The 57,671-nt window shown below is 43.5% G+C and carries 32 protein-coding genes and 2 pseudogenes (2 of these 34 running past the window's edge); 23 read left to right on the top strand and 11 right to left on the bottom strand.

Annotation, left to right across the window (positions count from 1 at the left end):
- The 15 genes from K6V21_RS09675 to K6V21_RS09745 form a co-directional block, all read left to right on the top strand.
- On the top strand, positions 1-1,180 hold the 3' portion of the coding sequence (locus tag K6V21_RS09675; RefSeq protein ID WP_044265966.1) for a hypothetical protein. Its footprint begins 557 nt before the window's first position; only the last 1,180 of its 1,737 coding nucleotides appear in the window; the start codon falls outside the window, past its left edge; the stop codon is at positions 1,178-1,180.
- A gap of 380 nt (positions 1,181-1,560) precedes the next feature.
- Positions 1,561-4,731 carry a SusC/RagA family TonB-linked outer membrane protein gene (locus K6V21_RS09680; RefSeq protein WP_224321625.1) on the top strand — a complete coding sequence of 1,057 codons (3,171 nt, stop codon included), beginning with the start codon at positions 1,561-1,563 and terminating at the stop codon, positions 4,729-4,731.
- Positions 4,732-4,749: 18 nt separating this feature from the next.
- Positions 4,750-6,795: a RagB/SusD family nutrient uptake outer membrane protein gene (locus K6V21_RS09685; protein WP_044265975.1), complete on the top strand. Its 2,046-nt coding sequence runs from the start codon at positions 4,750-4,752 to the stop codon at positions 6,793-6,795.
- Positions 6,796-6,814: 19 nt separating this feature from the next.
- Positions 6,815-7,552: a DUF3823 domain-containing protein gene (locus tag K6V21_RS09690; protein ID WP_224321626.1), complete on the top strand. Its 738-nt coding sequence runs from the start codon at positions 6,815-6,817 to the stop codon at positions 7,550-7,552.
- Positions 7,553-7,985: 433 nt separating this feature from the next.
- Positions 7,986-11,675 (top strand): glycoside hydrolase family 2 protein, encoded by a 3,690-nt coding sequence (locus K6V21_RS09695; RefSeq protein ID WP_224321627.1) that lies wholly within the window; start codon positions 7,986-7,988, stop codon positions 11,673-11,675.
- 54 nt (positions 11,676-11,729) lie between these two features.
- On the top strand, positions 11,730-14,327 hold the full coding sequence (gene xyl3A, locus K6V21_RS09700) for a xylan 1,4-beta-xylosidase (RefSeq protein WP_224321628.1): 2,598 nt from the start codon (positions 11,730-11,732) through the stop codon (positions 14,325-14,327).
- A 185-nt stretch (positions 14,328-14,512) separates the two neighbouring features.
- On the top strand, positions 14,513-17,917 hold the full coding sequence (locus K6V21_RS09705; RefSeq protein WP_224321629.1) for a PA14 domain-containing protein: 3,405 nt from the start codon (positions 14,513-14,515) through the stop codon (positions 17,915-17,917).
- Positions 17,901-20,726, top strand: a complete 2,826-nt coding sequence (locus K6V21_RS09710; RefSeq protein ID WP_224321630.1) for a glycoside hydrolase family 55 protein — start codon at positions 17,901-17,903, stop codon at positions 20,724-20,726. The genes K6V21_RS09705 and K6V21_RS09710 overlap by 17 nt, the downstream gene beginning before the upstream one ends.
- Before the next feature lie 367 nt (positions 20,727-21,093).
- Complete coding sequence (locus K6V21_RS09715; RefSeq protein ID WP_224321631.1) at positions 21,094-23,994, top strand: glycoside hydrolase family 2 protein; 2,901 nt, start codon at positions 21,094-21,096, stop codon at positions 23,992-23,994.
- 156 nt (positions 23,995-24,150) lie between these two features.
- On the top strand, positions 24,151-25,443 hold the full coding sequence (locus K6V21_RS09720) for a glycoside hydrolase family 71/99-like protein (RefSeq protein ID WP_224321632.1): 1,293 nt from the start codon (positions 24,151-24,153) through the stop codon (positions 25,441-25,443).
- 3 nt (positions 25,444-25,446) lie between these two features.
- Complete coding sequence (locus tag K6V21_RS09725; RefSeq protein ID WP_224321633.1) at positions 25,447-26,844, top strand: sialate O-acetylesterase; 1,398 nt, start codon at positions 25,447-25,449, stop codon at positions 26,842-26,844.
- Between the two features lie 12 nt (positions 26,845-26,856).
- Complete coding sequence (locus K6V21_RS09730; protein WP_224321634.1) at positions 26,857-30,513, top strand: heparinase II/III family protein; 3,657 nt, start codon at positions 26,857-26,859, stop codon at positions 30,511-30,513.
- Positions 30,514-30,545: 32 nt separating this feature from the next.
- The gene (locus tag K6V21_RS09735) at positions 30,546-32,807 is read left to right on the top strand and encodes a GH92 family glycosyl hydrolase (RefSeq protein WP_224321635.1); all 2,262 of its coding nucleotides are present in this window, start codon (positions 30,546-30,548) and stop codon (positions 32,805-32,807) included.
- 9 nt (positions 32,808-32,816) lie between these two features.
- Positions 32,817-35,177 carry a glycoside hydrolase family 3 N-terminal domain-containing protein gene (locus K6V21_RS09740; RefSeq protein ID WP_224321636.1) on the top strand — a complete coding sequence of 787 codons (2,361 nt, stop codon included), beginning with the start codon at positions 32,817-32,819 and terminating at the stop codon, positions 35,175-35,177.
- 176 nt (positions 35,178-35,353) lie between these two features.
- Positions 35,354-35,974 (top strand): CatB-related O-acetyltransferase, encoded by a 621-nt coding sequence (locus K6V21_RS09745; protein ID WP_224321637.1) that lies wholly within the window; start codon positions 35,354-35,356, stop codon positions 35,972-35,974.
- On the opposite strand, the gene K6V21_RS09750 is transcribed toward K6V21_RS09745, so the two are convergent.
- Together K6V21_RS09750 and K6V21_RS09755 are read right to left on the bottom strand one after the other, a co-directional pair.
- A complete protein-coding gene (locus tag K6V21_RS09750; protein ID WP_224321638.1) occupies positions 35,933-36,556 on the bottom strand; it encodes a DUF1062 domain-containing protein in 624 nt (207 codons plus the stop codon). The two genes, K6V21_RS09745 and K6V21_RS09750, sit on opposite strands and share 42 nt — an antisense overlap.
- 110 nt (positions 36,557-36,666) lie before the next feature.
- Positions 36,667-37,506: an RteC domain-containing protein gene (locus K6V21_RS09755; protein ID WP_224321639.1), complete on the bottom strand. Its 840-nt coding sequence runs from the start codon at positions 37,504-37,506 to the stop codon at positions 36,667-36,669.
- A gap of 412 nt (positions 37,507-37,918) precedes the next feature.
- On the opposite strand from K6V21_RS09755, the gene K6V21_RS09760 reads away from it, so the two are divergent.
- The gene (locus K6V21_RS09760) at positions 37,919-38,758 is read left to right on the top strand and encodes an AraC family transcriptional regulator (RefSeq protein ID WP_224321640.1); all 840 of its coding nucleotides are present in this window, start codon (positions 37,919-37,921) and stop codon (positions 38,756-38,758) included.
- Between the two features lie 16 nt (positions 38,759-38,774).
- A complete protein-coding gene (locus K6V21_RS09765) occupies positions 38,775-41,498 on the top strand; it encodes a response regulator (protein ID WP_224321641.1) in 2,724 nt (907 codons plus the stop codon).
- A gap of 45 nt (positions 41,499-41,543) precedes the next feature.
- Here K6V21_RS09765 and K6V21_RS09770 read toward each other — a convergent pair whose 3' ends face one another.
- From K6V21_RS09770 to K6V21_RS09785, 4 genes are all read right to left on the bottom strand, one after another.
- Positions 41,544-42,479, bottom strand: coding sequence for a DMT family transporter (locus K6V21_RS09770; protein WP_224321642.1), 936 nt, complete (start codon positions 42,477-42,479; stop codon positions 41,544-41,546).
- A 145-nt stretch (positions 42,480-42,624) separates the two neighbouring features.
- Entirely contained in the window at positions 42,625-43,614 is a 990-nt protein-coding gene (locus tag K6V21_RS09775) for a hypothetical protein (protein ID WP_224321643.1), read from the bottom strand.
- Between the two features lie 300 nt (positions 43,615-43,914).
- A complete protein-coding gene (locus tag K6V21_RS09780) occupies positions 43,915-44,133 on the bottom strand; it encodes a hypothetical protein (protein ID WP_224321644.1) in 219 nt (72 codons plus the stop codon).
- Positions 44,134-44,350: 217 nt separating this feature from the next.
- On the bottom strand, positions 44,351-45,298 hold the full coding sequence (locus tag K6V21_RS09785; protein WP_224321645.1) for a GyrI-like domain-containing protein: 948 nt from the start codon (positions 45,296-45,298) through the stop codon (positions 44,351-44,353).
- A 139-nt stretch (positions 45,299-45,437) separates the two neighbouring features.
- Here K6V21_RS09785 and K6V21_RS09790 point away from each other — a divergent pair, with 139 nt between their 5' ends.
- On the top strand, positions 45,438-46,016 hold the full coding sequence (locus tag K6V21_RS09790; RefSeq protein WP_009131940.1) for a DJ-1/PfpI family protein: 579 nt from the start codon (positions 45,438-45,440) through the stop codon (positions 46,014-46,016).
- Positions 46,017-46,027: 11 nt separating this feature from the next.
- Here K6V21_RS09790 and K6V21_RS09795 read toward each other — a convergent pair.
- A pseudogene (locus K6V21_RS09795) lies at positions 46,028-46,162 on the bottom strand (GyrI-like domain-containing protein); the annotation flags it as partial.
- A 778-nt stretch (positions 46,163-46,940) separates the two neighbouring features.
- Here K6V21_RS09795 and K6V21_RS09800 point away from each other — a divergent pair.
- The 5 genes and pseudogenes from K6V21_RS09800 (at position 46,941) to K6V21_RS09820 (ending at position 51,318) form a co-directional block, all read left to right on the top strand.
- The gene (locus tag K6V21_RS09800) at positions 46,941-47,567 is read left to right on the top strand and encodes an HU family DNA-binding protein (RefSeq protein WP_224321646.1); all 627 of its coding nucleotides are present in this window, start codon (positions 46,941-46,943) and stop codon (positions 47,565-47,567) included.
- Positions 47,568-47,773: 206 nt separating this feature from the next.
- Positions 47,774-48,586: a class I SAM-dependent methyltransferase gene (locus K6V21_RS09805; RefSeq protein ID WP_224321647.1), complete on the top strand. Its 813-nt coding sequence runs from the start codon at positions 47,774-47,776 to the stop codon at positions 48,584-48,586.
- A complete protein-coding gene (gene rsgA, locus K6V21_RS09810) occupies positions 48,583-49,638 on the top strand; it encodes a ribosome small subunit-dependent GTPase A (RefSeq protein ID WP_224321648.1) in 1,056 nt (351 codons plus the stop codon). Before K6V21_RS09805 ends, rsgA begins: the two co-directional genes overlap by 4 nt.
- A 98-nt stretch (positions 49,639-49,736) precedes the next feature.
- Positions 49,737-49,871, top strand: a pseudogene (locus K6V21_RS26810) (helix-turn-helix domain-containing protein); the annotation flags it as partial.
- Positions 49,872-49,965: 94 nt separating this feature from the next.
- Positions 49,966-51,318: an MATE family efflux transporter gene (locus K6V21_RS09820; RefSeq protein WP_224321649.1), complete on the top strand. Its 1,353-nt coding sequence runs from the start codon at positions 49,966-49,968 to the stop codon at positions 51,316-51,318.
- Between the two features lie 317 nt (positions 51,319-51,635).
- Here the strand turns inward: K6V21_RS09820 and K6V21_RS09825 are convergent, their stop codons facing one another.
- From K6V21_RS09825 to K6V21_RS09840, 4 genes are all read right to left on the bottom strand, one after another.
- The gene (locus K6V21_RS09825; protein WP_224321650.1) at positions 51,636-53,591 is read right to left on the bottom strand and encodes a fimbrial protein; all 1,956 of its coding nucleotides are present in this window, start codon (positions 53,589-53,591) and stop codon (positions 51,636-51,638) included.
- Positions 53,592-53,624: 33 nt separating this feature from the next.
- Positions 53,625-55,829, bottom strand: coding sequence for a hypothetical protein (locus K6V21_RS09830; RefSeq protein WP_224321651.1), 2,205 nt, complete (start codon positions 55,827-55,829; stop codon positions 53,625-53,627).
- 176 nt (positions 55,830-56,005) lie between these two features.
- Entirely contained in the window at positions 56,006-56,794 is a 789-nt protein-coding gene (locus K6V21_RS09835) for a DUF4469 domain-containing protein (RefSeq protein ID WP_408912870.1), read from the bottom strand.
- Between the two features lie 271 nt (positions 56,795-57,065).
- Positions 57,066-57,671, bottom strand: the 3' portion of a protein-coding gene (locus K6V21_RS09840; protein ID WP_224321652.1) for an Rpn family recombination-promoting nuclease/putative transposase. Its footprint extends 279 nt past the window's final position; 606 of the gene's 885 nt are visible here — the last part of the coding sequence; its start codon lies beyond the right edge, outside the window; its stop codon occupies positions 57,066-57,068.

Genomic DNA, 57,671 nt, shown 5'->3' on the forward strand with positions numbered 1-57,671 from the left:
AAAGAAACTCTGTATTCGTACTTTTGCTTATTCGGAAGAAGAGTATAAGAGTACTGTTGGATGTATAGAGCATATAAAGAGTGATAAGGTCATTTTAATGATGAAAGAAACCCCTCATGATTTCTTTCTGACACATCCGGATAACTCCTATATCAGAAAGATGAATAGACCTACAATTGTAGAGTTTGATTCTGGTAATGAATACAGTGGGCAAGGTGTTGTTGCTAACACATGGCCTGAATATACAATGAAAAGATGGGGTAGTTATATTAACTGTCCCAATGTTACCGGATATGTTGCAAGGACGGATCGTTATGGAGATACCAGCATAGTAGGAACAGCTAATGAAATTCAGTTGTATGCACTGAAGCGGATGACGGAAGAACAAACTGTATCTCCAATGCAAATCTATAATGAATTTATTACGTCGAGGTATGGTGAGGATGCTTTGTTGCCCATTAGAAAAGCGTTTCAAAATGCATATGATATAGTTACATCTGTTTTTTATACCTTAGGAACAAATCTAACAGATCATTCTTCTCTAAATTATGAAAACAATAAATGGGGATATAGCAGGCATGTGTCTGGAAGATGGATTGATCCGCCTATGGTTCTTGTTAAGCATGATATAAATAAAACATTTCATTATTGGAAAGATATTATAAATCATATTGCTCCTGTACACTTTAAGTCATTATCATCTCCGTTAGCTGTTGAAGTGAAGACCGTTTTTGATAATCAATGGATAGAACCTGATGAAAAAATGGATAGTGTATATTATAATTATATTCTAACGGAAAAACAGTATGGAGTTAAACTAGCTTCCGAAGCAGTCGCTGAAATAGAAAAGGTAAAGCCTTTATTAGAATCTGCGACATATAATGATTTATACCAGCTGTTTTATCGTACTTATTTGACTGCATGTTTGCATGAAGCTGTATGCACGGCATATTATGGTTCCAGAATCTATGTCAGAGCTAAGCAGTTTCATCCTAAAGGTTTGAAGGAACGTATTTTTTTATCACTAAAAAAAATAGAACAAGTTTCGGAGGATATGAATTTATTGGTGAATACATATCCTGTCGGTCAATATGACTGGTTGAATGATGTAAAGATTGCTTTAAGATGCAGGAGTAGAGTTCTGAAGATGTTGAATTCAAAATCGCTCCAAAATGAATAAATTCCTCCAATGGATAAAGTTGGATCATAAGTTTGTTCCCCAATCGTTCTATGTATTAACAAAGAAGCGATTAATCTTTTAATTTAATTCAAAATTAAGCACCAGATAAGCGTGATATCACTCAATTTTTAATCTTAGGCATGTAATTTTGCCATATCAAAACGATAATAATAGGTTCGATAATAAGTTCTTTTTTTAAGAATAAAATACAAGATTATATTTAGGATAACAATTTAAAAAAGATAAGTAAATTGAAAGAATACATAACTTTAAAAGAAATGCATATGAAAGATACAAGTTAACCAAAGACACATCCTTCCTACTTATTTGATCTAAAGGATACGTTATTTTTTATGAAAAACAATTTTAAAAGTGAGATTATGAAACACATGAAAAACAAATCTAATTTTGTGAAAGTTAGCAAATACACTTATTGGTGTGTGCTAATGATGTTCTTGATGGTGCTTACTCCGATGCGTGCACAAACTTCCCGAAGTATATCCGGGCAGGTTGTTGACGAATTGGGTGAAGCAATTATTGGTGCTAATGTGACTGTAGTTGGAAATAAGTCATTAGGTACTATAACTGATATTGATGGAAATTTTACTCTAACGGTTCCTCAAGGAACAACATTGGAAGTTTCTTATATTGGTTATGTGAATAAAAAAGTGGCAGTGGATAACAAAACCAGCTATAAAATTACTTTAAAGGAAGACTCTGAACAATTGGATGAAGTAGTGGTAGTAGGATATGGTACTCAGAAGAAAGTGAATTTGACGGGTGCTGTGTCTGCTATTACTAATGAAGAGTTAGTTGCTACCAAAAGTCAAAATGCTCAGAATATGTTGACTGGTAAGGTTCCTGGCGTTCGTGTAATCCAAAAAACATCTGAACCGGGTGAATTTACTAACCAGTTTGATATCCGTGGTTTTGGTTCTCCACTAATCGTAGTTGATGGTGTTCCTCGTGGCAATTTACAACGTATGGACCCGAATGAAATTGAATCAATTTCTGTTTTGAAAGATGCTTCGGCTGCTATATATGGTGTACGTGCGGCTAATGGCGTTGTCTTGATTACTACAAAGAAAGGTGAAAAGAATAAGCCAAAGATTGAATACAATATGTATTATGGTATTCAAACTCCGGCAGAAATGTTGGAGCCTGTAGGTGCTGTAGACCGTATGAGACTATTTAATGAAAAGTCAATGCGTAATCTGACAAATCCGCAGCTTACTTATTCAGATGAGCAGATTGAAGAGTATCTGAATGGAACATTGAAATCTACTGATTGGTATGATGCGGTAATTCGTAATTCAGCTCCCCAGCAGCAACACAATGTTTCATTGAGTGGTGGAAGTGAAAAAACTGATTATTATGTAAACTTCGGTTATACAGATCAGGAAGGTTTCTTCAAGTCAAAAGCAATGGATTATAACCGTTATAATCTTCGTGCAAATTTGAATGCAGAAGTAGCTAAGAATTTGAAGGCTTCAATTAAAATAAATGGTATAATTGATAGTAAACAACGTCAGTACTTATCAACTTGGGAGGTTTATAAAGCTTTGTGGCGTGCAAGTCCTAATGAGAAATTGTATGCTAATGATAATCCGGAATATTTCCAAAAGATGTCATCCGACCAGTTGAATCTTCTGGCAGCAACAGATCCTGATGTTTCCGGTTATAATAAGACAACAAATAAAATCTTCCAGTCTACGATGGAACTTGAATATGCTGTGCCATTTGTAAAAGGTCTGAAGGTGAAAGGCATGTTCAGCTATGATACTTCTATAGCTGATAATACCATATATAAGAAAGAGTATAATGAGTATACTTATAGTGAAGCAACTAATACGTATACTGCTTATGCTATGCAGTCACCGACTAATCTGGAACGCTATTATGGTAATTCATGGACTACTTTGTGGCAAGCTTCTGTAAGCTATGAGAATACTTTTGCATCAAATCATAATGTATCTGGATTGTTGCTGTTTGAAGAAGCACACAGTGTAGGTGATAACATTCGTGCAGCTCGTGATTTCTCTATTCCTTTGCCTTATTTATTTGCAGGTAATTCAGCTAATCAAGTTGGTACAGCTAATGCAAATGGATTGACAGAAAGTGCTTCTCAGGCGTTGGTTGGTAGATTTAATTATGATTATAAAGGACGTTATTTGTTAGAATTCGCCTTTCGTTATGACGGTTCTTCCAAATTCCCGTCACATAGCCGTTGGGGCTTTTTCCCCAGTGCTTCTGTGGGGTGGCGTATGAGTGAAGAAACTTTCATAAAAGATAAATTGCCGTTTGTTAACAACCTGAAACTTCGCGGTTCTTATGGTAAGATGGGGGATGATTCTGTTGCTGATTATCAATTTATTTCCGGATATGATTACCCGAATACCAGTGGTGATAAATTTAATAAAACTCCGAAAGGATATTTTTTCAATGGCTCATTCATGAATTCATTAGGTTTCCGTGCGGTAGCCAATCCTAATATTACGTGGTACACTGTTAAGACTCTGAATGTGGGAATTGATGCTGATTTGTGGAATGGCCTATTAGGTGTTTCTTTTGATTTATTTCAGCGTGACCGTGATAACCTGATGGCTAATCGTATTGCTACTATTCCAGGAACATTCGGTGCTGCAATGCCTAAAGAGAATTTGGAGAGTGACCGTACAAAAGGTTTTGAAGTTGAACTAAGACATCGCAATCGTGTGGGGCAGGTTAATTATAGTGTTTCTGGAAACATTGCTATTACTCGTTCCATGTGGCGTTACAAAGAACGCACCCCGTCAGGTAACTCATATGATAACTGGAGAAATAACTTAACTAATCGTTATAATGACATTTGGTTTGGTTATGGGGCAGACGGTCGCTATACCTCATGGGAACAAATTGCTAACTCGCATATATTTGCTGGTAATGCAACTCTTCCTGGTGATTATATTTATGAAGACTGGAATGGTGATGGTACAATTGATGATATGGATAGATATCCTATTGCTACAACTACTAATTCTACTGCTGCTAATTTCCAGGATAAGAAAAATTATCCGTTGATGAACTTTGGTTTAACTCTTTCTGCTCAATGGAAAGGTTTTGATGTTAATATGACTTTCCAAGGTGCTGCAATGTCCTATGTATCTTATGGTGAACAGTTGTCAGCCCCCTTGCAATTTAATGGTAATGCTTTGGATATGTTCTTGGACAGATGGCGTCCAGTTGATACAAAGCAAGATCCCTACGATCCTTCTTGCCAATGGATTTCAGGATATTATTCATATGGTGGTACAACTCCGGATGTTAATTCTGAATTCTCTATTCAGAAAGGTACTTATTTGCGTTTGAAGACGGCTGAAATAGGTTACACTTTACCAAAGAATTGTTTGTCATTCGTAGGTATAAAGAATTTGAGAATTTATATGAATGGATATAACTTGTTCACTATAACAGGTGTGAAAGGTGTCGATCCGGAAAGACCGGCTGAACTCTATGGATATATGTATCCGTTGAATAGAACATATAACTTTGGTGCAAGTGTTACATTTTAAGTAAAAGGAGATTATCGTATGAAAAAGCTAAGAAATATATTGATGTGTGTTGCTATAGGAGGTCTGTTTGTAGGATGCCAGGATTTGGATATTCCTCCTAAGAATATTCTGTCGGGAGAAGATATATATAATGAAGGTGGTATTACAGCCTATATGGCAGGTTTGTATAGTCAGTTGCCGATGGAAGATTTTAATATGTCAAATGATGGTGATTACAATGGTTTTTATAACTGGAATTGCATTATTTGGGATATGCTCAGCACGGGTGAAACTGTAAATCGTAACAATACAGGTATTTATATTCCCCAAAAGGGATATTGGAGTATGGGTTACAAAACGATTCGCCAGGCTAATGATCTGATTGCTAATCTGCCTGCATATGTGGGAAAGCTGAAAGGTGCTGAATCATGGATTGCTGAAGCAAAGTTTATTCGGGCTTATGTTTATTTTGCGATGGTAAAACGCTATGGCGGTGTACCTATTTTGGAAACACCACAGGAAATGACTGATGATGAGAAGGCATTGTGGGTAGCGCGTAGTAGTCATGAAGAGTGTATAGACTTTATTCTTTCAGATTTAGATTATGCCATTGAGAATTTAGGTAAAACCAAAGTGGCAGGTCGTGCAAATAATACTTATGTAGCAGCAGCTTTCAAGTCGCGTGTTGCTTTGTATGCTGGCTCTGTTGCCCGTTATGGACAAACATTTAATTATTCAGGAAGTGAAAGTGGCAAGATGCTTACTGGTATTCCTGCAGGGAGAGCCAATGATTATTTTATGCAGGCTTATAAAGCATCCAAGATTGTAGAAGAAGGTGGTTATAAATTATATGAAGGTAACTCTGATAAAGAAGCCAACTTCCGTGAGATATTTGCGAATGCTGATAAGAGTGATGAATCTATTCTTATCCGTCAGTATAGTAAAAATGACTTTGTTCATAGTTTTGATGCTGTATATTGTCCGCCTCGTATGACAGCAACTTATGGTGACCGTTATAATGTAACATTGGATTGGGTAGAACTGTTTGATGGTCTGCCTATTGATCCTGCAACAGGATACTTGAAAACAACGGATGACGATGGTAATTATATTGTTTACAATGATGTTAAAGACTTATTAGACAATGCAGAACCTCGTTTAAGGGGCTCTATCTTATTACCTGGACATACTTATAAAGGAGTTGAACTGGATATTCGTTTTGGTATAATAAAGGAGGAAATTGATCCGTCTACACCTATTGCCAAGTTTATAAAGGATGATGGACAGACTACCGCCAATTATACAAGTAATGATTGGTTCAAGAATAACGTTTTGACAACAGCCGAGAATATAAAAGAACAAAAGCCTTATGAGACTTCTACAGGTGCGAAACTTAATAAGAGTGGAATGGATGGTCCGGCTAATGGTGGAACGAGTAATACATTGACAGGCTTTCATGGAGCTAAATGGTTGAATTTGAACTGGACTATTGCCGAAACACAGTTGCATAGTTCCACACAATCTTGGATTGATATTCGTTATGCCGAAATATTATTGAATCGTGCCGAAGCTGCATTGGAACTTTACCAGAATGGTGTTACTAGTATCGATGAAAAAGATCTGCAACAGGATGCTTACGAATGTATCAATAAGATACGCTCAAGAGCTGGTGCTGAGTTGCTGACCAGCCCTGCAGAATTATCCAATGTATCACGTGATGGTATTGAACGTGGACAAGGTATCCGTTCGTTTGTATTTGCTCCGAATGAAGGTATGCATATCATTCGTGTAGAACGTTATAAAGAATTGGCTTTCGAGCATAAAATTTATTGGGATCTGCGTCGTTGGTTTACTTTCGATTCACAGATTTATCAATATCGCCGCAGAATGCTGTCTCCATTCTTGTTTGCCAAAGGAGCAACAGTAAATGAAGCTGGCAATCCGGTGGGTAAGTATATTTTTGACACCCGTGTTTGTGAAAGAGCTAATAACTCATTGACATTTGCTACTAAAAATTACTATGATAAGATTCCTGATGGTGAACGTAAGGTAAATCCGTTACTTGAGCAAAATAATCAGTATTAATTAGAAAAAGGAAAATAGTATGAAAAAGATATTTAATTTGCTGTTAGTTACTGCATTAGTTTTAGGCTTTTCATCGTGTGAAAAGGATAATTATGATGCACCGGAAGCTGGTGTTTTCGGGCAGGTCGTAGACCATAATGGTAAACCTCTGCAAACAGCTATGGGACAGGGAAGTATGAAGATACAGATTACGGAATTGAGTTATGCGGGTGGTGATGAATCGATTGTTGTGACGAATCAGAACCTCAATATGAGGCAGGACGGTTCATATTCCAATTCTAAACTGTTTGCAGGTACTTACCGTATGATTCCGTTGGAAGGCGCATTTTATCCTTATGATGCAGAAGGAGAAACGGTGGAACTGAAGAACGGGAAAATGGCAGAACGTAACTTTACTGTTACTCCTTATCTGGAAGTAGAATGGGTTACAGAACCTTACTTGACTTCTGATAATTTTTTGAAATGTGCAGTGAAATTTAAGAGAATAGCAAAAGAAGGAATTGTTATGCCTGATGTAAACAACATACAATTGTATATTTCGCATACGCAGTATTGTGGAACAGAATCTGACGGAAATTATACTCCCGGTTCTGTGAAAATAACTAATGATCAGGAGGGCACAACTATCGAGTTAACTTCTAAAGCTGCTATTAAATATTCCAATACCTATTGGGTAAGAGTAGGTGCGTGCTGTAATGACACTTACAAGAAGTATAACTTTACTGATATCAAGAAAATCGATCTGAAATTGAATTGATTAAATAAGTAGGTAGGTAAGTAAGGAGAGTATTTGTTTCCGTAATAAGTGCTCTCCTTCTTTTTTGAACAAAATTTTAATACTGCTTTTGGTCAGAAGCTCTTTTGTGATATACCCAGTTCGTATTTCCTTCGCTTCTATACACAGCTAAAAATAGCGAAGCGGGTACGAAGCAGGTACGAGGAGGGTATATACCTGATACGAAGCGGCTCATTTTGTTCTATTTATCGGTTACAAATCTGATTAGGGAATATGTACCTTATCCCGAAGCTGATTATCATGGCAACATAACATAATTTAAAAGTTTATTTGATGAATTGTAATGGTACCAGCTACGATTAATTGCTTTTTAATGTCTAATTAATTATTTATTTCACTTTCTGTTAATGAGTCGAGGTTACATTTGCAGAAAATAATATTATATTTTAATATCATGAAGAATTTCTATACAGTCTTTTGGACTGCCGCATGCCTTTTGATTTCATTATCCGGATATGCGCAATCTGAATGGAAAAATAATTTCTCCGATCAGGGAGAAATACTGAAAACAGTAGGACGGGGTGAATGCAGCATTGCAGACGGGGTGTTCCGTTCAAAAGGTTCTTATGCTTGTTTCGGTAATCCTGAGTGGAAGAACTATACCATGTCCTTTAAAGCGCGCGCTCCCCAAGAAGCGGAACAAGTTCAAATCTGGGCAGGATTTCGTGCCAATAATCGTTTTGATCGTTATGTAGTCGGTATAAAAGGCGGATTGCAAGATGATTTATACCTGATGCGCATGGGATATATGGGTACGGATGAATTTATGGGTGTTCGTCCGTTAGGATTTCATCCGGTACCGGGTCAATGGTATCAGTTAAAAGTAGAAATCTGTGGTAGCCGTATTCGCGTTTTCTTGAATGATGAGAAGGAACCACGGATGGATATCACAGATAAAAACAGCAATTTGGCGCCTTCCGGTCCTGTGACTTTGGGAGGCGGTTGGATTGAAACAGAGTTTGATGACCTTGTTGTTACTCCGTTGGAAGAAAATGCATTGAACAATGTGAAAGTTGCAGAATATCGCAAAGTGGCAACGCAACAAGAAAAAGAAAGCAAGCGCCAGCTTGAAAGAGCAAATTATGCGTCTGTGAAAGTGAATAAACTGGAGGAAGGACGCACGGATATTTCATTGGATGGTAATTGGCTCTTTATGCCCGGATATCAGTTGGACGATAAAGAGAAAGCTGTATCCACGGCTACGGACGATAAGAATTGGCATGTAATGTCTGTGCCTAATTTCTGGAACCCAATCCGTATCTGGTTACATGGAGAAACCATGCCCTCACCTACAGGCCCTCAGCCCAAAGGAGTCTCGGATACCTATTATCAGCAGGAAACCGATCGTTGCGAGGGCTATACATTCGATTATAGAAAGACGAACGCTGCCTGGTATCGTCAGTGGATAGAGCTACCTGCTGGCATTGAAGGTAAAAATGTGACTTTGACTTTTGATGCTGTTTCAAAAGTTGCGGAGATTTATATTAATGGAGAGCTGGCAGGTTCGCATATCGGTATGTATGGCGAAATACAAGTAGATGGAAGCAAGTTACTGAAACCCGGCAAAAATCTGGTAGTAGTGAAAGTGACCCGTAAGGCGGATGGAAGTGCTTCTGAAAACGGTAGTGCAGCTATTGATTTCTTCTATTCTTCTGTTCGCGAAAGTGAAAAAGAAGGCGGAAAGGTAGCTATGAAGAACAATATCCTGAAAGATATAGCACATGGATTTTATGGCGATGAGCCTGCAGGTATCTGGCAGCCGGTAAAACTTACTATCACCAACCCGGTGAAGGTGGAAGATGTCTTTATTAAACCTACTCTGGAGGGAGCTACTTTTGACCTGACGGTAAAGAATCATAGCGGTAAGAAGAATCAGTTTGATCTCTATACTGACATTGTGGACAAAGAGACCGGTTCTGTGCTTTACAGCAGTCTTTCTTTGCAAAAACTGGTGCTGAATGCTGATGAAGAAAAGATGTTCACTTACAGTGTAAATGGACTTAAACCTCGTCTCTGGACACCTCATCATCCCAATCTATACGATTTCCGCTTTAGGCTGGTTACTGCCAAAGGTGTTGAATTAGACTGTCTGGCAGAAACTTCCGGTTTCCGTACTTTTGAGGTGAAGGAAGGGTTGTTCTTCCTGAACGGTAATCGCTACTGGTTGCGTGGTGGTAATCATATTCCGTTTGCCCTTGCTCCGAACGACTTGAATCTGGCTAATACTTTCATGCAGTTGATGAAAGCTGGTAACATAGATGTCACCCGTACTCACACCACTCCGTGGAATAAACTTTGGATGGGAGCTGCTGATAAAAATGGTATTGGCGTTAGCTTTGAAGGTACTTGGCCCTGGCTGATGATTCATTCCACCCCGCTTCCTGATGCAAAACTGATTGAGATGTGGAAGGAAGAATTCCTCACCTTGCTGAAAAAGTATCGTAACCATCCTTCACTGCTTTTCTGGACGGTGAATAATGAAATGAAGTTCTACGATAATGATAATGACCTGGAACGTGCTAAGGAGAAATACCGTGTGATTTCGGATGTGGTAAAAGAAATGCGTCGCATTGATCCTACACGCCCCATTTGCTTCGACTCCAACTATCAGGCAAAGGGCAAAAAGGAAAAGTATGGTGCTGCCTTTATGGATAGCATAGATGATGGAGATATTGATGATATGCATGCGTATTATAACTGGTATGATTTCTCACTCTTCCGGTTCTTCAACGGAGAATTCCAGCAGAGGTTTAAGATGCCCGAACGTCCGCTTATCAGCCAGGAGATGTCAACCGGATACCCGAATAATGAAACCGGACATCCTACCCGCTCTTACCAGCTGATTCATCAGAACCCTCAATCCCTGATAGGCTATGAATGTTATGACTTCTCAGATCCTAAGTCATTCCTTAACGTGCAGGCGTTCATTACCGGAGAATTGGCTGAAGCGCTCCGCCGTTCCAACGATCAGGCATCGGGTATCATGCATTTTGCCCTACTCACCTGGTTCCGTCAGGTTTATGATTATCAGAAGATTGAGCCATATCCAACGTATTACGCTTTGAAGCGTGCTTTGCAACCTGTATTGGTAAGTGCCGAGTTGTGGGGACGTAATCTTTATGGTGGAGATAAGCTGCCGACACGTATTTATGTAGTAAATGACCGCGAGGATGGTACAGCCCTGAAACCTACTTTATTGCGTTGGGAAGTACAGGATGAAACCGGAAAGAAACTGGTTTGGGGCAGTGAGGAACTCCCGGCTGTGAAGCATTATGGACGCTACTATATTGAACCGAATATCCAATTACCGGTTAACTTGCCGGCCGACAAGGTGAAAGCTAAATTGGTATTGAAGTTGACTGAGAATGGCTTACCGGTATCGGAAAATGAATATAACTTGCTGTTGGCCCGTAAAGACTGGAACATCAACCAAGTAGCAGAAGGTAAAAAAGTGCTTCTTCTGGATAAAGAGGGTATGAAAGACAAATTTGATTTCCTTCATATAAACTATCAGGCGGTTTCTACTATAAAAGAAATGATGAACCCGAAACTGAAAGCTAACCTTTGCATTATTTCCGGATTGACCGAGTGTACGAACGAAGAAAAAGAAATGCTTCGCTCTTATCAGTCAAAGGGAGGAAAATTGCTTTTACTGAATAGTAAAGAAGTTGCGAAGACCATTTATCCGGAACATATCACGAGTTGGATTATCCCGACAGAGGGTGATATCGTGAATATGGAACGCAATGATGCACCGGTGTTTGATGGTATTGATGTATTGGAACTGCGTTATTTCAATAATAATAAGAGAGAAATTCCTTTGGCTTGTAATGCTACCCTGAAGGTAAACCGGAATGAAAACCTGATAGAATTGGCAGGGCAGATGAAAATACATGCCTATATCGATGGTGGAAAGCCGGAAGACCGTATTCGTAAAATCGATTCGATGCGGGGGTTAACCTTATTGCAGATAAAGGATGGAAAGGGATTGGCTACAGTTTCTACCATGTGTACGGAAAAAGCTGATACCGACCCGATAGCTGGAAAGCTGTTAGTGAACATGATAAATGAATTATTGAAATAGCAAGCAACGAATAGTTTGATACGATTCTGATTTTACTGATACAATCAAAATACTATGGTCAAGAAAATTCTGATATCCTTTTGTTTGAGTGCTGTAGCCCTGGTGGCTACAGCACAAAATGAACCCTACAGAAACCCGGATTTATCACCTTCCGAACGGGCGTGGGACTTGTTGAAACGTATGACTCTGGAAGAGAAAATCAGCCAGATGAAAAATGGCTCGCCAGCCATTGAGCGCCTTGGAATACCGGCATATGACTGGTGGAATGAAGCACTGCACGGAGTGGCGCGCGCCGGAAAAGCAACTGTTTTTCCTCAGGCGATAGGACTTGCCGCCACTTTTGATAATCAGGCGGTTCATGAAACCTTCAGCATCGTATCGGATGAAGCCCGTGCCAAATACCATGATTTTCAACGTAAGGGTGAGCGGGATGGTTACAAGGGATTGACGTTTTGGACTCCGAATATTAATATATACCGTGATCCGCGTTGGGGACGGGGCATGGAAACTTATGGTGAAGACCCGTATTTGACATCTCTGATGGGATTGGCCGTAGTGAAAGGCTTGCAGGGGGATGGCACCGGAAAATATGACAAGACACATGCTTGCGCCAAGCACTATGCCGTGCACAGTGGCCCGGAATGGAACAGGCATAGTTTTGATGCCAAGAATATTTCCCAGCGCGATTTATGGGAAACCTACCTGCCCGCTTTTAAAACTTTGGTGACGGAAGGGAAGGTAAAAGAGGTGATGTGTGCTTATAACCGCTATGAAGGAGAACCGTGTTGTTCTAACAAGCAATTGTTGATTCGTATCCTGCGCGAGGACTGGGGATATGATGATATTGTGGTTTCAGATTGTGGGGCTATCGGAGATTTCTACTATCCTGATCATCATGAAACCCACCCTACGGCTGCTGCAGCTTCGGCTGACGCTGTTGTTTCAGGGACAGACCTGGAATGTGGCGGTAGTTATTCTTCTTTAAATGAAGCGGTACGGAAAGGACTGATATCAGAAGACAAAATCAATGAATCGGTTTTCCGTTTATTGCGCGCTCGTTTCCAGTTGGGCATGTTTGATGATAATACACTTGTTTCGTGGTCTGAAATACCATATTCGGTGGTAGAGTCAAAGGAACATGTAGCCAAGGCTTTGGAGATGGCACGTAAGAGTATGGTATTACTGACTAACAAGAATAATATCTTGCCGTTGAGTAAATCTGTTCGTAAAGTTGCCGTGCTGGGTCCTAATGCCAATGACTCCGTGATGCTTTGGGCAAACTATAATGGTTTCCCTACTAAGTCTGTCACCATCCTTGAAGGCATTAGAAGTAAACTTCCCGAAGGAGCTGTATATTATGAGAAAGGCTGTGATTTTGTAAATACACAGACTGTTTTTAGCTACTTCGACTGTTGCTCGTATGATGGGAAGAAAGGCTTTAAGGCAACCTTCTGGAATAATAAGGAATTGGAAGGTGAAGCGGTGGCTGTCGGTCATTTTAGTGAGCCGCTGAACTTTGGTAATGGGGGCAACACCGTATTTATGCCGGGAGTAAATTTGCACGATTTCTCGGCGCGCTTTGAGTCGGTATATACCCCGAAGGAGTCCGGCGAAGTCTCTTTCATTATTTCTGCGGATGATGGTTCCCGGCTGTTCATTGATGGAAAAGAGGTTTATTCTGAGTGGCATAATGGAGCTACAAGAGAGAAAATGTATAATCTGAATGCAGTGAAAGGCAAAGCCTATAAGGTTGTATTAGAGTATTTCCAGGCTGGCGGAGAAGCTTCATTGAAATTTGATATAGGTATTAAGAAAGAAATAAATTATAAGGAAGTGGCCGATAAAGCGGCTGAAGCTGATGTGATTATCTTTGTTGGAGGGCTTTCTTCTTCACTGGAAGGTGAAGAAATGCCGGTGGACCTTCCCGGGTTTAGAAAAGGTGACCGCACCAATATCGATCTGCCTCAGGTGCAGGAAGAGATGCTGAAAGCTCTGAAAAAAACAGGTAAACCGGTTGTTTTTGTCTTATGTTCCGGCAGTACGCTGGCATTACCTTGGGAAGCGGAAAACCTGGATGCGATTATTGAAGCATGGTATCCCGGTCAGCAGGGAGGAACAGCCGTTGCAGATGTCCTGTTTGGTGATTATAATCCTGCCGGACGCTTGCCGCTTACTTTCTATGCATCGAGCAGTGATCTACCCGATTTTGAGGACTATGATATGAGCAACCGTACATACCGCTATTTCAAGGGAAAACCTCTGTTTCCTTTTGGACATGGATTGAGCTATACCACTTTTGACTATGGTAAGGCTAAGGCGGATAAGAAAATACTTCGGGCAGGTGAGGGGTTGACTTTAACCATACCGTTGAAGAACATCGGTAAACTGTCGGGAGATGAAGTTGTGCAAGTCTATCTGCGTAATCCCGGTGATAAGGATGGGCCGATTAAAACATTGAGAGCTTTCCGCAGGATTTCTCTGGAAGCTGGTCAGGCGGAAGATGTTCTGTTTGAATTGCCCGCCTCAACATTTGAATGGTTTAATCCGGCTACAAACCGCATGGAGGTTCTTCCTGGTAAGTATGAACTGCTCTATGGCGGAACTTCGGATGAGAAAGCGCTACAGAGACTAACAGTTACGTTGAAGAAATGAAACTCTGCATTTTGCAATGATATTTAAACGCTATTTGAACAATCCTTAACTACCTGTAGGTAATCTACTGACTACTACGTAGTAGTTGGCAAACTACCTATAGGTAATCGGGTAACTACTTATAGGTAGTTTTATCACTTATCCCGCACGATTCGTAATAGATTGAACCTTTAACACTGATATTTATGAAGAAGTATTTTCTTTTTATGTTCTTTTTCCTTTTTGTCCTTTCTGTTAATGCCGGAGAAGGAAGATATACCCTCCCGTTGACAGGAGGAGGCTGGTCGCTATGGCTCGATAAGGAAGCGAACTGGCAGAACGATCGCCTTTACCTTCCGCACGAGATAACTGACTTGTCTTTGCTGCCTGTGAATCGTCCCACAGGTGGCTGGCAGGTTTTGAGTAATAATCCTGATGCCGTCTCTGTCGGAGTACCGGGTACGGTGGAAGAATATCTCACCGGTTCTGATAATCCCCGTCCGGAAGATTTCCGGGGAGTCAGTTGGTGGTATCGTAAGATTAAGATTCCTGCTGACCAGAAGAATAAACGCTTTATAATTTACTTTGAATCAGTCAGAATGCGTGCAGAAGTTTATCTTGACGGTAAACTCATGGCTTACGACCTGATTGGTGAAACTCCTTTTCAGGTAGACATTACCGATGAGGCCAAGCCGGGGACAGAACAATTACTGGCAGTACGTGTCACCAATCCCGGAGGTAATTTCCATTGGCAGGATTTTGATATACTGAAATGGGGCGAGTATAATATTCCTCCTGCAAGAAGTTTCAGTGGAATTATCGGCAGGGTCAGGCTGGAGAGTGTGAACCCTGTGTTTATTTCTGATATTTATATGCAGAATACTCCTGAGTTGACAAAAGTAAATGCTATTGTTTCTTTCACTAACGAAACGCCTGCTGATGTGAAGCAGGATGTTGAACTTACAGTGAGCGAAAAAGCGAATCCTGATAAAGTTGTGTTCCGGCAAACACTGAAAAAAGTTTCTTTTCCTTCGGGAAATCATGAGGTGACAATACCTGTAAATGTCCCCGATGCCAAGCTATGGGACCTCTCAACCCCAGAGTTGTATACCTGCAATATTCAGATAAAGAAGGGTAAAAAGATACTCGATCAGGACCAGAAGAACTTCGGTTTCCGCTGGTTTACCGTAGATGGCGTAGGGAAGGATGCAGTATTACGTCTGAATGGTCGCCGCGTGATGCTGAGAAGCGCAATCAGTTGGGGATACTTTCCGGTTACGGGATTGATAGCAACGACCGAGATGGCCGAAAAGCAGATTCTTACGGCTAAGAAGTTGGGCTTGAATATGTTGAATTTTCATCGCTGCATAGGTAGTCCGGTGGTTCTTGAAAAAGCGGATGAGTTGGGATTACTCTATTATGAAGAACCGGGTTCATTCCATTCAGCCAATCATGACCCGTTTATCCGTACAATTGTGAATGAGAAACTGAAACGTATGGTTCACCGTGACCGTAGTCATCCGAGTCTCGTAATCTTTAATCTGATTAATGAATTTGGCGGCCGGTTGTCACAGGATAAAGAGCTTGTTGCTAAGCGTATGAATGATATGCGTGAGGCACATGCTGTAGACCCCAGCAGAATTATGACGTTTACGTCCGGTTGGGCAGGCAGTGAAGACAAAGAAGAGGATTCCAAAGCACACATGTTGCCGTTTGACACGACGTTGTACCGGAAAGGATGGCACGATAATCATCGTGCCGGAGGGCCGGAGACTTGGGTGGAAAATTACTATAAAGGACCGAAGGATAATATCATGTATACCGGCAACCGAACAGAAGTCTTTCTGCGAGGTGAAGAAGGAGCGATATCTACTCCTCCCCGCATTCAGTTGATAAATGATGAGGTAGAACGTACCGGTAAGACCGGCTGGGATGGCCTTTTCTGGAAAAGCCAGTATAAGGCTTTCACTGATTATTTCCAGAAGAAAGGGCTGGCGTCCCACTTCGGTACTCTTGATGATCTGACACGTTCTATGGCTAATGTGTCATTCGAACATCAGGGCAGGCGCATTGAGGGGATGCGAATGCAGAATCTGGGTGATGCCTACATGGTGAATGGCTGGGAAGCGATGCCTTATGACAATCATTCCGGCATTGTAGACATCTACCGCAATCCCAAAGGGGATGCTTCTATATTGGCGTACTATAACCAACCGCTGTATGTAGCCGTTGCTTCGCGCAATCAGGTTGTAAAACTCCCGGGCAGTGCAATCGTAGATTTCTATATCGTGAATGAGAAGAACCTGAAAGGCAATCATACTCTGGAGATAAAAGTGATTGCTCCCGATGGAAAAGTGGTTTATACCCGGAATGAAACAGTCAGCATCGAAGGCGGTGAAACGTTTGGACAGCTTTTGCTGGAGAATGTGGAGGTTCCCGTAAATGGTAAAGAAGGAACTTACCGCATACTGGCTGATATAAAAGCTGATAATCAGCAGATATGCGCCCAGGGGCACGATGAAGTAGTAGCTGTAGGCTGGCAGGCAAATGACCTGGCTGGCAATGGAGCTTATTATGGAAGTGAGAATGATAAAGTGGCCGCTTTCTATAAGGAGACTACCGGAAAAGAACTTCCGGCCTTTACTTCCGAAACCGGTAAATTGGACTGGCTTGTTGTGAACCGTTCATCGTTGGATGAACCTGTTGTCATACCATCAGACTTTTTCAAGGATAAGAATGGAAATTCCACTTTGAAAGCCACCTGGTATAGTGAACCAGATATGAATATTGTAGCTTCCATTAAGCCGGATGCGGAGCTTAACCGGACTTTTGTAGACGGTGCGCAGCCTGATGAATCTGTTCCTGCCAATCAGCCTTTCTCGGTAATATGGGAAGGTGAACTATATCCGCCTGAATCCGGACAGTATTTGCTGGGTGTTGAAACCAATCGTGGCGTGCGTATGTACGTTGACGACAGACAGCTGATTGATGAGTATTATAATGCTTCTCCTATGAAGCAGGACAGACCTGTGGTTATGGAGGCCGGAAAGCCGGTTAGGGTGAGGGTGGTGTATCGCCAGACTCATCAGTCCGGTCAGATACAATTGAAATGGTCCCGGCCGAGTGCAACCGCCATTGCTCCGCAAAAGTTATTTGAGCGGGTGAAGAATGAGGGTACCACTTTGATTTTGCTTGGCTCCACCGAAACCTGGATGAAGGCTGTGGCAGAATATACGAATACTGTATATAACGGTTATTATAACGTCGGAAAGAACTGGATTGGCGGAATTCATTTTGTGAAAGAGCATCCTTTGTTTGCAGGGCTTCCGGTGAACGTTGCCTTGAACTGGCCTTACCAGGCGGTAGTGAAGAATGGCGACCAGAGGTTTGGCTTCCGTATGCAAGGAGAAGAATTGGTAGTTGGTTCCTATCGGAGCACTCCGTTTGAGTTAGGCACAGCCGTAGGAATCATTCCTTGTGGAAAAGGAAAGATTATTTTCTCTTCACTGGATATTGCAGACAATCTGGATGACTCGTCGGGACCTGCAGAAGTGGCTAAGAAAATATTGTGTAACTATATCAAATACTCTTTTCATGAAAACATCTTCTAAGTTAGGGGCGGCGGCTATATTGATTCTGCTGGCGTTGCTCCCTATGAACATTGCCTGTGCGCAAGCACAAAAACAGCAAGTACTTCAGCAGAGTATCAAAACCACTTATCCGACAAAAGACTGGGCGATATCCGACTTTGTTGTGACCGACCCTGCCTTCGGTGCCAGGGCCGAACCGGGATTTGACAACAGGGCTGCTTTCCAGGCGGCTATTGACGCTGCTTATGAAAGCGGCGGCGGGGTAGTGTATATACCTGCCGGAAATTATGAATTCCGCAGTACGCAGCTCGGTACAAAGAATGTCAGAGTTCGCCAAGGCCGTTCGGAAAGCAAGAAAGACTTCCACTTTGAATACGTTTTGCGCCTCCATCCCGGAGTACAACTTCGTGGCGACTGGGCTAATCCGGAGGCCAATAACGGAAAAGTTCTCGGAACCATTCTTGAAGTACGTGTCGGCAAAGATGCACCGAACTATGACGGAAGTGTTGAAAGCTGGTGGAACGACGGACAGGCGGACAATGCACTTCGCACGACCTATACGAGCATAGCTGACCGGTTCATCGAGATGAATGCAGGCACCGGAGTTACTAATCTCTCCATCTGGTATCCTGAGCAGGACATCAATGATGTGAAGCCCTATCCGTGGACGTTGTTCCAAACCCAGGGAGACTGTGCTACGATAGAGCATGTCACTCTCGTCAACTCTTACAACGGCTTTAATTCTGCGCCGAGTGAGTTGCACTATGTGCTGGATAGTTATATCACAGCCCTGAACAAAGGTATCGAAGTGCACGTATGTACCGATATCGGGCGTATTGAGAATGTCAGGATAAGTCCTGAGTATTGGGCTAAATCCGGTCTTCCGGGAGCACCTTCTCTGGCTGACGTAACAGCCTATACAAAAGCGAACGGCACGGGATACCAGATGCACCGTTCGGACTGGGAGTATGTTTCTTATCTGCATGTATCAGGTTACAAGACAGGCGTATGGATTGGGCGTGAACCCGGTTTTGCCGATGCCCCGAACGCTCAGTTGTATGAGGTGCATGTAGATAATTGCGGGAATGGATTGTATGTGGAAGATGTCAATCCGTATGGCATACTTATATCCAATTCTTCTTTTGGAGCCGCCAAAGATGGCAATGCCGTATACTTTTACAAAGATTTCAGCACATCGGTACAATTCAATGGGGTGGATTTCAACGGACCTGTTGTAAGTGATGGCAGCGATGGAGTCGTGTCGTTTGAAAGCTGTACGTTTAGTGAATACAGGGATTATGCCCTCAAGATGAACAGTGGCAATGCATTGTTGTCTCAATGTGATTTCAAGAAGAATGCCGGACATGTATATCTCGGCGCGGATATGCATACGCTGAAATCGGTTAATTCGGGCTATAAATGCAATCTGAGAGTTGATAATCACAGCACTTCGGCTAAAGTAGAAGTGATTACGGGGAAGAAGTACTTTTTTGAACCCATACCTAAAAACGTAAAAACAAATATAGATGTGCACCCGAGACCGGCATCGGATAAAGTATTGAAAGCAGATTTGGCAAGAGCAACGGGCTTTAATAATAACCGTCCTGTGAAAGATGTATCGGCTGAACTGCAATCTGCACTTGATGCGGTGAAAGCTGCTGGTGGCGGTACGCTCTACTTGCCTGCCGGAAGGTATCTGGTGGACAATCCTATCAAAGTTCCTTCGGGAGTTGAATTGAGGGGCTCATGGGATGTGCAACATCACACGCAAAGTGGTGGTACTGCTATATTTACCAACTATGATGGCGGAGCTGCCGGAGAAAAAGGTGCTTCACTTATACAACTTGAAGCGGGTGCCGGCATCAGGGGCATTACGCTGGCACAGCTCAATATCGCTTCTGATGGCTACAGTGTATCAAACCCGCGAAAGACTCCATTTTTGATACAGGGACAAGGCCCCAAAGTGTATATAATCAATGTAACCATAGCAGTAGGCGACAAAGGTATAGACCTGGCTTCATATGACACCAGTGGCCACTATGTCGATTATCTGGGTGGTGTGCCTTTAAGGGCAGGTATCTGGGTTGGCGGCGGAGCCGAAGGTGGATTCATCCGCAATATGCAGTTTAATCCTCATTATGGGTCGAGGCTTCCGGAAGGAGGACAAGGGTATCCGGAGGTATTTATGATGCGGTTTGTGCAATCTAATTGCAGTGCGCTTAAGTTTGCGGATGTCAAGAACCAGACTATTTTCAATAATTTCGTTTATGGTTCGGTATACGGAATACATTTCCTGAAAGATGCAATAACCGGTAAGTATCCGGGCAAGATGACCGTTATAGGACATGGCTCTGACGGATGCACCTATTCTTTGTTTGTAGAAGATGCGGATAAGAATACGAAGATCGTTACGGTTAATTCTGAGTTGGTTAATACTAAGATTCCCAATGAGCCGGTGCGGTCGTATGTTCTCATGGGAGATGAAGTTAATACCGGTAAGGTTCATCCTGATGCCCAACTTATCTTGTACAATAGTGCATTCTGGGGAAGTCCTGTTTTCGGGGCGATTATAAACAATGGTATTGTGTCATTCCAACAGGCCAATTTCACACGTTCCGGTACACAGGGTGTAGATGTCAGAGGTGGTAAAGCGCATGTGTATACTTCTTATTTCGCTCAGAAAATAGCAGAACCGACCGCCGGAGATGGTGGGTATGCAAGACTGGGGGGACAGGGTAAATCAATAGAACTCACTAATAACTACTATATCTCCGGATTGCGGTTTAATAAATCGGGAGAGGGACTGATTTATGGTTCTGATAAGAAGTAGTGTGTTGGTAGGGTTAATTCGTTTCTGTGCAGATATAAATGAAGTGATATACTGAGTATCTTCATTCCCCTCCTCCAGTCGGAGGAGGGGTGCCCTTTAGGGCGGGGTGGTAGGTGAGAAAGAATTCCTTATTTTTATGATTAATAGGTATTTTATTGTTTTACCTACCACCTCCCCCCGTTGGGGTACTCCTCCTCCCGAGAGGAGGAGAATTAAGATAGTACTGCTTAATCATTAGCTTCTTTTCTTATCAATAATGAATTGAATTCAACGACTGATTCACATTATCTAATAAAAGGTGAAAGCCTCAGTATTTTAAGTACTTGAGGCTTATTTTGCCATCATTAATTTTAAAAACATAACAGTTATGAATAATAGTATTTTTTTTAAGTACTGTTTGTTGGGAATTGTTCTCTCTTTTTGGGGGATAACCGGTCTTAAATCTCAGACAGTAGTATTTCCACGTGATTTTTCACCGGCTGAGGGACTGGTCACTGCGCAAGAGAAACCTTTTCGTGATGAAGTCTGCCTGAACGGACTTTGGGAACTGCAATGTATTCCTGTTCCTTCTTCCTGGAAAAGCGGCTCGGGAATTGCCCCTGAACTGTCAGCACCACAACCGGGCAAATGGGAAAAGGTAAAGATAAAAATACCTTCTGCCATCAACGTGAACGATTGGGGGAGAGGCAGCAATGTAGGTGATGGCACACAAAATCCGTATGCTCCGGGTTCTGTTTATTTTCCAAGTTATCCGGACCATTGGAAGCATACCCGCATGGGATGGTTGCGGAAGAACTTCCGTATTCCGGAAGAATGGGCACAGAAACGTGTTTTACTTCATTTTGAAGCCGTTGCCGGAGATTGCATTGTTTTAGTTAATGGTAGGGAAGCGGGCCATAACTTTGATTCTCATCTTCCTTTCGACATGGATATTTCCGACTATATTAACCGTGATGCAGAGAATGAATTGTTGGTAGGTGTTCGCCACACCAAATTGTTTGATAAGTCGCATCCTGTATATAAGAAGATGGGGGCCACTTATCCTACGGGGTCCAATACGGATGATCTGATTGGTATCTGGCAAGATGTGTACCTGCTTGGAGTGCCGGAGGTGAGAATCACAGATGTGTTTGTGCAGCCTTGGGTCGACAAGAATGAGCTGGTGCTGGAAGTAGCAATGACTAACCTTACTTCAAAGAACAAAAAGATAACTTTAGGTGGAGTCGTGAAGGAATGGATCAACCATGCCGGTAAAGATGTATTGACTGCTCCTGAAATCAGTTGGAGTCTGGGAGAAACTGCCCTTACGATACCTGCCGAATCAATAACCCTTCGGGCAGGAGAGAGTCAAACGGTTACAATTCGCCATCAGGTGAATGATGCATTGAAATATTGGACTCCTGATACTCCCGATTTATACACCTTACTACTGAATGTAGAGGATAAGAAGCAGACCTATGATTGTAAAGCCACCCGTTTTGGCTGGCGGCAGTTCAAGATAGTCGGCGATGAATTTCAACTGAACGGTAAGAAGATACAATGCTTCGGAGATATTCAGCATCCGTTTAGCGCTTACATCTGCTCTCGGCGTTTTGCATATGCGTGGTATCAGATGATAAAAGATTTTGGTGGAAATGCAGTCCGCCCGCATGCACAACCCTGGCCGCGAGTGTACTATGACCTGGCTGATGAAATGGGATTGATGGTGCTGGATGAAACAGCTTTGTTCGGCAGCTCTATCCGGTTGAACTTTGAAGAAGATTTAACCTGGCAGCGTTCGCACGAACATCTGGAGAGATTGATTCTTCGTGATCGTAACCATCCTTCTGTGATAGGATGGAGTGCAGGAAATGAAACTTTTGCCATTGCTTTATTGAATAAACCGGAGAAAGAAGTGGCTGCTGTCTGGGATGACAAACTGGTAGATTTGACATTGAGTGCCAGGAAGTCTGACCCTACCCGTGACTTTATTACACTGGATGGCGACCGTGACATGGAGGGACGCCTGCCGGTATGGAGTAAGCATTTTGCGCATGGACTCAAGTTGGAAGACTTGCCACGCAACCTGGATAAACCTCTTGTTGTGGGTGAGTCGGGGGCTACTTATTACGGGCGCCCTATTCAATTATATCCTTTTGTAGGTGAAAAAGCTTTTCTGTCTTATGAAGGCCGTAGTGAAGCATTGGCAATAGATGTTTATCAGAATGCCAGACAAATGGCGCTCCCTTATCTGTCATATTATTCTCCATCGGAAGTTTGCTGGTTCGGATTGGAACATATGAATTTAGGTTATCATGATTTCAATCGCTTACCGAACCTTACCGATGGCATTTTTGCCGGGAAACCTTATGAAGAGGGAAAACCGGGCTATCAGTATGAACGCATACCACCTTACGTCACGACTTTCAATCCGGGTTTAGACCCTCAGCTTCCTTTATACAAGGCGTTGCCTATGTTCAATGCTTTGAAAGCGGCATTGAAAGGAGAAGCATGGGCACCTTATAAAGAAGTGAAGCATTCGGTAAAACCTGAACTGCCTCAACCGGTGTATAGAGTTGCCTATCTGGTGGGTACACCTCAACTTGAATTAGCCGACTTTATCACCAAAGCAGGAATCACCTTGACCGACAAGCCTCAAAAGGCCAATTTATGGATTATGGATGCCGAAACAGTCACTGCGGAAGACCTGCAAAAGGTTCAGGCTGTTTTGAAGAAGTGGCAGAAGAAAGGAGGAATGTTACTTGCCCTTAGCTCCGGCAATGGACTGAGTGGGGCTTTTTGCGACTGGTTGCCGGAAGATGTGAAACTGACCGACCGCCGGGCTTCTGCCTTAGAAGTAAATAAAAACACATCCTGGGGAAGTCATTTTGAGCTCCCGGACTTGTATTTCAGTGAGATGGATGGTGACCGCTATATCCTGAAACATGGTTTAACGGGAAATCTGATAGAAAAAGGAGAAGCTATATTCAGTGCTTCACGTACCGACTGGAACTTGTTCAATAATGTGGCCGAGCATTGGAAATGTGCACAGGTTGTTTTATACGAAACCTTGAATAAACCGGAAGGAGTAGCTCTGGTTACTTATCCTTTGGGAAATGTGAATCTGGCTCTTTCAGTGATCGACTATCATTTATGGACAAAAGAAACAAGTACCTTCTGGAAAAACTTGTTTAGGGTAATGGCCATTGATGTGGATAGAACCAATCTTCAAAATCAAAATGTGAAGAGAAAGGAGCATGATTTGCTGATGGATGGTCCTACAGATTGATAAAAAGGCGATTAATGTTTCATTTTAATTGAAAATTAATTCTCAGGTAAGCGCAATATAGCTGAAAGCTTAATCTGTAGATTTTACTTTTGCAGCAAAGATTATAAGGTGGAATAGGTAGCAAGTTTTTAATAACAGATATAAAGATAATACATTATGAGGAATAAGTTATTCGTTACATTGGGTATACTTGGTATGAGTATGTTGGCTTATGCCGGTCCCAAACACTCTCAGGAAACTTCTTATCCAAGTTACAAAGGATTGATTATGGCAGGATACCAAGGTTGGTTTCGCGGCCCGCAGGATGGAACCAATCAAGGCTATGGCCATTATGGGGCCGGAAAGCTATTTGATGAGAAACATTGCACTATTGATGCATGGCCCGATGTGAGTGAATATGAAAAGACCTATGAGACGTCTTTCCGGCATGCCGATGGAAAAAAGGCACGTGTATTCAGCTCAGCGGACAAGTCTACTGTCGACCTGCACTTCAAATGGATGAAGGAGTATGGCGTAGATGGGGTATTTGTGCAACGTTTCTTTAGCTATACCCGTGGAAACCAACAAAACTCGGTACCGAACCGTATTTTAGCGAATGCCTTGGAAGCTGCTTCAAAGTATGACCGCGCCATAGCTGTCATGTATGATTTATCCGGGTTGAAAAGCTCAGGTGAAGACTGCTCCTTGATTATGGAAGACTGGAAAAGACTGGTAGATAATCAGAAGGTAACGAATCAGGCGGGGAAAAAGACTTATCTGCATCATAATGGAAAGCCCGTGGTAGCTATATGGGGAGTCGGTTTTCCCGACCGTCCTTATAATATCAGGAACATCGGTTTAGACCGTTTGATTGACTTCTTGCAGAATGACCCTGTTTATGGTGGTTGCACGGTAATGTTGGGTGTTCCTACTTTTTGGCGTAATCTGGAGGCTGATTGTATCAATGATCCCTATCTGCATACAGTGATTAAGAAAGCGGATATAGTTCTGCCATGGACTGTTCAGCGTTTTTCTCCTTTGTTGCATAACGACATGGACCGCTTCCGTGACTTGGTGATTGAAGATATTCGCTGGTGTAAGGAGAATGGCGTAGATTATGTTCCTGCCGTAACTCCCGGATTCAGTTGGCACAATCTTAGCAAACTGGAATTTCCGGACGACGTGAAGCCTGTTGGCAGTATTCCCCGTCAGGGAGGACGTTTTTATTGGCAGCAGCTTTCTACTGCAATGTTGGCGGGCGCCGAGATGATTTATGTGGCCATGTTTGATGAAGTGGACGAGGGGACCGCCATCTTTAAATGTACGGGAGACCATCCGGTTAGTGATGTGGCAAAGTTTATTGATATGGACGGACAGCCTTCCGACCATTATCTGTGGTTGACAGGTGAGGCTGCCCGCATGCTCAGGAAAGAGACTCCATTGACGTTTAAGATGCCCGTAAGAGAATAACTTATGAAACGATCCTGCTTTATAATAGTCCTGTTTGTATCTTTCTTGCTTTGGGCGGGCGGGGTACAGGCACGAATAACATTACCGTCCTTTTTCTCGGATGGGATGGTATTACAGCAACAAAGTTCAGTTGCCATTTGGGGAAACAGTGACAGGGAACAGCAAAAGGTTACTGTAAAGACTTCGTGGAATAACAAAAAATATACAGTAACGACTAATGAATCGGGTAGCTGGAAAGTAAAAGTGGAAACACCGGTATATGGTGGTCCCTACCATATTGAGGTGAGTGACGGCGAGACGGTACGAATTAATGATGTATTGATTGGTGAGGTCTGGCTCTGTTCCGGTCAGTCTAATATGGATATGCGTGTAGGCGGTCGTTATAGCGATCCGGTGATGGGTTCGTTGGATGCGATTGTGACTTCAGGAAATTCCGGAATACGTATGTTTACAGTAGGAAGCAAAATGACCTCCGAACCGTTGACTGATTGTAAAGGTGAGTGGCAGGAAGCCTCATCGGAGACAGTTCCCGAGTTTTCGGCTGCGGGATACTTTTTTGCACGTAAACTAAATCAGGTATTGGGTATTCCCGTGGGCATTATCCATGCCAGTTATGGAGGTTCACGGGTGGAAGCCTGGATGAGTAAAGAAGGTGTAGCGCCTTACAAAGACTTGTCGGATGTGCATAATGCTTCTATTCTCTATAATGGGATGTTGAGTCCTGTGGTTGGATATGGCATTCGGGGATGTTTATGGTATCAGGGGGAAGCAAATGTGGATGCACCTGATTTATATACGCAGTTGTTTCCCTCATTGGTGAGCGACTGGCGCAAACAATGGGGAATAGGGGAATTCCCCTTCTACTATGCCCAGATTGCTCCGTTCAATTATAATAAAGGAGAGGGGAAAGGCAAGAATTCGGCTTACCTGCGTGAAGCGCAAGTGAAATGCCTTCATCTTATTCCTTCTTCGGGTATGATTGTGCTGACGGATGTTGGCGATGACCGCACTATACACCCTATGGAGAAAGAAACGGTGGGCAATCGGTTTGCTTATCTGGCCCTGGGGCGTACTTATGGTAAGAAGGGCTTTCCGGTAACGGGGCCGTTGTATAAATCTATGCAGACGGAGGGCAACAAGATTATCTTGTCGTTTGATGAAATGGGTAAAGGATTGACTACTTATCGGCAACCCTTGAATGGCTTTGAAGTAGCCGGTGAGGATAGAGTATTTCATCCGGCCCATGCACGTTTTGGTAAAGATGCGCAAACGGTTATTGTCTCAAGCCCGGAAGTGGAACATCCTGTCGCGGTGCGCTATGCCTTTAAGGATTATGTAAAGGGTTGCCTTTATAATATGTCTGGTCTTCCGGCATCTTCATTCAGAACAGATAACTGGTAATAAGGAAATATCATGAAAAACAAAAACGATTTATTTAAAATAGCTTGTGCCGTTCTGTTACTTTGGGTAGGAGTAGCCGGGAAAAGCTGGGCACAAGAGACAAAGAAGAGTTATTGGAATCTGCGTACCCAACTGATGCCTTTACGCTTGCCGCCTCCGCCACCCGGCTATAAACCGGAGTATCTGGACCTGAATGGAGACGGGAAACCGGATGCTATTAAGTCTGTCACCCACAACGATATACCCATCTTGTGGCTGGATGATGACGGCAATATGAAAGAAGGGGACCTGGAAGGTGATATGGTGAATGATTGCCTGTTGATTGACCGCAACAAGGATGGCATTTATGGAGGTCAGGGCGACTTGATTATCGACTGGGTGGATACGGATGGAGACGGGAAAGCGGATATGCAGATTGTTGTAGAGTATCCGAAAGAACGTACGGGAGAGGTATGGCCCAACGGGCATTATATGATTATGCTCGATCTGGATCATGACAATGTCTTCAATTATATCAACTGGAATAATTTTACCCTTCAGTGCTGGGATCGCAGTGGTTTGTCCGATTTCTATGAGGATTACAGTGGCCGGACAGCTTTTATGAAGATACACAATTCCACCTATGACATAAAGGACTTACGCCTGAATTGGGAGAATCCTTTCCTATTCTACGATCCGGATGGAGATGGCAGGACGGAAATGGCTATTCGTATGTTGGACTCTCCTAAAATCCACGATCCGAAAGCCCCTTCCAATAGCTACGTAAACCGCCAGGTAGAGGGTAGAGTTGACTGGGTTTCATTGGCAGTCGATCTGGATAATGATAACACTACCGGAAATGAATTCGACTTTGATTTCACGATTGGTTTCCAGGGAGAAGGATTCGATTATATGGATCAGGTTCACTCCATTAAAAACCTGCGTGGAATGCCGGAGGCTGATAAGTTCTTTATGGACCCCCGCTATCGCCAGTTGACGGAACTGATTTATCCCGACCATGACAGTGCGCAGGAACTTATCTTCCAGCGTGGCAAATGGAACCGTATAAACTTTGTATATGATGAAGATGACGATTGTAGCCGTTGGGAACGTGTAGAGTTCTATGATCCTAAGGATCCGTTTAAAGTAGGATGGAATAAAGGTGGCATCGACAACAACAAACAGAGTGATGCTGCCGGTGACCGTGGTGAGTGGGATATGGATAATTCGGGTAATGCTCAACTCTATATCAGTCGTTTTGACGGTCGCCTGCACTTGTATGGGGCGGAAACTGGAGTTTGGCGTATCGACCAGAATGCCGAATATTTTCAGGGATGGGATCGTATGTGGATGGACTTCCGCGACCCGAAGCGCTTTGCTACTGTACTTTATAGTGACCGTGACAACAATGGTTTCTTCGATCATATTGAATATGACCTCGATGGTGATACAAAGATGGAGACCGTGATTGACTTTAAAGAACTGGGTATTGATGACACCTGTGAGGTGATTGATATTTCAAAATTTACCTATAATGATTATGTAGCGTTAGGTAAACGGATGTCTGAAGGAATCTGGAAGAATGCCGGACAAGCCATTCAGGTGGCACGCCAATATGGAGTAGAGCCTCTTTGGTATGCCAAATGGATGCAAGCCTCCACTACTCGCGAGAAATATAACCGTGGTTACTGGTTGCAATTCTATTTATATAAGGATTTGGAAAATCTGTTTGTCCGGCAGGGAGATGCGGTGAAACTTCGTTTGTTGAATCAGGCTTATTATTCCGGTGATTGGTCAATTATAGCCAAGAAAGGCAACGAAGGTTTTTATTTCTTCTCTGATGAAGACGTTGCCGCTATTCGTTCATCGGCAAAAACACAGTGGGGAAAGAAAATCATAGCCGATTTGGAACAGAAGGTGAAAGAAAGACGTAAGCATCCGTTGGAAGTACCTAAAGAAGAAGGCGGACATTTTCATGATTACTTCTGTCCGGTACATAATCTGCAATTTACTTTCCGTTGGGATAAGCCTTTGGCACAATATTGCTCGGCTTGCGATAAAGAGTGGATTGGAAACAATCGTTATGACTGGGCGTGGATTTATGAAGTACACATGCTGAACAGGGATTATATGTATCAGTGTATGTACCTTTATCTGGCCACCGGAAAACGACAATATGCAGATTATATCCGTACCATGTTATTGGATTATGCAGGTGAGTATGCCGGTTGGTTCGAGCATAACTCCGGCAGGAAAGCTACGGATCAACATAGTGGAAAAGCATTTGCTCAGAGTCTGGATGAAGCCAACTGGGCTACTAAAGTGGCAATGGCCTATATGACTATTAAACCTGTTTTGTCGAAAGAGGAGGTCAAAGCGATAGAAGAAGGATATCTGCAACCTGCAGCTACTTTATTGTTGCATCGTCCGGCCGGAGCTAACTGGCAGATGTGGCATAATAGTGGATTGGCTGCCTTGGGCATTGCTTTGGAAAATGACTCTATTGTCGATGTAGCAATCAATAAGGATAAGTATGGCTACCATTATCTGATTGGAAAACATAAAAATAGTGATGGCTGGATAAATGAGGGGTCTCCCCATTATCATTATTATCCGTTGGAAGCCTTGCTATTCACGGCTAATGCAGTAAAATGCCGGGGGATAAAACTGTTTGATAAGGACTTGCACGACATGTTTGTGGAACCGGTGAAGGGCACTTATCCCGATTTGTCTTTTCCGGCACATAGCGACGGATGGTATGGAGCTAATCTGCTTTCTCAGTCGGCATTGTACGAGATTGCTGACGCCTGTTATAATGACCCACTGCTGAAACGGGTGTTGGAACTGACCTATGCACAGAAGAAGCGCCTTGATCCGGAGGCTCTGTTGAACAATCAGACTATAAATGCATCAGATGAAAAAATGATTCAGCAAAGTTACTCATTTGACGCATCAGGATTCTGCCTGTTGCGCAGTGATGCACGCACAGTGGTTCTGAAATTCGGTGGCGAGGGCATCGGGCATGGACATCCTGACAAACTTTCCATCACAATTCATGATGGCAAGAATGAACTGGTTTCCGACTTTGGAACTTCCGGTTATGGAGTTCCTGATTATCTGAAATGGTATAAACGCAGTCTGTCGCATAATACGGTGACGGTGGATGCAAAAGATCAGAAGAGAAGTGTGGGCAAGCTGTTGAAATTCACACCCCGTCCTGACGGCGGATATGCCGAAGCTGAAACGGTTACTGCTTATCCGGGAGTTGATATGAAGCGTAGCCTGGATTTGAAAGGAACTCAGTTGCAAGATGTATATACTTGTACTTCCGATTCTTCTCATCTGTATGAGTATGTGATTCTTTTCAATGAAAAACCTGTTTTAGAGGGTCAGCCGGTGGCAACAACACTCACGGGCAGTGAAGTGCATGAACGGATTCATAATACTTATTCTTATCCTTATCAACCGGGATTCGTTTGTCGGACTCCGTCGGCTACTGTCCGCCTGAATGTATCTGAGGGAGAAGTAATGGAAGTGGTGCTGGGGGAAGCCTCGGGAATACCCGCAAACCCGACCGTAAAAGACGGACCGGGAGCGGGAGATGTAGCGGTAAAGCCTTGCTATCCGTTGATTATCCGTACAAAAGGTAAGACGATGAAGGTAGAGGGTGACTGGAATCTTATACACTAATAGAATCGTATAAAATATAAACTTATAATTTTATGAAGAACAAACTCTGCATGCTGTTACTGGCTACGGGGATCGGATTGTTTTCTTGTGCAGAAAAGGAACTTCCGGAAGAATATACCGATAGCGTAAATGTATTTATAGGAACAGGAGGACATGGACATACTTTTCCCGGTGCTACTTTACCTCATGGAATGGTACAGTTAAGTCCGGATACCCGTCTCTTTGGCTGGGATGCCTGTTCGGGCTATTATTATGACGACACTTCTATCATGGGGTTCAGTCATACCCACCTTAGCGGAACCGGTATCGGCGATTATGGCGATATACTTTTTATGCCGGTAGTAGGAGAGAAACCATTGATTGCCGGAACAGCGGAAAATCCGGACGAAGGTTATCGTTCCCGTTTCTCGCATGAACAAGAGAGTGCCCGTCCGGGATATTATCAGGTTTTGTTGCAGGATGATTCCATCAATGTGGAACTAACGGCTACTTTGCGTGCCGGATTGCATCGGTATACTTATCCCAAGGCAAGTGATGCCCGCCTGATTGTGGATATGGAACCTACCATTCATGGTCATCAGCACCCTGTTACTCAAATTCGTGTGGTGAACGACTCTACTATAGCCGGAATGAAATATACGAAAGGCTGGGCTAAACACCATTATGTGTATTTCTATGCTGTATTTTCAAAGCCCTTTGACTATAAGTTGTATTCAGGAACCGAATACCAGCCGGATAGTACCTCTGTCACCGTCAATACAGCAAAAGCTGTGATGACTTTCAGGAATCTTGCTGCGGATGGACGTGTGTTGGCTAAAGTCGGCATTTCGAGTGTGGATGAAGAAGGTGCGAAGCGGAATATGGAAGCGGAAGTTCCGGATTGGAATTTTGAAAGAATAGCGCATCAGGCGAATACTGCCTGGAATGAAGCCTTAGGCAAGATTGATATTGAAACTTCGGACAATGACAATCGTACTGTTTTCTATACTTCTTTGTATCATGCATTCATACAGCCGAGTCTGGCATCGGATGTAGACGGTCGTTATCGTACCATGGGGCATGAGATAAAGCAAGATACTTCTTATACCAATTATACGGTGTTCTCACTATGGGATACTTTCCGTGCGGCTCATCCGCTTTACACCATTGTAACGCCGGAACAGAATCAGGCATTTATCCGTTCGTTGCTTCGCAAATATGATGAGTCAGGTATTCTGCCTAAGTGGGAATTGGCTTCCAATGAGACCGGAACGATGATTGGTTATCATGCTGTTTCTGTTATTGCAGACGCCATGATGAAGAAGCAATGCGATTTTGATGTGAAGAAAGCATTGGAAGCCTGTATACGGTCTTCGGTATATGACACTACCGGCATTACGCCTATGATGGATCGTCAGATACTGAACGGAAAGGTTATGCCGATTTCAATTAAGTATAAAAACGAATTGGGATATATTCCTTGTGATAAAGTGGGCGGTTCCGTTTCACAAGGTCTGGAGTTTGCCTATAATGACTGGCTGATTGCACAAATGATGAAGGAATATAACCGTAAAGACATGTATGATAAATACATGAATTTATCTAAAGCCTACCGTGCTTATTTTGATCCGGAAACGAAGCTGATGCGTGGCAAGTTGAGTGATGGGAGCTGGATTACTCCTTTTGATCCTTCTTCTGTGCAACGTCCCAGTAATTATGTAGAGGGAAATGCCTGGCAATGGGCATGGTTTGTACCACAGGACGTAGATGGATTAATGGAGTTGGTGGGCGGCAAAGAGGCATTTGAAGCACATCTGGATACGCTGTTTACCACAAGTTCCGAACTGACCGGTGATCCGAATGCGGCTGCCGATGTGACCGGGATGATCGGGCAATATGCACATGGCAACGAACCGAGCCATCATATACCTTATCTTTATAATTATGCCGGTGCACCCCGCAAGACGCAAGCTTTGGTAGATCATATTCTTCGTACACTGTATCACAATGATCCTAACGGACTTTCGGGTAATGAAGATGTGGGTCAGATGTCTGCCTGGTATGCGCTGAGTGCTATGGGATTCTATTCGTTCTGTCCGGGCCGTCCGGTTTATGAAATTGGCCGTCCGATGTTCGATAAGGTAACCATTCATCTGGAGGGTGGAAAAGATTTTGTGATTCGAACTAAGAATAATAGCGTAGAAAATAAGTATATTCGCTCCATGAAATTGAATGGCGAAGAATTGACTGAGCCAAGGTTCTCTCACTTTGATCTGATGCGGGGTGGTGAGCTTGTTTTTGAAATGGAAAAATAAATAAGTACTATGAAAAGAGGAATCACTTTATGTATTGCTGTATCGCTTTGTGCGGGTGTGTATGCGGGTAATAATCCCGATATATATAAGAAAGGCTGGATTGATTTTAACAAGAACGGGGTAAAGGATATCTACGAAGATCCTTCGGCACCGATAGAGGCAAGAGTAAAAGACCTGCTGTCGCAGATGACACTGGAAGAGAAAACTTGCCAGATGGCTACCTTGTACGGGGCCGGCCGTGTACTGAAAGATTCTCTCCCCACTGAGAAGTGGAAAGATGAAATCTGGAAGGACGGTATAGCCAATATAGATGAACAGGCCAATGGCTTGGGACGTTTCGGTTCTTCTTTATCATACCCTTATGTGAATAGTGTAGAAAATCGGCAGACCATTCAGCGATGGTTTGTGGAGCAGACCCGGCTGGGAATACCTGTCGATTTCACCAACGAAGGTATTCGCGGACTTTGCCATGACCGGGCCACCATGTTCCCTGCCCAATGCGGACAGGGGGCTACCTGGAATAAGGAACTGATCAGTGAAATAGCTCAGGTCACCGCTGAAGAAGCAAAAGCATTAGGTTATACTAATATTTATTCTCCTATTCTGGATATTGCACAAGATCCGCGTTGGGGACGTGTAGTAGAATGCTATGGAGAAGATCCTTTTCTGGTGGGAGAGCTTGGAAAACGGATGATTAAAGGACTTCAGCAAGAAGGACTGGTTGCCACTCCCAAACACTTTGCAGTATATAGTATCCCTGTCGGTGGGCGTGATGCCGGTACCCGTACCGATCCACATGTAGCACCGCGCGAGATGCGGACTCTTTATATCGAACCTTTCCGCAAGGCTTTCTGCGAAGCCGGAGCATTGGGAGTCATGAGTTCGTATAATGACTATGATGGTGAACCGATTACCGGAAGCTATCATTTCCTTACTGAAATACTTCGCCATGAATGGGGCTTCAAAGGTTATGTAGTGTCTGATAGTGAAGCGGTGGAGTTTCTCTATTCCAAGCATAACGTAGCTGCCGATGCTGTAGATGGAGCTGCCCAGGTAGTAAATGCAGGATTGAATGTGCGTACTAATTTTACTCTGCCCGAGAACTTCATTCGTCCGCTTCGGCAGGCTATTAGTGAAGGAAAGGTTTCCATGCAGACGATTGATAGCCGTGTAGCTGATGTGTTGCGGGTGAAGTTTGGGATGGGATTGTTTGATAATCCTTATAAAGGAGATGCAAAACATCCTGAAAAGGTGGTGCATAGCAAGGAACATCAGGCGGTATCCATGAGAGCGGCTTTAGAATCCATCGTTTTATTGAAGAATGAAAATAATATCCTGCCACTCTCCAAAGATTTGAAGAAAGTAGCAGTGATTGGTCCCAATGCGGATGAAGTGCAAAACCTGATTTGCCGTTATGGTCCGGCTAATGCTCCGATAAAGACGGTATATCAGGGGATAAAAGAGTATTTGCCTGATGCAGAGGTGCGTTACGCAAAAGGAACAGATATTATTGATAAATATTTTCCGGAGAGTGAGCTTTACGAAGTGCCATTGGATCAGGAGGAACAGGCTATGATGGATGAGGCTGTAGCCTTGGCAAAGGAATCGGACGTAGCTATCATGGTACTGGGAGGAAATGAGAAGACGGTGCGTGAGGAATATTCCCGTACCAATCTGGATCTGTGCGGACGGCAGGAAAAACTGTTACAAGCTGTATACGCAACGGGCAAACCTGTAATCCTGTTACTGGTAGACGGACGTGCCGCCACCATCAATTGGGCTGAACGTTATATTCCGGGTATCGTACATGCCTGGTTCCCGGGAGAATTTATGGGAGATGCCGTGGCACAGGTACTTTTCGGTGATTACAATCCGGGTGGTAAACTGGCGGTAACCTTCCCTCGTTCGGTAGGGCAGATACCTTTCGCTTTTCCTTTTAAACCGGGTTCCGATTCAAAAGGTTTTGTACGTGTTACCGGTACGCTTTATCCTTTCGGATATGGTTTGAGCTATACTACTTTTGCTTATAGTGATTTAAAGATAGAGAATCCGGTCATTGGTGTACAAGGTAGTGTGAAGCTGAATTGTAAAGTGAAGAATACAGGAAAAGTTGCGGGAGATGAAGTCGTTCAGCTTTATCTGCATGACGAGATGAGTTCTGTGACTACATATGTAAAAGTATTGCGTGGCTTCGAACGTATCCATCTGGAACCGGGCGAAGAAAAAGTGATTGATTTCGTACTCACCCCGCAAGAGATAGGATTATGGAATAAGGATAATCACTTCGTAGTAGAACCGGGTACGTTTGCTGTAATGGTAGGAAGTTCTTCACAAGATATTAGGTTGCAAGGGAAGTTTGAAGTGAAATAATTGCTACCTTTGCTATGCGATATGAACCATAGTCTTTAATCACAATGAAATGGCAACTCTGTAAATAGCTTCGTTTTGTATGATAGGGCAATAGCTAAGTCTGTTGCCCAACTTAATCGTGACAGTTTCCGTCATAAGATATTAAAATACTAAACATACAAAAAGAAGTAATTACAATGAATACGAAAACATATCCGCGTACCAACGATTATCAGACTATCTATCTGAATACCATAATCAAGGATTCGAATATCATAGTTGGTGATTACACCATTTACAATGACTTTGTAAATGATCCGACTCAATTTGAGAAGAATAATGTTCTCTATCATTATCCTATCAATCAAGACCGCCTAATTATCGGAAAATTCTGTTCTATTGCCTGTGGGGCAAAGTTTCTTTTTAACAGTGCCAACCATACATTGAAATCCTTGTCCAACTACACATTCCCCTTATTCTTTGAAGAATGGGGATTGGATAAGAAGAATGTAGCCTCAGCATGGGATAATAAAGGTGATATCATTATAGACAATGATGTCTGGATAGGTTATGAAGCCGTAATTATGGCAGGCGTGCATATAGGAGATGGAGCTGTTATCGCAGCCCGGGCAGTGGTAACTAAAGATGTTCCTCCCTACACCATAGTAGGAGGAACACCTGCCAGAAAAATACGGATGCGATTTGAGGAAGAGACAATCGCCAGGTTACAACAGATACAATGGTGGAACTGGCCTGTTGAGAAGATACGTCAGTCCTTACCCTATATCATGGACGGAACGGTTGACAGACTTATCTAATTTCTCTTTTTGTATCAGAATCATATCTCCATCTTTCACTTTATGCTTCTGAGGCGGTTTGTTGCCTGAAATGGTAATTATACCATCATCGAACATACGTTTCACCTGATTGGCAGAGAGTGAGAAATATCTTCTGATTAATGATGATAATTTGAGATCAAACTCAAACTCGCACTTGATGTAGATTTTGATAACCTCATTGGATAGATTCAGTAAATCTTCCAATGAGGTATCAGGAACGACTTCATATTCTACGCTACCATAATCCAGCCTCAGGTTATTCTTTCTTTCCATTTCAGTAGAAAAAGCATACTTCCAGGCCGCATCTTTATCATTCATTGAAAAACTCTGGAATAATGTCTTGTCAATCAAATCCGGTTTACTGCGTGATAACAAAGTGAGGTTACAAGTGTTGTCGCACTTCACGCATCTGTAAATCAACCATACATCTATGTTCTTCTTTTGAGCATTCATCCTGAACTTGTCGCTACAATAAAATCGGTTACTATCGCAGTGGCTGCACTTCTTAATTAATAAAGGGGTATTCTTCACCTTTACTTCCCATGTAATTGTTGTCTCCATAAATAAGCTATTATCTTTCTTTGCGGGTTAAGTAATTTTCCGGCAAAGTTGGATATTAGCCATTTGCATAATTCACAAGATGTCACAAGACGCTATGAAATATTCTTTGTTTACCTGTCAAGTTCGTCCATCATTTGGGTTATTTTCTCTTTCAGTTTATCCAGAAATTGTGTCCTGCTTTTCTTCCTGTTCCTGATTTCAAGAAATATCCGGTAGAAATCACCAATCTCAATATCAAAGAGAGTTTCGCAACAGAAAGCGATGTCTTTCAGGTTCGTGTTGCCATTATTAAAGCATTTTCCGGCATATAGTGCATAAATGAATTCTACCAATGAAACCTTACTTTCCGTCCATTGCAATAGTTTGTTTTCTATGATGGAGGTGAACTTAAGGTGTAGTTTCTCCGATAACGCATCAATCTCCGTGGAGAGATAGTGAGTGAGTTGCTTATTTGCTAAAATCTCTGCTACGCTGGAATCATGCAAGGTGGAAAAAGAAGTATCTCTGTCCAACGAGTGACAGTGAACATCTGAAAGGATATCATAATGCTTTCTCATGAAATACAGATGATCTGAGTCGGTTTTACCGGATTGATAATAGTTATAGAAATTCTTGTCTGAAGAGACGTTCTTCAGACTTTCGTATTCTTCCTTCAGATATTTATATTGAGCTGACGGTGATTTCCCAATCCGGTTCTTTTCAATCTGATACAGACGGATATAAAATATCAGTAGACCGGATATTTGTGGTTTCCGGACTTTAAAGAAAAGAATCTCCTCCTCGGGATTAATAAACTGATAATCCGCAACGGCTGCTTTTAGCCGGGCGAGTGAAGTCTGTATGAAGCCGACTATTTGCTTTATCTTATCAAGAATATCAATATCTTGTTGCTCAATTCTTTTGATTTCTACTTCTATATCTTGCTTAATGTTCTTTACGAAATTCTCCATTCGCATTCAGCGCATCCATAACTTTCAAGCGGTTGCTGCGAAACCTGCTAAAAGTCTGAATAGCAAATTACAATTGCCTTGCAGAGGCAATGTAGTTAATACTAAAAATGATAAAATGAAAAACCTGTCCGAATAAGAATTATTCAAACGAAAGAAATTAGCCTGTGGTTTGTGAGGCTAATATTAAGCAATAACAAATTTAAGAATTGTACCCAAAATATTTGCTTTTAGAATTCGGGGCAAATATAGTCCTTTTTTTGTAAATCCCCTAAATCTACAGTCAAAATGTAGATTCAGAAGATATTTTTTGCTGGCACCGAAATTTGCTATTCGCGTTCTATATTTTGCATCCTGAAATTTGGTTGAGGATAAATTAGTATCTTTGTTATTCATTTTAACCACGACATTTCAGATGGATGGCAATTCTTATATATATACCGATCTCTCTGCTCTTCCTGCAGATGAACATGAAGCGTATTTGGCAGAAGGATTTGGTGGGGTTTGCACAGGTGGAACGGCTGTAATAGAGGTTTTTTCAACCAGCTGCCGAATATCCAAAAACGACCTGGTGACAGTTTTGCCGCTACAGTCAGTGTCAATCCGTGAGGTAAGTCCCGATTTCTCCATGACTTTTTTCAAAATAGATAAAACGATGTTCTTGGATACCATGAGTAGCTTGGGGAAGATCACTCCTGATTTTTTCTTTTATATGCGGAAGAATTTCCAGTTTCGGTTGACTCGGGCTGAAGTTCAGAGATTTCTTAGTTTTTGCCGTGTAATTGATTTTCGGAACAGTTCTGGCGATCCCGCTTTCCGGCGGGAAACCATATTACACTTGTTGCGTATCTTTTATTGGGATTTCTATGTTCATTTCCACAAGACCGTAAGCCGGGAGGGAGCACCTGTTCCCTTGAATTCTAATAAGGAGAACATTGCTTTCCGGTTTGCAATGCTGGTCTATGAGCACTATAAGCAACATAAAGAAATGGCATTTTATGCGGATAAGCTGTGCATAACTCCTCAATATCTGACCCGAGTTGTTCAGGAGGTAAATGGCCAGTCAGCCCGCGAGTTACTTGCAGGTCATGTTGTACTTGAGGTGAAGGCATTGCTTCGGGACGCTAATCTTGAGATAAAAGATATTGTGCGGCAGACGGGCTTTTCAAACCAATCGTCGCTAAGTCGCTTTTTTCGCCGGCATACGGGTATGTCTCCGACAGAATACCGGCGTACAATTCATATTATTCGATAACTACAAAACCTGATAAATGGAACGACTGGAAACACAAACTTGCAATGGAGATAGTACATCTTTTGAAAAAGAGATGTCGGCATTGTTACATGAACAGATTTTCTTGACAGATAGCGTGTTTGCCCGTCTGCCGATGGGTGTGGAAATTTACGATGCGTCAGGCATACTCCGTTGTTTAAACGAGCGGGCACGACTTATGTATGGTGTTGAACTCGATGCGGTAATAAACAAAGTCAATCTGTTTAAAAGTCCCTATATGAACGAGGTGCTTTTAGCGAAGATTCAATCCGGGGAAGACATTGTGCTTGAATTTGAGTATGATTTCGACCGGGTGAATAAAGAGTATTTCCGTACTTCCAATAAAAATACCATTATCTACGAGGTCAAGGTTGTTCCGATTACTAATAAGAAGGGGACTATTGTAGGCCATATATTGCTCACCAATGATGTGACTTCTACCAAAGAGGCGGAGTATCGGACTGAAGAAAGCAAGAAAAATCTGGAGATGGCGATGGAGGCTGCGAATATGTCTTCATGGGTATACGACGTGTACAAAATGGAGTTCGGGGTATTGCATGGAAATTCTGTTTTCAAAAGTGGTATGTCCTTGGAGCAATTGTTACCGACGCTTCATCCGCAGGACTGCGCTCCCTTGAGGGAACTCTTTTCCCGGCTGATAAACAAAGAAGTCCGGCAGGGACAGCTCACAGTACGTGTTTTTAATGAGCAGGAAGGAGAATTCCGGCATTATGAAAGTCGTATGCGGCTTTCGACCGAGCATTTTGGCAAATTGCAGATCGTAGGTACCTTGCTGGATGTAACTGAAAAGATCCGGATGGGCAAAAAGACACAAGATCTTTTGATTAAACGTGAATTGGCCATGAAGGTTAATGATATAGTTCATTGGGATTTCAATGTACAGACGCAAAAATTCGAATCTTACAATGACCCGGTGAACGATTATGCTTCTGATAAGTTGGTATCCTTGGAAGAGTACTTGAATGTGATTCATCCCGAAGATAGGTCTTTGGTCAATGATGCATTGCAATCTATGCTGTTGGGGCGGAATATGAATATAAATCTTACCTGCCGCATTCAGACCAGGTATGATGATACATGGCAATATTGCAATATTACGGGTGTGCCTTTCGAATTCGGAGAGGCAGGAGAGGTTATCCGCTATACCGGATTTAGACAGAATATTTCCAAACTCCACCAGTTGAACGAAGAGCTTAAAGAACGGAACTACAAGATGGAACTGACTTTCAAAACTGTTGGTATGTCCTATTGGGATTACGATGTAAAGACCCGGCAATATCGATCATTCAATGATCCAGTGAATGATTTTAATCCCGAAAGAGCAATTATGCCCGAGGATTATTTGGATGCTGCTCATCCTGAGGATACGGAACGTGTTCGTGAAAATATGATCGGCATGTCTGTCGGGCAGTATAAGGAATTTTCGCTTCAGTATCGCTCCCGTACCAAATGGGATCAGGATTGGCAGACATTGATTGTTACCGGGCTTCCATCTGAACGCGACAAGAAGGGAAATGTCATTCGCTATACCGGTATCGCTTTCAACAACACGAAGTGGGAAAAAATGGCTCAGGAGCTGAAGGAGCTGAAGGATAAGGCCGAACTCTCCGACCGGCTGAAATCGGCATTCCTGGCCAATATGAGTCATGAAATACGTACACCATTGAATGCTATTGTAGGATTCTCCGAATTGTTGGTCGATAGTGACGACCCGGATGAAAAGAAGGAGTATTGGCATATCATCGAGTCCAACAATGACTTGTTACTGCGACTTATCAATGACATTCTGGATCTTTCGAAAATTGAGTCGGGAATTATTGACCGGAAACGGGAACGGTTTAACCTGACGCAACTGTGCAATGAACTCTATGTGATGATGCGGTCGAAGATTCTGAATGCTGATGTGGAGTTGGTTCAAGATAATCCTTGTACTGAATGTTGGATTTTTCTCGATAGTAACCGGCTTAAGCAAGTATGGATGAATTTCCTGACCAATGCGATAAAATATACCAGATCGGGATATATCAGAATGGGATACTCTGTTGAAAATGAAGGAATCCGGTTTTATGTAGAGGATACAGGGGCAGGTATCCCTAAAGATTTGCAGGATAGGGTTTTCGGTCGCTTTCAGAAGCTAAATGAATTTGTTCAAGGTACAGGACTTGGATTGGCAATCTCCCGGGCAATTATTGAAGCTGCGGATGGAGAGATCGGATTCATTTCTGAGCAGGGGATTGGATCAACCTTTTGGGCATGGATTCTATGTGAAATCTTTCAGCATGGAGATGTCGGTTGTCCGGAAACATCTCTTTCAAGCCGTTGTCCGGTGCTTAGCGAAGGCGGTGACAGGAAACTCAAAATATTGGTGGCCGAAGATAACGACAGCAATTTTTTGTTAGTGCGGAATATTCTTAAGGATTACGACTTGTTACGGGTGACCAATGGTGTAGAGGCTGTTGAGGAGATTCGTAATGGGAGGTTTGATTTCGTGCTTATGGATTTGAAAATGCCTGTCATGGACGGTTTGGTAGCGACTCGGAAAATTCGGGAGTTCAATAGTGACATCCCGATTGTAGCACTTACAGCCAATGCTTTTGATGCTGACCGTGCCAGTGCTATGGATGCCGGATGTAACGCTTTCTTGTCAAAACCGGTAAAACAGAAGCAACTGTTTGAACTTCTTTCAGGGGCCTGTCGGTAAGTTTGAGATAAATAGCAACTCACTTTAACAGATAGCTTATCTTGTCTATTTGGGAGTGTGTTTCAAAGGCAATCGTGGAAACAACTTCCTGAACCGTACCAAATGTGTTGTAATATTGCTTCCGGCTATAATAAACGTCACAGCCAGGATAATCAATACAATTCCGCAACACAATCTCGGTGTCAGGCTTTCCCCGAAGATCGTTACTCCGAAGAATACGGCCGTTACAGGTTCCAAAGCTCCAAGGATAGCTGTAGGAGTGGAACCTATATATTGCACGGCTTGCGTCGTACAGAGAAAGGATATAGCTGTAGGGAAGATAGCTAATGCAATCAGATTCCCCCATAAATACCATTTATCGACAACGTGCAGGCTTTGCCCGAAATCTACACGGACTAAAAAGAGCGACAGGCCGAAAAGCAATACATAAAAAGTGACTTTAAGTGTTGCCACGTCTTTTAATATCGGCCGGTTTACCCCCACAATATAGATAGCGTAGGAGAGGGCTGATGCCATGACTAACCCAACGCCAACCAGACTGAGGGTTGTACCGTCACCTCCTTTGTAAAGTAACCCTATACCGCTTAGGGCTAGAAAGATACATAAGACTGTTTGTAATGTGACTTTCTCTTTGAAGGCGACAGCCATAATCAGTGCTACCAAAATCGGATAGACAAACAGTATCGTTGAGGCAATACCGGCTTCCATATAGTTGTAGCTTTGAAACAGGGTAAGAGAAGATATGGCAACCAACCATCCCAGTATGACTAACGGCAATATTTCTTTCCGTTTCAGACTGAAACTTCTGCCTCTCGCTTTGAGCATAATCCCCAAGATGGGAATGGCAAACAGGTATCTGAAGAAAAGAACGGAATCCGGATTCATACCTTCCTTATATAGCGGAAGGGTAAAGAGGGGATTCATACCATAAGTGGCGGCAGCAACAGCTCCCAATATATATCCTTTGACCTTCGTATTCATAAACACTAAATTATTTCTTAGTCCTGGTTTTCTTTTTTGGGGGAGCAAAGGTAAATCTTTTCTTTATATATTATTATCACAGATCTCTTAATTTTTGCTCTTTCTTTCCTTGCCTGACTTTATATCTGAGAAGTGCCGTGATCTATCAGAATATATATTGAACCCCGAATTGGTATCCTACATATACTTGTTGTAATCTTGTGGAGCCCGTCTTCTTCCATAATGAATGATTAGGGAATATTTTGTGGTTATTGATATCCTTTGTTTCCATATAATTAATGCCTACTCCCGCAAATAACTCAACGTGTTTTCCGATTCTGAAAGCCGGAATCAACGAATAGCCTCCATTCAATACCGGCTCGTCCGAATCATTGCCAATAGTTGAGAATTTAAGCTCATTATTGATTCTGAACCAGGGAGTGACAGGAATATGTGCACCGAAACCGCCTTCGGCTACCAGTGAGTTATTGATTGTTTTGTGATTATATCCGACACCTATGATGCCATAAGTATATTTACCACCCGAGCGGAATGATGCCACCGTGCTTCCTATGGCATCATAAGTAACGGCAACTCCCATTTCACCATTCTTAATGATGTTGATTAGTCCGATAGGGCAGTCACTATTCTCAGCTATATTCACCAACCCTGAAAACTGAACGCCTCTTACGTTCTTTGCAATATTGACTAATCCTGCTATTTGAACACCGGTCACATCTTTGGCAATATTAGTCAGCCCGGCAAACTGGAAGCCTTTCATCTCTGAGGCAGTATTTGCCAGTCCTCCCAGTTGGAAACCACTAAAGCTGTTCTTATTTATATTGATTAATCCTGCAACTTGCAACCCTTGTCCGTCATTCCCTACATAATTTGACAGTCCTGCCCATTGAAGGCCTTTTGCATCATTGAGAATGATGTTCGAGAGTCCTCCCCAAGTGAGCAATTCCTCGTTTTTGGAAACACCTATCAATAAATTGAGGGAGACTTGATTGGTATACTCCGATGCATACATTCCGTTGGTGCTCAGAGGTGGCACAAAGCTTAACTGAAAGGCCGACTTCTTGTTCTCGTCTGTTTGGGCGGATAATGTACTATAAGCTAGTGCGCATAGTATGAATACTAAAATTTTCTTCATCTTTTTGTTTTTCTTCGTTATTAATCTTTTTATTTCACTCTTTTAATTCCGGCAACGAAGATAAGCCGAATTAGTTTGCCATCGGGAATTTGTAGACCAACCTCCCTGTTTCTGATGACGAAATAGAGTGAATTAGAGACTAACTATTTTTCTGCTATTGTTTATTTCTGTAGCGGTTATGAATTAATTCACCACAGAGTAACACAGGGTATCACAGAGTTTAATCAATTTGAAATCAAAAGAATAGAACTCCGTGAGACTCTGTGTTACTCTGTGGTGAGAACTCATTACTACACAGTTTTACTCTAACTCCGTTGCGTGAATATTGATTATCTTTAGTGCATCTGCAACGTCAGCCGGAGTGATTCCCCGGCATTCTATCCTTAATACTTTTTCCCAATCTTCAAAGTCTACATTCCATTTATGAATCTGGGGATATTGTTTGAAGAGTGTTCCTATTCTTTTTATATCCTGTTCCCTGGTTATGGAAGTCCGGAATATTAAAATACTATCTTGCATGGCGGTGATTTATGTTTTTTCTATTACTTAGTTTAATTTAGTCTGCTTAGTCTGTCTGAAAATGCCCGGTTACGGAGGTAAAGGTAAAGCAAAATATCCTTCTATAAAGAGTTATTAGACGAACTTCATGCTGCTTATGACGAAATGAATCCTGGTTGCGACGAACTTTTTAAAAATAGGGAGTGGGAATGTCGAAACTCATCACTCCCTGCTTTCTTTACAAAGGCTTTATCGGTATGCAGATATCCACAATATGCTTATTCTCAGGATGTGTCCGGTGACTATTGTGATATAGTTCATACGTACACCCGTCAGCTTGTTGATACCCACTTTCCGTAAACCACTTGCACATAGTGTTCCATGATTTCTGGAACTCATCGGTTCCAATCTCAAAGTGTCCCACCACATACTTACCACCGGGAATGACCATTTTTCCGATTTCACCCTCCACTTTCACGTCTTCGTTCACAATGATACAGGCACTTTGTCTGATCTTGTCTAACTCCGTGACAGATGGATCATCATGAGTCACCGTAGCCGTTTTGGTTACATTCTGGGTGTACAGTCCTCTCGGTTCAGCCCATTTGATTACTTTCTCATAAGCCTGAACAATCAGGAGGAACGGGCCGATGTGCCGACAATAAATCGCTTGCATTTCCGGCATTTCTTTGATTTCGATGTTTGCTTTCATAAAATAAATGTTATTTAGTTCTACTTCGCAAAGGTCGGAATCATAATCCGTCTTGCTTGTCAAATTCTTGCGGAGCATTTGCCCATTCTTGCTAAACAGCATCCCATGATGTGCATAGATAGGCTTTTCCTCTTTACCGAATTGCGTGGGAGTGATATCGAAATATTTCTTGAAAGTCCTGCTGAATAAGGATATGCTTCCGAAACCACAGCTATATGCGATTTCCGTGACAGGCAATGACGGTTCGTTCTGTAATTTCCATGCCGCTTTTTCCACCCGGAGACGTTGTATATAGTCGATGGGCGTTTCTCCTATCAGGAATGTGAATATCCTGTGGAAATGAAAAGGTGAGAAGTTGGCTATTTCGGCAATGCCCTTTAGTTCGAGTGGCTGGCCGAGGTGCATATCTATGTAATCCATCACCCGGTTAATCCTGGAACGATACTCTATTTTACTCTTTTCTTGTATATTCATGCCGTATGATTTGAATTGCAAAAGTAGCACCAAATAATCAGATAAGATTGTCCATTCTTGCTAATATCCCGCCTGCTTCTGAAACTAATGCCTATCTTTGCGACGTTAATCATTCGTTCAATTTGAAACTATAAAGATTATGAGATTATTGGTATTTCTTGCTAAGGGGTTTGAAACCATCGAGTTTAGTGCTTTTATTGACGTCATGGGTTGGGCGAAGACCGACTTTGACTGTGATATAGAAACCGTTATCTGTGGTTTGAACAGTAAAGTTGTGGGTTCTTTCAATGTTTCGGTTTTAGTAGATAAAACCATAGAAGAAGTTTCTGCGGATGATTATGATGCCCTTGCCATACCCGGTGGTTTTGAAGAATTTGGCTTTTATGAAGAAGCTTATAATGAAAAGCTCCTGGATTTGATTCGCCAATTCAACTCTCAAAAGAAATGGATTGCAACAGTCTGTGTAGGAGCCTTGCCTGTCGGGAAAAGTGGAGTTCTGACTGGCAGGAGGGCAACCACCTATCACCTCAGAGGTGCGCATAAACAGAAAGTCCTTCAAGAATTTGGAGTGACTATCGTTAATGAGCCTATAGTGGTGGATGATAATATCATAACTTCCTATTGCCCTCAAACATCGTATGGCGTGGCCCTTCTGCTGCTGGAAAAGCTGACCTCTTTCCGTGAGATGACTTTAGTGAAAGAGGCCATGGGGTTCTGAGAATAATGCTTCTATTTAAGTGGCATTTCCACTCTCGTCACCTGTTCCTCTTCGGGCACATCCGGTCCGGTATAGTAATCCATCATTTCATTGTACAGGGCTGCCAGTTCGTTATAATTTCCTCGGTGCAGGCAATAGAGTATTCTGAAAAGAATACGGTATTTGTCTGACTATCTGTTATAAGTTGCATACTATTGGATTCTTCGGATAAAGCGCCATTGCCGTTCGTCCTGAATATATTTCTTGTTTTCTGTGCATGATCCACTTCCTTTTTTATATGCTTTTTTATGACCATTTTCATCAAACTTGCATACGTTTACTCTAACGGCTGTTTCTATTCTGTCGTTTTGACAGGGGATAACTGGTTCATGAATCCATTCAATATGTAGTCCTTCAAATAAAGAAGCCTGCATGAACAATGTTTCATATATATGGGTAGAGTGCTTGAAATAGAGATAAGGCTTCTTTAAGTTTTAAATTTTCTTCCATTACTTACAAGCTGGTCATAAAGAGGTCGATTTGTATTGCTCGATAGCAAAGGTAAATCTTATACCTTTCAATAGCTTCCAAATCTTAGCAATCAAACAAATATCGTCATTTATCATTCTTATATAAGAACTGTTTGTAGCTTAAGCCAGAACATAGTGTGCTGCGTACCGGACGCTAATAATAAACTTCCTTTATCCCTGTCAAAAACTTGCTTTACATTAAAGTAAAAGTTACCTTTGCCGTAGAGAAAACTATAACCGAAACTTCTGATTGTAAAACCATACCTTCTGATTGTATAACCGAAAGTTCTGATTGTAAAACCACAACTTCTGATTAAAGTTTGCAGTATAGGTAAAGCAACTTTTCTCCCAATGTAAAGCAAGTTTTCTTTTAATGATGAACAATTTTTTTATTAATGTCTGATAAACAAAGGATATGGCATACTATGTAATGGAAGAAATGCCCGACATTCACAAGACGGGCGAGCGCGTTCTCTATCCACGCTTTGCAATGATAGACCAGGTTTCCACAGAACAACTGGCACGCAACGTGTCGGAAAGCAGCGGCTTCAATGTGGGTGATATAATAGGAATCGTGAAGCAACTTGCCATCGAAATGTCGCATCAGATGGCAGAGGGACGTTCCGTTAAACTGGATGACATCGGAACTTTCACTCCGGCTTTGATGCTGCGCACAGGCAAGGAACGGGAAGAAGCGGGTGAAAAAGCGAAGCACCGCAATGCACAGAGCATCGTGGTGGGCAAAGTCAATTTCCGTGTAGATATGAATCTGGTGTATCGCATCAACGGTCGCTGCCTGTTGGAGCGGGCACCTTGGAAGACCCGCCGTTCTTCGCAAAAGTATGCTCCGGAGCAGCGCTTGGCACTGGCGGTAAAGTATCTGGAGTCACATTCTTTTCTTACCGTCAGCGAATATCAGCAATTAACCGGCTTGTTGCGCACCACTGCTACGAATGAACTGAAAGAATGGGCGACCCTCCCGGATTCCGGCATTGACACTGCCGGACGTGGGGCACACAGGGTTTATGTGAAGAAGGGGTGAAAAGAATACATGAAATTTGCTGTAAATCAAAATATTATTTATCTTTGCGCCATGACAAAGACATTCAAATCGGATTTGGTTTAATAAACAATCTGTGTTTCTGATACAGATTGTCCCTTCGTTTACTCTCGGATAACTCCTTTCGAGAGTAGTTTTCCATTATTATAATTCAAGTTTAATCTGCGTACAATGATGAAGGCATTGTTATGCTTTCCGTGTATGCAAAATACATAAAGAAAATGAGTAACGAAAATAAAACAATTCACGATTTCGAACTTCAATTAATCTGTGACTTCTTCTCCAATATGGAACGCCAAGGACCCGGAAGTCCTGACGTAACACTGAAAGCGCTGAGCTTTATAGATAACCTTACCGACAAGTCCCTTATCGCTGACATCGGTTGCGGAACAGGAGGACAGACAATGGTATTGGCCGGGCATATTTCCGGGCAGATCACCGGACTCGACCTTTTCCCCGGCTTTATTGATATCTTCAATCGCAATGCAAAGCAATCAGGCTTGCAGGACAGGGTAAAAGGCATTGTCGGTTCTATGGATAACCTTCCTTTTCAGAATGAGGAATTAGACCTGATCTGGTCGGAAGGCGCCATTTATAATATTGGTTTTGAACGGGGATTAAATGAGTGGCGTAAGTATTTGAAGCCGGGAGGATATATTGCCGTTTCTGAAAGTTCGTGGTTTACTGACAAGCGTCCTGCGGAAATCAATGACTTCTGGGTGAATGCGTATCCTGAAATAGATACGATTCCCAATCAGGTGGCCAAGATACACAAAGCGGGGTATCTTCCCGTCGCTACATTTATTCTGCCGGAAAATTGCTGGACAGAGCATTACTTTGCTGCAAAGATTGAAGCTCAGAAAATCTTTCTTCATAAGTATGCGGGAAATAAGGTTGCCGAAGAATTCAGTTCGCTTCAGTTTGATGAAGAAGAACTATACAGCAAGTATAAAGCATTCTACGGTTATACATTTTTCATTGCAAAAAAGATAGAACAATGATTCATTTGAATAATTATGGTTGGAATGACAAGTTAAGCCAACTAAGGCAAGAGTCAACATACAATTCCCTTACGCATGGACGTATATCCATCGTACACCGTACATGCTACGAGGTTGTTTCAGAAAACGGTCTGTTTCAGTGTGAACTGACGGGGAATATGATGTATGGAAAATCAGACTTTGAACTCCTTTGCACCGGTGATTGGGTACTTTTTCAACCATTCGACGAACATAAAGGGATTATAGTGGATATGCTGCCTCGTGAACGGACTTTATATCGCAAGAAAAACGGAACGGTTGCCGATAAACAGGCCATTGCCTCGTATGTTGACAAGGCATTTATCGTGCAAAGTCTTGATGATAATTTCAATGTTCGCAGAGCCGAGCGTTTCATGGTTCAGATGCAGGAAGAGAATATCAATCCTGTATTGGTGTTTAACAAGGCTGATTTAGGGTTTGATAGGCAGAAAGTCGAAGAACAGATCAGGCACATTGCCCGTCAGATACCGGTGTTTTTTACAAGTATCCATCAACCTCAGACGATTCTCCAATTGCGGGAGTCTATATCGGCAGGCGAAACGGTTGTGTTTGTCGGTTCTTCGGGGGTAGGGAAAAGTTCTCTGGTGAATGCGCTTTGTGGGGAATCGGTATTGTTAACGTCTGATATCAGCCTGTCCACGGGAAAAGGAAGACATACTTCTACTCGTCGGGAGATGGTACTGATGGACGGTTCAGGGGTATTAATCGATACTCCGGGTGTCCGGGAATTTGGCTTGGTCATTGACGATCCCGATTCTCTTGCAGAGGTGTTGGAGATTTCCGATTATGCCGTATCGTGCCGCTTCAAGGATTGCAAGCACATCAGCGAACCTGGATGTGCCGTTCTAGAGGCGGTAAGTAGTGGTATATTGGACCGTAAGGTTTATGAGAGTTATCAGAAACTTCGGCGGGAAGCGTGGCATTTCTCCACTTCTGAACATGAAAAGCGTAAAAGGGATAAATCCTTTTCAAAACTCGTGGATGAGGTGAAGAAGCGTAAGGCAAATCGCTAATTTCTATTATAAGAGTGTGTCATTTACCTATTGGGTTTGTGACACACTTTCATTTTATATTTTCAGTGAATTATAAAAATGTAGGTGTGAACTCGATGTCCAAGGCACTGTTAAGATCGACCAATATGACCGTACAGCAAATAGGTGACGAGCTTAATTTTCCGTCCCAATCCTTCTTTGGCAAGTATTTCAAAAGGCTTACGGGAATGTCACCGAAAGCGTATAGGGAATAAGATCTCTGTTTCCTGGAAAAGCCGCACGCATTACCTTTGGGCCGAGTAGAAATTCTTGTACCTTTGCATTCGTTTTTAGAAAAGAAGAATCACGATGATCAATAAATATGAAGAACGTCTGGGAACCGAGCGTATGTTGCCACTGGTTTTCAAAATGGCGCTTCCGGCAGTAGCAGCACAATTCGTCAATTTGCTTTATAGCATTGTCGACCGTATCTATATCGGACACATACCGGGCATCGGGACGGATGCATTGGCAGGCGTAGGGGTAACAATTTCTCTCGTGGTATTGATTTCTTCTTTTTCAGCAATAGTGGGCGGTGGTGGTGCACCGTTGGCTGCCATAGCCCTTGGGCAAGGTGACCGTCAGCGTGCCGGAAAGATATTGGGGAATGGTTTTACCTTGCTGATTCTATTTACTTTAATTACTTCCTTCATTGCCTATACTTTCATGGAGCCTATTCTGCTCTTTACAGGCGCTTCGGAACATACATTGGGCTATGCGGTCGATTACCTTTCCATTTATTTGCTGGGAACTGTTTTTGTAGAGATTTCCACCGGACTCAATTCCTTTATCAATGCGCAGGGGCGTCCTGCCATTGCCATGTACTCTGTTTTAATCGGAGCTTTATTAAATATCATTCTTGATCCTATATTTATCTTCTGGTTTGATATGGGGGTGAAAGGTGCTGCTTTGGCTACGGTGATTTCTCAGGCTTGCAGTGCCGCATGGGTACTGTCTTTCCTATTCTCCCGGAAGGCTTCTCTGCCTTTGGAGAGGCGCTATATGAAGTTAAACCGGAGGATTGTTATTGCGATGCTGGGGCTGGGAGTATCTCCGTTCATTATGGCCAGTACAGAGAGTTTGGTGGGCTTTGTGCTGAATAGTAGCTTGAAAGATTTTGGAGATATTTACGTCAGTGCGTTGACGATATTACAGACTTCGATGCAGTTTGCCAGTGTGCCGCTGACGGGGTTTGCGCAAGGCTTTATTCCGATCGTAAGTTACAATTATGGCCATGGTGATAAGCAGCGTGTGAAGGATTGTTTCCGTATTGCACTGATCACGATGTTCTCTTTTAATCTGATTCTGATGCTGCTTATGATCCTGTTCCCGTCAACGGTTGCATCTGCTTTTACAAGTGATGAAAGGTTGATAGAAATGGTCCGTTGGACCATGCCTGTCTTTCTGGGTGGTATGACCATTTTCGGCTTGCAACGTGCTTGTCAGAATATGTTTGTTGCATTGGGGCAGGCCAGGATATCCATTTTTATCGCTTTGCTCCGCAAGGCCATTCTGTTGATTCCGTTAGCACTGATACTGCCGCATTATATGGGAGTGACCGGAGTATATGCGGCTGAGGCTATATCCGATGCTACGGCTGCAATTTGCTGTACGCTGTTGTTCTTTTGGCAGTTTCCTAAGATTTTGGGGAAGATGAAATAGGGCAGGAGAAAGCTTCCCGACCATTTTTTAATTGATAATTGAGAGACTTTGTAAGTGCCCATATAATAGTAGTCATTGCATGAAAAATGGATTAAAAGCAATATGTAACTCGAACTATAGAAGAATTAACTGAGTGATGTGTCACAAAAAAGATGGTGAAATTCAGGTTAAGATAACAGAGAAATATCTGCTGTAACTGCGCCCCTAAAACCAAAGTAGGAAGAAGACCCCTTCGTCCTCTTCCTACCCGATTCTTTATTCTCAAAAGTTTTTTTATTATGTAACAAAGACCTGTTTCATTCTTCCTTGTCCTTTCTTTACGGTACTATCGCTGTCTCCGTCACATTTACCGTTACCGTCACCTTCTTTGCCGCATCCGACAGATTCTGTATCTCAAAGGTTGCCGCCGCATTCGCGGGAAATGGTCCTGTTGGGAAATCCTTTGCATTCTGATCCAGCGTCAAGGTATAATCTATAGCTTCGGTGGCATGTCCTACCGCCTTGTCCGCTTTCAGCCATGCGGGCAGACCGGAAATCCGGCTTCCCCCTTTGGAGGTCACGGTCAGTTTCATGGACGAAGTAGTGCCGGCACTCGCCTGTCTCTGCATACTGAGTACTCCGGTTATCACATCCGGCGCTTCACTTCCAGCAACGTAAGAATTAGCTCCGGCCGGTTCCGACGGGGTGCCTGTCGCCGCGGCAACGGTAGGTACTCCGACTGCTGCCTTCACTGAAATCTGGCTCTCCTCACGTCCCGCCTTGCTACGCAACACGATGATGGCTTTCGGAAACAGATTGCCCGTATACTCTGCGTTTTTTGATACTTTACACGTATAAGCGACCGAGCCGGCACGGGTTACCGCATCTTTCGTGATTGCCGTCTTCAGCCACTCGGCGCTTCCGCCCGCAGAACTTGTATAGACAATGCTGCATTCCGCTTCCGAATTACTGGTGAAGGGAATGCTGAAATAGTCGGTTTCATCCGGTGAGACGGTGGCTTTATTGTTATCCTCAATAACGGTTGCACTTGCCGGTTCTGCCACCAGTGTCCCGATAGCCAGTTCGTTTTCCGGCTGATACTCGAAATCCCCACCATCCGTCCAGTCCGAGACGGTGATGTTCACATCCAGCTTGAAGGGATCGGCATCGGTGATGCGCACCGTGTACCGATGGTTGGGTTTCACCTCGATGTAACCGCCTGTACCTGCTACCGACTGTTCAAAATCCACCATATAACTCACGTCCTGCGGCGGGTCCGTCATGTTCAGCGCATACTTGCCCTTGATAATCAGATAACCCTTGTCCGCAATTGGGCTGGGATAACTGTAGAAAGCACCTGTCTGCGTGCCTTTATTGGCATCGGCGCCGTCAAAGTCACGGTCGGGATAGGTGATGAGCGTCTTAGTAGGGTCTGCATCCTCCACAGGAACCACCGGGAAGAAAGTAACGCCTTTGCGACCGTGTCCCATCGATACACCGGTGATGGTGAGGTGTGACAATTTCTCATCATTGATAATATCGAAACGGGAGACGATACGCGACAGCGTCATGTTGATGCGTGTGCGTGAACCCATACTGATATCCCGCAAATCAAGCGCGGGGCTGTAAGAACCCACCATCGGCAGAGGCGTCAGCAATACGTCTGCGGCTTCGGCAGGGTCCAGCAACGGAGTGGTAAAGGTGAGGAAATCCGTTTCGGTCGGTACACCCGCCTTTGTCACAACGTTATAATCTGCCCCCGGAGAACTTTGTTCCAGCGGGGTGAAGACGGTGTATTCCGTTCCGGCTTTCAGCAATTTCGGCTGATTGGCAATGCAGTAGAACTTGGTGAACAGGCCTTTCTTGGGGCGCAGGGTGGCGAGTGCCACGTTGTTACCTTCCACTGTCAGCACGATTTTGGTGGCGTTAATCACCGTAGAGCCGTCCGCGCGGTAGCAGAACCGTTCCTGATAGGTGTACGGTCCTTCCTCCTTGTCCGAGGAAAACACATAGATGTCCAGTGAAGTGATTTCATTCTCTTCAGTGGTGGCTATGGCATCGTCGGCACGGGTGGTGGCGATGCGGGCGTTAGCGGCACGGGTATCGGTGTCCGCCGTCTTTATGTTCAGCTTGTTCTGGAAGCCGAGGATGACTTCGCGGCGTGTGGGGTCACCGGCCAGCGGATCATCGCCGGGAGTGGTTGCCGGCAGCACTTCCGCTTCGCTGCAACTCGCAAGTGAGAGGGCAAGCAAGCCTATCACCCATGCGGAAAACTGTTTTCTGTTTTTAATCATGATCTTATTGTTATTAATCGGTTATTTATTGAATTAAGGAACGACAGCAGGTGCGGCCGGACTTACCAGCACTGTCACGTCTTCCATGCCCGAGATATTGTTTTTCAGCACAATCGGTGCGGCGGTGAAGTCGGTGACGGAATTTTTCACGGTCAGGGTGAATACCTGGCTGCCGGTGGCATCCGTCGGATTGGTTTTTGCAAAGGGAGAAGTCTCTGCAATAGTAAACCAGGATGACAATGTGCTCGCCGTCACACCCTGCGGGGAAGTCACCTTCACTTCAACGGTGGCTGCGGCGGTGCGGGGCACATCGGTAATCTTATTGTCGGTATAGGCGGCTCCACCCGGAGTGCCTGTTAGCTCAATCGTCGTAATGGCAGGGTCAAACAGTTCTACCGTCAGTTCCAGCTTCTTGGTGTCGTCACCCAGACTGATGATTTCGAACTTGCTGTTCGCGTCACTGGTTGCCGTCACATCCTTCAGCTTCAGCGTATAGAATTCCTCTACCGGAGTCGTTGCATGCACATCCGTGGCGGGAGTTCCGGTGTCACTTGATGCCGGACCTGTGGCAGCTTTCGATACCTCCAGCCAGGGAAGCGTGTTAGACAACACCAACTTCGTGCCAAAAGGACAGCTTGCCCCGAGCGTGATACTACTCTTGCCGGTTTTGTACATAGTGAGCCTGTTATTTACCTGATCATATAAATTGAAATTCCCCGTAGCCGCATCCGGTGTGGCGAAATCCAGTACCGGGGCTGTGGCAGGCGGCACGATGGTCAGCGTAGTGTACACCGACTCATCTTGTGACGCTGATTCATTGGCAAGCGTCAGTGTGACGGGAGCATACGGTGCATCAGCAGTCAGCGTGTATTTGAAGGTCATGGTGGTGGTAGTCACTCCGTCTACCACTTCCGACTGATAACTGGCAACGTCATGTGTCAACCAGTCGATGCTCCATCCGGTTGTAGTGCTGAACTTCGGCTGTACCTTGCCGCTGGCAGTGGCGGTCAGTGTGATGGTTTTCTCCGTATTGTCAGCGTTCACACTGATTTCCTTGGTGGTGACGTCTGTTTCGGTTCCTTCCACATTCAGTGCAGTCACCACGGGCGCTGCGTTGTCGGGTTTGATGATAACTCCACCGCCACTGGTCCAGTCCACGATTTCGAAGAAAGCGGTGATGGTGGCTTCCATCACTTCCTTGATGTGCAGGGTATAGCGGGTATTGGCTACTACGTCCATGAATTTAGGATCACCGCCGCCATCGGGTATACGTTGTATATCAAGATGGTATTCCACCGGAACGGGCTCTTTCTGCATCGGGTTCTGGTATTTGCCCTTGATGATGAGGAACGCCTTGTCCGTATCCTTGAGCGGATAAGTATAGAGGGCACTTTCCGTCACTCCTTGATTGGCTTTGGGCAGCATCAGATAACTACCTTCGGTGGTGGGATACTGGATGAGGCTGGCGGTGCGTCCGGCAGGATCAAGTTCTTCCAGCGTGCCCGGCATCACGGTAGATTGGTTTCGCCCGTTGCCCAGCGATACGCTTTCGATAATCAATCCCGTCTTGGCGGATTCGTTGTCGATGTCGAAGCGGCTCACGCGGCGTTTGAGTTCGATGTTCACCGTGGCGATGTTACCCAGTATCTTCGTAGTACCGCTTCCGGTCATCACCAGCGGGGTGCCCAAGGCGGTGCCTGCTGCGTCCAGTTTCTCGGTGAAGTAGCTCTCGAAGACTGTGGCTTTCGTACCTTCTGTTTCGATGGCTCCGGTGGCGGCGTTGGTGGTCACCGCTGTCAGGGGATCGATGGCGGTTCCGTCAGTCTTGTAGAGCGTTGTACTGTTTGCCACGCAATACAGTTTCAGGTTGGGGATGCCTTTCAGTTCCGTGGGGAAGATGGAGGCTTTCCGGTCGGTTCCGGCACCGCTCAGTTTGAAGGTCTTCGCTGCGGTGTTGTCCTGTGCGGCGGCTTTCCACGTTTCCAGATACTGGTAGTCTCCGCCGTCTGCGGTGGCGGCAAACACATAGATGTCCAGATTATCAATCTGGTTTTCACTCTCGGAAGCGATGGCGCGGGTGTATTCCTGCGACTCTCCTCCGCCACTAAATACGAGACGGATCTCTTTGCCTTGCGCTCCACTTGTGGGAGTGTCGTCAATACCCAACTCGTTCTGGCTACATCCTGCAAGCAGGGCCAGTAGAGCGGACATCCAAAGCATGTTACTTTTTTTCATCATTTGTCTATACTTTTATTTGAAAGTTAATAAATTAATTATAAGCTGTTTAGCAGGCCGTACTGCTACGGGTACCGTAGGTGGTCGTCTTCGTTGGTCGTAGCCGGCCGTCTATGCCACCCGTAGCCGGTCACCTACGACCGGCGTAGCAGTAGGGCTATCGGTTGCGGTTGTTTCTTTTATCCCAACGGGTTCTCATCTAAACCGCCTTCTCCGCCGCTACCACTACCGCTACCCCCTCCTGAGGGAGCCGTACCGATATAAATGGTCTTCGTTACACTGCGCGGAGCTTTTAGCAATGTCTTGCTATTACTACCGAATTGCGTGGTTACTTTCAGCTCATACGTTCCGTCCGCCAGATTGGCGGGGATAATGAATGTCAGTTTCGAAGGATCATTCGTTACCCAGAGGTCTTCGGTCACTTTGGTTTCCGTGCCCTTACTGCTCGTCAAGGTAATGCCTACGGCTGGGTCAGTTCCCACCACTTTCAACTTGCCGCCTGTAAGCGTGAAAGCACGTCCTGCGGTGGCTGAGGCGTCGAGTGCGCGGGTGGAGGCATCCTGTACGCCACCGATGTACATGGCGCTGCCTTTCTCGCCGATGATGCCCACGGTGGTTTGCTTGATGGCTTCCCGCAGGTCGGCGCCTACGTTGAAGTTCACCACGATGGAGTTCTTTGCCGGATTCCAGGTGGAGTTCTCTATGATGCCCCGGAAGCTGACAGAAGCGTAGTATAACCCTGTATTCACACTCACTCCGGTCATCAGCAGCCGCTTGATGACACGCTTTTGCAGGTCGAATACGTGACGGATGGTTTCTTCGCGCAGACCGGAGTCTTCGGCTTTCAGTTCGGCAATAATGCGGTTCTCATCGGCGTTGCCGATGGAGACGGGGACGAGGATCATGTCCTCCTTGTTGTCCACGGTCACGGTGTTGTCCGCCAGTTGACCGTTGATTTGATACTTGATTTCGTTTGCCATAATCTTTATTTTTTATAATTAGTAATGTCGGTAAAACCGAAGTTTTGCCGGGTTGATAAATCGGATAATTATGGCATGAGGGAATGAATTTCTTGGAGAAAAGCTGTTCTGCGGATTGGTAATCCGTCGAAACGGGAGGGTATTTCACAAAAAAATCATTCCAACATGTCAAACTAGCTTTCGTTCTTTGACATGTTGGAATGATTTAAATATAGGGTAATGCTTAAAGATTAAGCGTCAATGTGCAATATGTATGATATTACAAGAGTTCTATTTCTTTTATAGATAATCCGGTACATTGAGAAATTAGCTCGAAAGAAACGCCTTGTTTTTTCATATTAAGGGCTATGAGATGTCGTTCTTCCGCCATTCCTTTCTCTATTCCTTTCTCTATTCCTTTTTCCATCCCTTCGGCCATACCTTTCTCCATCCCTCTGCGTTCCGCACTATTATACAGCGTTTTTTCCACACTGATAATATCCCAGAACTTTTCATAACCGGCCAATTGCGCATCCGTAAAAGCCGATACTTCCAAGGCATCAACCGCTTTTTTCACTTCGGGATTCGCCATTAGTTCTTCTGGCACTTCACGGGTATTGTCATTGATTTCAGTCAAGTATCGTAACCAAAGCACCTGCATTTTCTTTTCAGAATACGAATGCGGGGTAAATTTAGGCAGCTCTACAAAAATCAGTTGGAGACCATCAATCACTTTATCAGAGTTTTCCACATGAATCATCTGATAATGATGATAATACCCTTCCAGCTCCGGTTCAAATATCTCATTGACCAGATTCAACGAATACACGGGTTGTAGCAACTCATATTGTTCGCCAACACTCATCTGGCGAACATAGGCCTTAGA

This window comes from Bacteroides cellulosilyticus (assembly GCF_020091405.1).
Taxonomy (GTDB): domain Bacteria; phylum Bacteroidota; class Bacteroidia; order Bacteroidales; family Bacteroidaceae; genus Bacteroides.

Excerpts from the sequence above, each read along its gene's own strand:
- K6V21_RS09680 (WP_224321625.1), top strand. The coding sequence starts at position 1,561 with ATGAAACACATGAAAAACAAATCTAATTTTGTGAAAGTTAGCAAATAC.
- K6V21_RS09685 (WP_044265975.1), top strand. The coding sequence starts at position 4,750 with ATGAAAAAGCTAAGAAATATATTGATGTGTGTTGCTATAGGAGGTCTG.
- K6V21_RS09690 (WP_224321626.1), top strand. The coding sequence starts at position 6,815 with ATGAAAAAGATATTTAATTTGCTGTTAGTTACTGCATTAGTTTTAGGC.
- K6V21_RS09695 (WP_224321627.1), top strand. The coding sequence starts at position 7,986 with ATGAAGAATTTCTATACAGTCTTTTGGACTGCCGCATGCCTTTTGATT.
- xyl3A (WP_224321628.1), top strand. The coding sequence starts at position 11,730 with ATGGTCAAGAAAATTCTGATATCCTTTTGTTTGAGTGCTGTAGCCCTG.
- K6V21_RS09705 (WP_224321629.1), top strand. The coding sequence starts at position 14,513 with ATGAAGAAGTATTTTCTTTTTATGTTCTTTTTCCTTTTTGTCCTTTCT.
- K6V21_RS09710 (WP_224321630.1), top strand. The coding sequence starts at position 17,901 with ATGAAAACATCTTCTAAGTTAGGGGCGGCGGCTATATTGATTCTGCTG.
- K6V21_RS09715 (WP_224321631.1), top strand. The coding sequence starts at position 21,094 with ATGAATAATAGTATTTTTTTTAAGTACTGTTTGTTGGGAATTGTTCTC.
- K6V21_RS09720 (WP_224321632.1), top strand. The coding sequence starts at position 24,151 with ATGAGGAATAAGTTATTCGTTACATTGGGTATACTTGGTATGAGTATG.
- K6V21_RS09725 (WP_224321633.1), top strand. The coding sequence starts at position 25,447 with ATGAAACGATCCTGCTTTATAATAGTCCTGTTTGTATCTTTCTTGCTT.
- K6V21_RS09730 (WP_224321634.1), top strand. The coding sequence starts at position 26,857 with ATGAAAAACAAAAACGATTTATTTAAAATAGCTTGTGCCGTTCTGTTA.
- K6V21_RS09735 (WP_224321635.1), top strand. The coding sequence starts at position 30,546 with ATGAAGAACAAACTCTGCATGCTGTTACTGGCTACGGGGATCGGATTG.
- K6V21_RS09740 (WP_224321636.1), top strand. The coding sequence starts at position 32,817 with ATGAAAAGAGGAATCACTTTATGTATTGCTGTATCGCTTTGTGCGGGT.
- K6V21_RS09745 (WP_224321637.1), top strand. The coding sequence starts at position 35,354 with ATGAATACGAAAACATATCCGCGTACCAACGATTATCAGACTATCTAT.
- K6V21_RS09750 (WP_224321638.1), bottom strand. The coding sequence starts at position 36,556 with ATGGAGACAACAATTACATGGGAAGTAAAGGTGAAGAATACCCCTTTA.
- K6V21_RS09755 (WP_224321639.1), bottom strand. The coding sequence starts at position 37,506 with ATGGAGAATTTCGTAAAGAACATTAAGCAAGATATAGAAGTAGAAATC.
- K6V21_RS09760 (WP_224321640.1), top strand. The coding sequence starts at position 37,919 with ATGGATGGCAATTCTTATATATATACCGATCTCTCTGCTCTTCCTGCA.
- K6V21_RS09765 (WP_224321641.1), top strand. The coding sequence starts at position 38,775 with ATGGAACGACTGGAAACACAAACTTGCAATGGAGATAGTACATCTTTT.
- K6V21_RS09770 (WP_224321642.1), bottom strand. The coding sequence starts at position 42,479 with ATGAATACGAAGGTCAAAGGATATATATTGGGAGCTGTTGCTGCCGCC.
- K6V21_RS09775 (WP_224321643.1), bottom strand. The coding sequence starts at position 43,614 with ATGAAGAAAATTTTAGTATTCATACTATGCGCACTAGCTTATAGTACA.
- K6V21_RS09780 (WP_224321644.1), bottom strand. The coding sequence starts at position 44,133 with ATGCAAGATAGTATTTTAATATTCCGGACTTCCATAACCAGGGAACAG.
- K6V21_RS09785 (WP_224321645.1), bottom strand. The coding sequence starts at position 45,298 with ATGAATATACAAGAAAAGAGTAAAATAGAGTATCGTTCCAGGATTAAC.
- K6V21_RS09790 (WP_009131940.1), top strand. The coding sequence starts at position 45,438 with ATGAGATTATTGGTATTTCTTGCTAAGGGGTTTGAAACCATCGAGTTT.
- K6V21_RS09800 (WP_224321646.1), top strand. The coding sequence starts at position 46,941 with ATGGCATACTATGTAATGGAAGAAATGCCCGACATTCACAAGACGGGC.
- K6V21_RS09805 (WP_224321647.1), top strand. The coding sequence starts at position 47,774 with ATGCTTTCCGTGTATGCAAAATACATAAAGAAAATGAGTAACGAAAAT.
- rsgA (WP_224321648.1), top strand. The coding sequence starts at position 48,583 with ATGATTCATTTGAATAATTATGGTTGGAATGACAAGTTAAGCCAACTA.
- K6V21_RS09820 (WP_224321649.1), top strand. The coding sequence starts at position 49,966 with ATGATCAATAAATATGAAGAACGTCTGGGAACCGAGCGTATGTTGCCA.
- K6V21_RS09825 (WP_224321650.1), bottom strand. The coding sequence starts at position 53,591 with ATGATTAAAAACAGAAAACAGTTTTCCGCATGGGTGATAGGCTTGCTT.
- K6V21_RS09830 (WP_224321651.1), bottom strand. The coding sequence starts at position 55,829 with ATGATGAAAAAAAGTAACATGCTTTGGATGTCCGCTCTACTGGCCCTG.